Annotated in this window: 59 protein-coding genes, 1 tRNA gene and 4 pseudogenes (1 of these 64 only partly in view); 29 read left to right on the top strand and 35 right to left on the bottom strand. The window is 45.2% G+C overall.

All coding sequences use genetic code 11. From position 1 onward, the window contains the following. From DWY55_RS02280 to DWY55_RS02260, 5 genes are all read left to right on the top strand, one after another. A protein-coding gene (locus DWY55_RS02280; protein WP_120178000.1) for a sugar-binding domain-containing protein crosses the window boundary here: on the top strand, positions 1-1,597 show its 3' portion. Its footprint begins 926 nt before the window's first position; 1,597 of the gene's 2,523 nt are visible here — the last part of the coding sequence; its start codon lies beyond the left edge, outside the window; it ends in the stop codon at positions 1,595-1,597. An 8-nt stretch (positions 1,598-1,605) separates the two neighbouring features. Continuing rightward, positions 1,606-2,814, top strand: a complete 1,209-nt coding sequence (locus DWY55_RS02275) for a glycoside hydrolase family 117 protein (RefSeq protein ID WP_118086579.1) — start codon at positions 1,606-1,608, stop codon at positions 2,812-2,814. Between the two features lie 28 nt (positions 2,815-2,842). Continuing rightward, positions 2,843-3,790, top strand: a complete 948-nt coding sequence (locus DWY55_RS02270; protein WP_117713912.1) for a family 16 glycosylhydrolase — start codon at positions 2,843-2,845, stop codon at positions 3,788-3,790. Positions 3,791-3,982: 192 nt separating this feature from the next. Next, positions 3,983-6,301: a hybrid sensor histidine kinase/response regulator gene (locus tag DWY55_RS02265; RefSeq protein ID WP_242495864.1), complete on the top strand. Its 2,319-nt coding sequence runs from the start codon at positions 3,983-3,985 to the stop codon at positions 6,299-6,301. After that, on the top strand, positions 6,282-7,565 hold the full coding sequence (locus DWY55_RS02260) for a sigma-54-dependent transcriptional regulator (RefSeq protein WP_025081738.1): 1,284 nt from the start codon (positions 6,282-6,284) through the stop codon (positions 7,563-7,565). Before DWY55_RS02265 ends, DWY55_RS02260 begins: the two co-directional genes overlap by 20 nt. A 3-nt stretch (positions 7,566-7,568) precedes the next feature. Here DWY55_RS02260 and DWY55_RS02255 read toward each other — a convergent pair whose 3' ends face one another. The 6 genes and pseudogenes from DWY55_RS02255 to mobA form a co-directional block, all read right to left on the bottom strand. Continuing rightward, positions 7,569-7,982 (bottom strand): hypothetical protein, encoded by a 414-nt coding sequence (locus DWY55_RS02255; RefSeq protein WP_025018816.1) that lies wholly within the window; start codon positions 7,980-7,982, stop codon positions 7,569-7,571. Positions 7,983-8,276: 294 nt separating this feature from the next. Then, positions 8,277-9,605, bottom strand: a pseudogene (locus DWY55_RS02250) (TraM recognition domain-containing protein); the annotation flags it as partial. 115 nt (positions 9,606-9,720) lie between these two features. Next, on the bottom strand, positions 9,721-11,532 hold the full coding sequence (locus DWY55_RS02245; RefSeq protein WP_117959407.1) for a reverse transcriptase/maturase family protein: 1,812 nt from the start codon (positions 11,530-11,532) through the stop codon (positions 9,721-9,723). A gap of 595 nt (positions 11,533-12,127) precedes the next feature. Beyond that, a pseudogene (locus tag DWY55_RS02240) lies at positions 12,128-12,832 on the bottom strand (YWFCY domain-containing protein); the annotation flags it as partial. Positions 12,833-12,894: 62 nt separating this feature from the next. Further along, positions 12,895-14,157: a conjugal transfer protein MobB gene (gene mobB, locus DWY55_RS02235; RefSeq protein WP_007560899.1), complete on the bottom strand. Its 1,263-nt coding sequence runs from the start codon at positions 14,155-14,157 to the stop codon at positions 12,895-12,897. Then, complete coding sequence (mobA, locus tag DWY55_RS02230) at positions 14,142-14,564, bottom strand: conjugal transfer protein MobA (protein ID WP_040312737.1); 423 nt, start codon at positions 14,562-14,564, stop codon at positions 14,142-14,144. Before mobA ends, mobB begins: the two co-directional genes overlap by 16 nt. Before the next feature lie 757 nt (positions 14,565-15,321). On the opposite strand from mobA, the gene DWY55_RS02225 reads away from it, so the two are divergent. The 19 genes and pseudogenes from DWY55_RS02225 to DWY55_RS02135 all read left to right on the top strand — a co-directional run bounded on the left by DWY55_RS02225 (position 15,322) and on the right by DWY55_RS02135 (position 29,129). Beyond that, positions 15,322-16,074: a ParA family protein gene (locus DWY55_RS02225; RefSeq protein WP_005776850.1), complete on the top strand. Its 753-nt coding sequence runs from the start codon at positions 15,322-15,324 to the stop codon at positions 16,072-16,074. A 5-nt stretch (positions 16,075-16,079) separates the two neighbouring features. Further along, complete coding sequence (locus DWY55_RS02220) at positions 16,080-16,517, top strand: DUF3408 domain-containing protein (protein WP_118086577.1); 438 nt, start codon at positions 16,080-16,082, stop codon at positions 16,515-16,517. Positions 16,518-16,519: 2 nt separating this feature from the next. Beyond that, the gene (locus DWY55_RS02215) at positions 16,520-16,894 is read left to right on the top strand and encodes a DUF3408 domain-containing protein (RefSeq protein WP_118086576.1); all 375 of its coding nucleotides are present in this window, start codon (positions 16,520-16,522) and stop codon (positions 16,892-16,894) included. After that, positions 16,882-17,541 (top strand): DUF4122 family protein, encoded by a 660-nt coding sequence (locus DWY55_RS02210; RefSeq protein ID WP_025081979.1) that lies wholly within the window; start codon positions 16,882-16,884, stop codon positions 17,539-17,541. The genes DWY55_RS02215 and DWY55_RS02210 overlap by 13 nt, the downstream gene beginning before the upstream one ends. A gap of 184 nt (positions 17,542-17,725) precedes the next feature. Continuing rightward, entirely contained in the window at positions 17,726-18,022 is a 297-nt protein-coding gene (locus DWY55_RS02205) for a DUF4134 domain-containing protein (protein ID WP_007843736.1), read from the top strand. Between the two features lie 3 nt (positions 18,023-18,025). Continuing rightward, a complete protein-coding gene (locus DWY55_RS02200; protein ID WP_005776857.1) occupies positions 18,026-18,349 on the top strand; it encodes a DUF4133 domain-containing protein in 324 nt (107 codons plus the stop codon). Next, positions 18,346-20,865: a TraG family conjugative transposon ATPase gene (locus DWY55_RS02195; protein ID WP_118086575.1), complete on the top strand. Its 2,520-nt coding sequence runs from the start codon at positions 18,346-18,348 to the stop codon at positions 20,863-20,865. Before DWY55_RS02200 ends, DWY55_RS02195 begins: the two co-directional genes overlap by 4 nt. 5 nt (positions 20,866-20,870) lie before the next feature. Next, entirely contained in the window at positions 20,871-21,485 is a 615-nt protein-coding gene (locus DWY55_RS02190; RefSeq protein ID WP_118086574.1) for a hypothetical protein, read from the top strand. Between the two features lie 43 nt (positions 21,486-21,528). After that, entirely contained in the window at positions 21,529-21,888 is a 360-nt protein-coding gene (locus DWY55_RS02185; protein ID WP_004294975.1) for a DUF3876 domain-containing protein, read from the top strand. Then, positions 21,885-22,514: a DUF4141 domain-containing protein gene (locus tag DWY55_RS02180; protein WP_008152252.1), complete on the top strand. Its 630-nt coding sequence runs from the start codon at positions 21,885-21,887 to the stop codon at positions 22,512-22,514. Before DWY55_RS02185 ends, DWY55_RS02180 begins: the two co-directional genes overlap by 4 nt. A gap of 3 nt (positions 22,515-22,517) precedes the next feature. After that, positions 22,518-23,531 carry a conjugative transposon protein TraJ gene (gene traJ / locus DWY55_RS02175; RefSeq protein ID WP_118086573.1) on the top strand — a complete coding sequence of 338 codons (1,014 nt, stop codon included), beginning with the start codon at positions 22,518-22,520 and terminating at the stop codon, positions 23,529-23,531. A gap of 32 nt (positions 23,532-23,563) precedes the next feature. Then, on the top strand, positions 23,564-24,187 hold the full coding sequence (gene traK, locus DWY55_RS02170) for a conjugative transposon protein TraK (RefSeq protein WP_025019300.1): 624 nt from the start codon (positions 23,564-23,566) through the stop codon (positions 24,185-24,187). Continuing rightward, entirely contained in the window at positions 24,184-24,501 is a 318-nt protein-coding gene (locus DWY55_RS02165; protein WP_007560878.1) for a hypothetical protein, read from the top strand. Before traK ends, DWY55_RS02165 begins: the two co-directional genes overlap by 4 nt. Further along, positions 24,413-25,744: a conjugative transposon protein TraM gene (traM, locus tag DWY55_RS02160; RefSeq protein WP_374938806.1), complete on the top strand. Its 1,332-nt coding sequence runs from the start codon at positions 24,413-24,415 to the stop codon at positions 25,742-25,744. Before DWY55_RS02165 ends, traM begins: the two co-directional genes overlap by 89 nt. Positions 25,745-25,790: 46 nt before the next feature. After that, positions 25,791-26,705: a conjugative transposon protein TraN gene (gene traN, locus DWY55_RS02155; RefSeq protein WP_120178010.1), complete on the top strand. Its 915-nt coding sequence runs from the start codon at positions 25,791-25,793 to the stop codon at positions 26,703-26,705. After that, on the top strand, positions 26,702-27,259 hold the full coding sequence (locus DWY55_RS02150; protein ID WP_025019303.1) for a conjugal transfer protein TraO: 558 nt from the start codon (positions 26,702-26,704) through the stop codon (positions 27,257-27,259). Before traN ends, DWY55_RS02150 begins: the two co-directional genes overlap by 4 nt. Positions 27,260-27,265: 6 nt before the next feature. Then, positions 27,266-28,126 (top strand): annotated as a pseudogene (locus DWY55_RS02145) (toprim domain-containing protein). After that, entirely contained in the window at positions 28,123-28,626 is a 504-nt protein-coding gene (locus DWY55_RS02140) for a DUF3872 domain-containing protein (protein WP_025019304.1), read from the top strand. The pseudogene DWY55_RS02145 and the gene DWY55_RS02140 overlap by 4 nt, the downstream one beginning before the upstream one ends. Before the next feature lie 47 nt (positions 28,627-28,673). Continuing rightward, on the top strand, positions 28,674-29,129 hold the full coding sequence (locus tag DWY55_RS02135) for a glycoside hydrolase family protein (protein WP_025019305.1): 456 nt from the start codon (positions 28,674-28,676) through the stop codon (positions 29,127-29,129). 44 nt (positions 29,130-29,173) lie between these two features. Here DWY55_RS02135 and DWY55_RS02130 read toward each other — a convergent pair whose 3' ends face one another. The 27 genes and pseudogenes from DWY55_RS02130 to DWY55_RS01995 form a co-directional block, all read right to left on the bottom strand. After that, positions 29,174-29,521 (bottom strand): hypothetical protein, encoded by a 348-nt coding sequence (locus tag DWY55_RS02130; protein WP_025019306.1) that lies wholly within the window; start codon positions 29,519-29,521, stop codon positions 29,174-29,176. Beyond that, entirely contained in the window at positions 29,521-29,826 is a 306-nt protein-coding gene (locus tag DWY55_RS02125) for a helix-turn-helix domain-containing protein (RefSeq protein WP_004326306.1), read from the bottom strand. Before DWY55_RS02125 ends, DWY55_RS02130 begins: the two co-directional genes overlap by 1 nt. Further along, positions 29,810-30,145, bottom strand: a complete 336-nt coding sequence (locus DWY55_RS02120) for a type II toxin-antitoxin system RelE/ParE family toxin (RefSeq protein WP_025019307.1) — start codon at positions 30,143-30,145, stop codon at positions 29,810-29,812. Before DWY55_RS02120 ends, DWY55_RS02125 begins: the two co-directional genes overlap by 17 nt. A 56-nt stretch (positions 30,146-30,201) precedes the next feature. Next, positions 30,202-30,972, bottom strand: coding sequence for a hypothetical protein (locus DWY55_RS02115; protein ID WP_025019308.1), 771 nt, complete (start codon positions 30,970-30,972; stop codon positions 30,202-30,204). A gap of 2 nt (positions 30,973-30,974) precedes the next feature. Beyond that, the gene (locus DWY55_RS02110) at positions 30,975-32,933 is read right to left on the bottom strand and encodes a hypothetical protein (protein WP_120177999.1); all 1,959 of its coding nucleotides are present in this window, start codon (positions 32,931-32,933) and stop codon (positions 30,975-30,977) included. Between the two features lie 337 nt (positions 32,934-33,270). Then, positions 33,271-34,944: an IS66 family transposase gene (tnpC, locus tag DWY55_RS02100; RefSeq protein WP_120177998.1), complete on the bottom strand. Its 1,674-nt coding sequence runs from the start codon at positions 34,942-34,944 to the stop codon at positions 33,271-33,273. Positions 34,945-35,019: 75 nt separating this feature from the next. Next, on the bottom strand, positions 35,020-35,385 hold the full coding sequence (gene tnpB / locus DWY55_RS02095) for an IS66 family insertion sequence element accessory protein TnpB (RefSeq protein WP_025868342.1): 366 nt from the start codon (positions 35,383-35,385) through the stop codon (positions 35,020-35,022). 3 nt (positions 35,386-35,388) lie between these two features. Further along, on the bottom strand, positions 35,389-35,745 hold the full coding sequence (tnpA, locus tag DWY55_RS02090) for an IS66 family insertion sequence element accessory protein TnpA (protein ID WP_032542126.1): 357 nt from the start codon (positions 35,743-35,745) through the stop codon (positions 35,389-35,391). 107 nt (positions 35,746-35,852) lie between these two features. After that, positions 35,853-36,446 carry a hypothetical protein gene (locus tag DWY55_RS02085; RefSeq protein ID WP_025081978.1) on the bottom strand — a complete coding sequence of 198 codons (594 nt, stop codon included), beginning with the start codon at positions 36,444-36,446 and terminating at the stop codon, positions 35,853-35,855. A gap of 43 nt (positions 36,447-36,489) precedes the next feature. Further along, positions 36,490-36,756: a hypothetical protein gene (locus DWY55_RS02080; RefSeq protein ID WP_120177997.1), complete on the bottom strand. Its 267-nt coding sequence runs from the start codon at positions 36,754-36,756 to the stop codon at positions 36,490-36,492. An 86-nt stretch (positions 36,757-36,842) separates the two neighbouring features. Beyond that, on the bottom strand, positions 36,843-37,733 hold the full coding sequence (locus DWY55_RS02075; RefSeq protein ID WP_120177996.1) for a DUF932 domain-containing protein: 891 nt from the start codon (positions 37,731-37,733) through the stop codon (positions 36,843-36,845). A 26-nt stretch (positions 37,734-37,759) separates the two neighbouring features. Next, entirely contained in the window at positions 37,760-38,479 is a 720-nt protein-coding gene (locus DWY55_RS02070; protein WP_120177995.1) for an N-6 DNA methylase, read from the bottom strand. A gap of 21 nt (positions 38,480-38,500) precedes the next feature. After that, positions 38,501-39,313: a DUF4121 family protein gene (locus DWY55_RS02065; RefSeq protein ID WP_120177994.1), complete on the bottom strand. Its 813-nt coding sequence runs from the start codon at positions 39,311-39,313 to the stop codon at positions 38,501-38,503. Continuing rightward, a complete protein-coding gene (locus DWY55_RS02060) occupies positions 39,310-39,579 on the bottom strand; it encodes a hypothetical protein (protein WP_120177993.1) in 270 nt (89 codons plus the stop codon). Before DWY55_RS02060 ends, DWY55_RS02065 begins: the two co-directional genes overlap by 4 nt. Further along, positions 39,576-40,513 (bottom strand): annotated as a pseudogene (locus tag DWY55_RS02055) (hypothetical protein). Before DWY55_RS02055 ends, DWY55_RS02060 begins: the two are co-directional and overlap by 4 nt. 299 nt (positions 40,514-40,812) lie before the next feature. Then, the gene (locus DWY55_RS02045; RefSeq protein WP_120177992.1) at positions 40,813-41,106 is read right to left on the bottom strand and encodes a DUF4120 family protein; all 294 of its coding nucleotides are present in this window, start codon (positions 41,104-41,106) and stop codon (positions 40,813-40,815) included. A 40-nt stretch (positions 41,107-41,146) separates the two neighbouring features. Continuing rightward, positions 41,147-41,362 carry a hypothetical protein gene (locus DWY55_RS02040; RefSeq protein ID WP_120177991.1) on the bottom strand — a complete coding sequence of 72 codons (216 nt, stop codon included), beginning with the start codon at positions 41,360-41,362 and terminating at the stop codon, positions 41,147-41,149. Between the two features lie 15 nt (positions 41,363-41,377). Further along, positions 41,378-42,355 carry a hypothetical protein gene (locus DWY55_RS02035; RefSeq protein ID WP_118356528.1) on the bottom strand — a complete coding sequence of 326 codons (978 nt, stop codon included), beginning with the start codon at positions 42,353-42,355 and terminating at the stop codon, positions 41,378-41,380. 18 nt (positions 42,356-42,373) lie between these two features. Continuing rightward, positions 42,374-42,718 (bottom strand): hypothetical protein, encoded by a 345-nt coding sequence (locus DWY55_RS02030; RefSeq protein WP_120177990.1) that lies wholly within the window; start codon positions 42,716-42,718, stop codon positions 42,374-42,376. Positions 42,719-42,733: 15 nt separating this feature from the next. Then, positions 42,734-42,889, bottom strand: coding sequence for a hypothetical protein (locus DWY55_RS21935; protein WP_004326287.1), 156 nt, complete (start codon positions 42,887-42,889; stop codon positions 42,734-42,736). Positions 42,890-42,904: 15 nt separating this feature from the next. Beyond that, a complete protein-coding gene (locus DWY55_RS02025; protein ID WP_120177989.1) occupies positions 42,905-43,522 on the bottom strand; it encodes a DUF4313 domain-containing protein in 618 nt (205 codons plus the stop codon). Positions 43,523-43,579: 57 nt separating this feature from the next. Continuing rightward, complete coding sequence (locus tag DWY55_RS02020) at positions 43,580-44,461, bottom strand: hypothetical protein (protein ID WP_120177988.1); 882 nt, start codon at positions 44,459-44,461, stop codon at positions 43,580-43,582. Positions 44,462-44,464: 3 nt separating this feature from the next. Next, the gene (locus DWY55_RS02015) at positions 44,465-45,634 is read right to left on the bottom strand and encodes a hypothetical protein (RefSeq protein WP_120177987.1); all 1,170 of its coding nucleotides are present in this window, start codon (positions 45,632-45,634) and stop codon (positions 44,465-44,467) included. A 225-nt stretch (positions 45,635-45,859) separates the two neighbouring features. Beyond that, complete coding sequence (locus tag DWY55_RS02010; RefSeq protein ID WP_004326283.1) at positions 45,860-47,080, bottom strand: site-specific integrase; 1,221 nt, start codon at positions 47,078-47,080, stop codon at positions 45,860-45,862. Positions 47,081-47,323: 243 nt separating this feature from the next. Further along, positions 47,324-47,396: transfer RNA gene (locus tag DWY55_RS02005), tRNA-Lys, on the bottom strand. A gap of 94 nt (positions 47,397-47,490) precedes the next feature. Beyond that, a complete protein-coding gene (locus DWY55_RS02000; protein WP_005828446.1) occupies positions 47,491-48,606 on the bottom strand; it encodes an AI-2E family transporter in 1,116 nt (371 codons plus the stop codon). A gap of 22 nt (positions 48,607-48,628) precedes the next feature. Then, positions 48,629-49,234, bottom strand: coding sequence for a thymidine kinase (locus tag DWY55_RS01995; RefSeq protein ID WP_005835020.1), 606 nt, complete (start codon positions 49,232-49,234; stop codon positions 48,629-48,631). A 110-nt stretch (positions 49,235-49,344) separates the two neighbouring features. Between DWY55_RS01995 and DWY55_RS01990 the strand changes: the two genes are divergently transcribed. From DWY55_RS01990 to DWY55_RS01970, 5 genes are all read left to right on the top strand, one after another. Next, on the top strand, positions 49,345-49,887 hold the full coding sequence (locus tag DWY55_RS01990; protein ID WP_034523325.1) for a hypothetical protein: 543 nt from the start codon (positions 49,345-49,347) through the stop codon (positions 49,885-49,887). A gap of 13 nt (positions 49,888-49,900) precedes the next feature. Continuing rightward, on the top strand, positions 49,901-50,575 hold the full coding sequence (gene rsmI, locus DWY55_RS01985) for a 16S rRNA (cytidine(1402)-2'-O)-methyltransferase (protein WP_008665787.1): 675 nt from the start codon (positions 49,901-49,903) through the stop codon (positions 50,573-50,575). A gap of 34 nt (positions 50,576-50,609) precedes the next feature. After that, positions 50,610-51,488: a hypothetical protein gene (locus tag DWY55_RS01980; protein ID WP_005835026.1), complete on the top strand. Its 879-nt coding sequence runs from the start codon at positions 50,610-50,612 to the stop codon at positions 51,486-51,488. A gap of 86 nt (positions 51,489-51,574) precedes the next feature. Beyond that, positions 51,575-52,273: a YjjG family noncanonical pyrimidine nucleotidase gene (locus DWY55_RS01975; RefSeq protein ID WP_117703522.1), complete on the top strand. Its 699-nt coding sequence runs from the start codon at positions 51,575-51,577 to the stop codon at positions 52,271-52,273. A 52-nt stretch (positions 52,274-52,325) separates the two neighbouring features. Next, positions 52,326-52,991 carry a MarC family protein gene (locus tag DWY55_RS01970; RefSeq protein WP_008665785.1) on the top strand — a complete coding sequence of 222 codons (666 nt, stop codon included), beginning with the start codon at positions 52,326-52,328 and terminating at the stop codon, positions 52,989-52,991. 59 nt (positions 52,992-53,050) lie between these two features. On the opposite strand, the gene DWY55_RS01965 is transcribed toward DWY55_RS01970, so the two are convergent. Further along, positions 53,051-54,568 carry a RagB/SusD family nutrient uptake outer membrane protein gene (locus tag DWY55_RS01965; protein WP_117703521.1) on the bottom strand — a complete coding sequence of 506 codons (1,518 nt, stop codon included), beginning with the start codon at positions 54,566-54,568 and terminating at the stop codon, positions 53,051-53,053. A gap of 17 nt (positions 54,569-54,585) precedes the next feature. Beyond that, positions 54,586-57,438 (bottom strand): SusC/RagA family TonB-linked outer membrane protein, encoded by a 2,853-nt coding sequence (locus DWY55_RS01960; protein ID WP_317135444.1) that lies wholly within the window; start codon positions 57,436-57,438, stop codon positions 54,586-54,588. Positions 57,439-57,671: the final 233 nt, after the last annotated feature.

Genomic DNA, 57,671 nt, shown 5'->3' with positions numbered 1-57,671 from the left:
AGGAGTATGCCTGCACCATGATGCCGGAATGGTTGGCGCGGCAATGATACGCGATGTGTGGTACCGGCGTCTGAAAACCCTAAAGGAAGGAGGATGCAATGCCATCCGCCTCTCGCACAATCCGGGAGCGGAAGAGTTTCTGTCTTTGTGCGATGAGATAGGTCTTCTGGTTCAGGAAGAATTCTTCGATGAGTGGGATTATCCCAAAGATAAAAGACTCAATATGAAGGAAACTGTAGAAGACTATCCTACGCATGGCTATTGCGAGCATTTCCAGGAATGGGCAGAAAGAGATTTGAAAAACGTAATGAGGAGAAGCCGTAATCATGCCTGTATCTTCCAGTGGAGTATAGGTAATGAAATAGAATGGACTTATACCGGATGCCGCGAGGCGACAGGTTTCTTCGGTGCCGATTCCAACGGTAATTACTTCTGGAATCAGCCTCCATACTCTAAAGAAAAAATCAGAGAAATGTGGAAAATCCAGCCTAAACATGCATACGACATTGGCCGTACAGCGCAAAAATTAGCTGCATGGACACGCCAGATGGACACCACACGTGTAGTTACCGCCAACTGCATCCTGCCTTCCATAAGCTTTGAGTCAGGATATATCGACGCGCTCGATATGGCAGGCTTCAGCTACCGTCGCATGATGTACGATTATGCCAAGAAGAATTATCCCGACAAGCCTATAATGGGTACAGAAAATCTTGGTCAGTGGCACGAATGGAAAGCGGTGATTGAAAGGGATTTCGTTCCGGGTATGTTTATATGGACGGGAGTCGATTATCTGGGAGAAAGCGGAAGCCGTCTTTCAAGATGGCCTCAAAAGTCGATAGGATGTGGTCTCCTGGATATGTGCGGCTATGCGAAACCTTCGTACGACATGATGAAATCACTGTGGACAGACAAGCCTTTTATTGCTATATATTCGCAGACTACAGACAAATCCTCGTATCAGCCGGTAAAAGATGGCTTTACTGATAAGAAAGGACACGAATGGGACAGAAGATTATGGGTTTGGGATGATGTAAACTCCCACTGGAATTATCAGAAAGGCGATTCGGTAATTGTTGAGATATATTCCAATTGTGACGAAGTGGAACTTTTCCTTAACGGCAAGTCGATGGGAAAGAAGTATATAGACGATTTTGACGATCATATCTATAAATGGGCAGTCCGTTACAAGCCCGGCACTATTACCGCAAAAGGAAAAAACAAACTGGGTAAAGCCACTACAGCCATAAAGACTTCAGGCAAAGAACATTCGATATTGCTGACGGTCGACAAACAAAGCATCGCAGCAAACGGAAAGGATGTCCTGCATGTCACAGCCCAGCTTGCAGACAAAAAAGGTAATCCTGTAAAGACAACAGAACAGATGCTTAAGTTCAACATTGATGGAGAGTACCGTCTGCTTGGTATAGACAATGGAAACGTGAAGAACGTTTCTCCATATCAAAGTAAGGATATTATGACATATCAGGGAAGATGTATGCTGATGCTTCAGTCGACAGAAAAATCATCGGTACTGAATATCAGTGCAGAAACAAGTGAATTACACTCGAATAAACTAACAATTAATATAAAATAAAGTCTAGTATGAGAAAAATTATTCTTGCAGCCGGCATGATGTCGCTATTGGCAGCATGCGGAAATACAGGCAATACACAGACTATTGCCGCCGACGACACTCAGAATTATGATGCGCGTAAGGCCGATTCATTGGGAATACCTAAGGGTAATAAGTTAAGTGCAGCCATGAAACGTGCCATGAAATGGGAGAATCACGACAACAAATGGTTCTTCGAGTACAAGATGGAACCCCTGAAAGGTGATCTTGCTTACGAAGAAGGAGTTGTAAGAAGAGACCCGAGTGCAATGCTGAAAATAGGCGATACATATTATGTATGGTATTCAAAGAGCTACGGACCTACCCAGGGATTTGCGGGAGACATAGAGAAAGACAAGGTTTTCCCATGGGACAGATGTGATATATGGTATGCCACATCAAAAGACGGATGGACATGGAAGGAACAGGGAATTGCAGTGAAACGTGGTGAAAAAGGTGCTTACGACGACCGTTCAGTCTTCACTCCTGAGGTGATGGAATGGAAAGGAAAGTATTATCTTTGCTATCAGGCGGTAAAATCCCCTTACACAGTCCGTGTAAAGAATACTATCGGTATGGCATGTGCTGATTCCCCTGAAGGACCGTGGATCAAGACAGACAAGCCTGTACTGGAACCTTCTAATACCGGCGAATGGGAAGGCGATGAGGATAACAGATTCAAGGTAGTGTCGAAAGGCGATTTCGACAGTCATAAGGTACACGACCCGTGTATAATACCTTATAAAGGTAAGTTCTATATGTACTACAAAGGCGAACGTATGGGAGAAGAAATAACATGGGGCGGCCGTGAAATCAAACACGGAGTGGCTATTGCGGAAAATCCTATGGGTCCGTATGTGAAATCGGAATATAATCCTATTTCAAACAGCGGGCATGAAGTTTGCGTATGGCTTTACAAAGGAGGTATAGCTTCACTTATCACCACCGACGGTCCTGAAAAGAACACACTCCAGTGGTCGCCTGACGGAATAAACTTTGAAATAATGTCAGTAGTAAAAGGCGCGCCACACGCCATTGGCCTGAACCGCAGTGCAGATGCCGAAAAAGAACCTACCGAAATATTGAGATGGGGTCTTACTCATATATACAACAGTTCAGACTATCAGAGCATAATGAGATTTTCTACCTGGACATTGCAGACACATACCGCTAAAGGTGAATCAAAAGAACGAAAATAATTATTATAACTTAAACTAAGATACCACGATGAGAAAACTGTTTACCATTTGTTTAGCATCACTGCAAATAGCCTGTGCAGCAGAAGATTTCAATAATAAATCGTACGAGTGGGATATCTATCCTGTACCCGCTGATGCCGGCGACGGTATGGTGTGGAAACTCCATCCACAGTCGGACGACTTTAATTATGTTGCCGACGAAAAGGATAAAGGAAAAGAGTTCTATGCCAAATGGACCGATTTCTATCATAATCATTGGACAGGACCTGCTCCTACAATATGGCAGAGAGACCATGTTTCCGTTTCCGACGGATACCTTAAAATAAGAGCCAGCCGTCCTGAAGATGTCCCCATGAAGAAAGTTGTAAGCGGACCCAACACAAAGGAACTGCCGGGAACCTATACGGGATGTATCACATCGAAGACACGTGTAAAGTATCCGGTTTATGTAGAGGCATACGCAAAACTTTCAAATTCAACCATGGCATCCGATGTATGGATGCTCAGCCCTGACGATACTCAGGAAATCGACATCATAGAAGCATACGGCGGCGACAGAGACGGCGGAGGTTACGGTGCCGACAGACTTCACCTGAGCCATCACATATTCATCCGCCAGCCATTCAAGGATTATCAGCCGAAAGATCTTGGCTCATGGTATAAGGATGACAAGGGAACATTGTGGCGCGACGATTTTCATCGTGTAGGAGTGTTCTGGAAAGACCCTTTCACACTTGAATATTATGTAGATGGAGAACTTGTCAGAACCGTAAGCGGCAAGGATATTATCGACCCCAACAACTACACTGGTGGTACAGGTCTGGTAAAAGACATGGACATCATAATAAATATGGAAGACCAAAGCTGGAGAGCCGTTAAAGGTTTAAGCCCTACGGATGAGGAACTGAAAAATGTGGAAGACCACACCTTCCTGGTGGACTGGATAAGGGTTTATACACCAGTTCCCGAAGAATAGGATTTTATAGTTTATATCGTAATAAAAAAACACTTCATATATTCAACTTTTTCATAAAAGAGTTCAGTTGTAATATGAAGTGTTTTTTTATTTTATTGCTTGAATTTGAAATAAATATTTGAGAATGATATATACTATGACTAGTTAAATATATAGAATTATGATGTCAAATAAATCAATAGAATGTTCCTGATGACTTCATTATTACGCAAAAGACTATTTATTGGATATTTTATTACAGGATTTATAGTCTTAAGTATGGTTGCTGTAATGATAAATGAACGTTGCCGGTTGAAAGAACTTGAGAATCTGATAATTCAAATTAATGAAGCTTATGAGAATACTAATAAAGTTCATTTGTATATTACTAAGTTGGCAACTTTAGGCGAATCAGTTATAGTATGGGATGAGTCTGATTATAACATATTTCATAATCAACGTTTTAAAACAGATAGTGTTCTACTTGAAATAAAATTAAGGAGTTGTGATTTTTTATGTCCAGTTCAAATTGATTCTTTACGGGAATTGCTTAAAACGAAAGAAATGCACTTGTTTCAAATAATGAAAGCAGTCCAATTTGCGAATAAATCTGATAGTATTCTTACTAATGAATTGCCTGTAATAGCTACTCAAACAGTAAAAGTGAAGACAATAACTCAGAAAAAGAAAGGAATTGCCGGATTATTCGGAAAGAAGGAGACGATACAAGTCCCCTATATAACTAATGAAATACAGAATTTTAATAATAGATTGGTTTCTGTCATAGATATGCGAAACAATCAGATAGAAACTTATGTGGATAGCTTGCGTTTGCAGAATAGGCTGTTAAATCAAAAATTATATGATTTTGTATCTTTTTTAGATAATCAGGTACAGCTGTCATTTATAGAACGAAACTTAGAGGTAACGGAAGTCAAACAAGAATCCTTTCGATTATTTATCGTAATGATGAGTATTGCGGTTTTTATAATATTAATTTCATTTTTAATTATACAATCAGATTTACGTAAGGAAGAAATAATTAAATTTAAATTACAACAAGCTATTCAGGAAAACGAGAATTTGCTTGATATGCGCAAGAAAATCATCCTGACAGTTTCACATGATATTAGAGGCCCACTTGGTAATATCCATAACTGTGCCGATCTAGTATCGGAAACGCGAGAGAAGAAAAAGCGTGAAATATATTTAGATGACATCCGCCATTCTTGCCAGCACGTCTTGCATTTGGTCAATAATCTGATGGATGCTTACCGTATTAATGAAGCTGGAGATTTACATAATGATATACCTTTTTATCTTAACCGTTTTTTAAAACGAATTTCAGATGAGTTTTCTCGTAAAGCGACTTCAAAAGGTCTTATTTTATATTCTGAACACAAAGGATTAAATGTAACTGTAAAAGGTGATGCGGACAAACTCGAACAGGTACTGGCCAATCTACTTACAAACGCTATCAAATTTACTTCCAGAGGAAACGTCAATTTTCATACTGAATATTCAGAGGGAAAACTTCGGATTGAAATTAGAGATACCGGTATAGGGATGGACGAGGAAACAATGAAAAGAATATTTGCTCCATTTGAGCGTGCCGCACAGGATGTCAATTCTGAAGGTTTTGGTTTGGGACTTTTTCTTACCAAAGGATTAATTAAGGTTTTGGAAGGAAAAATGGATGTGGAAAGTACACTCGGTAAAGGAAGCGTATTCAGGCTGGAACTTCCTTTGCCTGAAACGAATGAGTTAGTTGAGGAAGACAAATCGGACCATAATACAATAACTATATTGCCTAAGAATGTTCTTGTAGTGGACGATGATCCTATACAACTGAAAATAGCAGAAGATATGCTCGGGCGCAAAGGTATATCCTGTAAAACCTGTAAGAATGCACGTGAAGTAGTGGCCGCTCTTGAAAATTCTGAATATGATTTGGTCTTGACAGATGTACAAATGCCTGATACTGACGGATTCTGTTTGTTAAGATTGCTTCGCAATTCGGACATCGGCAATTCTAGAACTGTTCCAGTAGCAGTCATGACTGCCCGTGGTGATGGAAATTCCGGAATTTATGAAAAAGAAGGATTTGCAGGCTGTATTCATAAACCGTTCAATATCCACGGACTGCTTGCTTTTTTATCCACCATTGTATCTCGTACACAAGTTTCAGTTTCCGGAGATTTTGATTTTTCCAGTTTACTGGAGAATACGGATGATTATAGTCATATGCTTTCTCTCGTTGTTATGGAATCTGAAAAAGAACTGGAGGAGATGGAATCTGCTGACAGGATAACCGACCGTGAGACCATGAGAAAAATAATACACCGGATGATGCCTGTATGGGAGATGCTCGAGAAAGATAATATTTTACGTGATTTTCAAAGAATATTGCATGACAGTGATAGCCAAAACGAAACTGTTCATGAACATGCAATACAAATCATGGAGTGGCTTAAAAAATTAATAGAAGAAACAAAAAAGGAACTGAAGAAATATGAAAATCCTCATAGTTGAAGATAATATGATACTCTGCGGTATGATTGAAAAATGGTTGCAAAAAGCCGGTTACGAAGTTCTAACCGCAATGGACGAGCCCGGAGCACGTAGTATTCTGAAGAAAAACGAAATCAATCTTGTGTTTGGAGACGTACGTCTGCCGGAGGGAAATGGTATCAGCCTTCTGGAATGGATGATGCGTTCTAATGTGGAAGTTCCATTTATTGTCATGACAGATTATGCCTGTATCACGGATGCGGTCCGTGCCATCAAGCTCGGTGCTAAGGATTATTTGCAAAAGCCTGTTCATCAAGAGCAACTGATAGAATTAGTACATAGCATGCTTAAACAACCTGTTATTGTACGTAAAGAACGTTCTTTTGTTGAACGTACCAGTGAAGCAGCAAGAAAATCCGCTTCACTGGCTCGTCGTGTGGCACCGTCGGATCTTTCTGTTATGATACTTGGTCCGAGTGGAAGCGGTAAAGAGGTGATAGCCCAGATGATACACCGTTATAGTGACAGACGTGACAAACCATTCGTTGCCGTCAATTGTGGAAGTATACCTAACGATTTGCAGGCTTCTGAATTTTTCGGTGTAGTCAAAGGAGCTTTTACAGGAGCTGTTGCTGATAGGAAAGGACATTTTGAGACGGCCAATGGAGGAACCTTATTCCTGGATGAAGTTGGTAATATGCCGTATTCCATGCAGATTCTTCTTCTGCGTGTCCTTCAGGAAAAGGAGTTTAATCCGGTAGGAAGTGATAAAGTGAAACATACGGATGTACGTATCATTTCTGCTACCAATGAGGATATGAAAAAAGCGGTGGAGGAAGGTTGCTTTCGTGAGGATTTGTATTATCGCCTTGCAGAACTCGAAATTGTTCAACCGCCATTAAAAGATTGCAAAGACGATATTCTTCCGCTTGCCGAATTCTTCAGAAAAGAACATTCCGGTAGAATCCGTGTCAAGAATGAGGGATTTACCGAAGAAGCGAAAGCATGCATGCTGGGATATGACTGGCCTGGTAATGTGCGGGAATTGAACGCAAAAATCAAACGTGCGGTAATTGTTGCGGATAATGTATTATTGGATGTTTGTGACTTGGGACTGGACAATGTAGATTGTAGTGACAATCCGGATATTCGTATCATTCAGGAAAAGGAAAAGATACGAAACCTGCTTGAGAAAAATCATGGTAATGTCAGCAAGACAGCAGTGGAATTCGGTTGTAGTCGTACAGCCCTGTACAAGAAAATGAAGAAACTTGGTCTGAAGTAATCTTTATTCTTTAAGGCGGTATACCAGTCTGCATACATTGTTTCGGAATGTTTTGGACTCACGCAAAGTCCATTGTCCGAATTGAATCTTTCCGGTTATGTTTTTCCCGCTTTTGTATGATATTGGAAGCAGGTAAATGACCAGTTCATCTGCGAGTCGGAAGAGAAATACACCACCCACATATTCTGCACTTTTTTCATCTTCTACCTTCATGAAAAATGTGCAGTCTTTTTCATGTCTTTCCTTGGCATCCATCAAATCAAGCATACCGTAATGCGGATACATGTTAAATGTAGCCCGCTCTTCCCAATAAGGGAAACCGTTCCGGTCTGTCCTGAGCCATTCCATCAGTTCCTCATTTTTATCCGGTAGAAATCCGTCCAATGTGACGGGCATAATAATCTGTACTTTTGCCATACCTCTGCTTGTTAAAAATAAAAGCATGAAACCCATGCTTATTTCGAACAGAGGCTCTGACAAAGCCCAACACAGAAACTCGCATGGGCTCACGCTATAAGGTATAGCATAAGCCTCACGCAATAGCCTCCGTGTTTTTGAATTTGTCAGATTCCTGTTCGAGACATCTTGCGACTTATGTATATAATCGACGGAAACATCCCGTAATCCGCCGTTATGTTCTATTTCAATTTCAAAGATAAGGAATGTTCCCTGAAAATCAAACTGATTCAGGATTTATTTGTCATTCTGTATCTATTCAGCTTTTCTTTTCTCCTCTTCTGCACTTTCTATTCCCAGCCGTTCACATAGTTCCGGGTCGCTCTTGATACGTTCCATCTCATCGTTGATGATAGCCTGTGCATCCGCCTTTATCTGGTCATAATTGCGCTGTATCTGTTGGAGCATGATGTCATTTCCTTCACTGTCCTTGAACCTGTTGATAACCGGGATTTTTTTATAAGCCTTTTCTTCCGCACTTACTTTGGCATGGTCCACGATAATTTCCGCATGGAAAATCTTTTGGTTGATTTTCTCACCGAAATTATCCGATACGGAACCGACAAACGTACCCTGTGAGAGGTTGGAAATTTTGGATGCTGGAATCAGTGAGTCCAGCTGGGTGTTGATAGATGTAGAGACATCCTGACGGTTGATGGATATGGACTGCCGTTTCTGCAAAATCTTTCCGAAGCGTTCGGAAAGTGTCTTGGCCGTTTCGCCGACCACCTGACCGCTGAATATGTTGCCGACTGTATTTTGAATCACCTTGCTTTCCTTTTCACCGTAGTCACGGTTAAGCTGGCTGAAGTCCTGGAATCCCAGACAGACCGCCACCTTGTTGGAACGTGCCGTTGCAATCAGGTTGTCCAGTCCTCGGAAATAGATGGTAGGAAGCTCGTCTATAATGACCGTGCTTTTAAGCTGCCCTTTCTTGTTTATCAGTTTGACGATTCTGGAATTATACAGTCCGAGCGCTGCGGAATAGATGTTCTGTCGGTCCGGATTATTGCCCACACAAAGGATTTTAGGTTCCTTCGGATTATTGATGTCCAGAGAAAAATCATTGCCTGTCATGACCCAGTACAGTTGTGGAGAAATCATTCTGGTAAGCGGAATTTTCGCCGAAGCTATCTGGCCCTGAAGCTGGTCTTGTGCCCCACCCTTCCAGGCATCCATGAAAGGAGAAAGGTAGTTCTCCAGTTCCGGATAGGAAGTCAATATGGTAAACAAATCAGAATAAGGTTTGTTCAGCAGTTCCACGGCATGAGGGAAGCTGCAATAGATACCATTTTTGTATATTTTCAAATACCAGATTATAGCTGCCAAAAGGATAATAGGAGACTCTACAAAGAAGTCACCCTGTTTTTCAATCCAGGTCTTGTTCAAATTTAACATGATGGTATAGCTTGCTTCGTATGCGTCAGATATGTCTGTCATGAACTCCGGATTGATGGGATTGCAGCGGTGTGAACGGTGCGGATCATCAAAATTGATGACGTAAAAATGCGGTTTTACCTTATATTTGTCCATATTGTGCAACAATGTATTATAGGCAATGGTTGAAAGGTCATCGAATTTGTAATGTAGGCTAAGTAGCCGACGCCGTGCCATATTACTATGGTCGGTTTCCGAAAACTCGCCTCCGAACCGGACGTACACCTTCCAGCGTATCCGGCTCTCCGCTTCGATATGCAGTTCAAATCGTTCCATAATGAATCTTTTTATGACAAGTTCCACAAAGTGCAATAGTTTTCCTTTTCCGTGCAATCATGTGTCGTTCCCAAGGCTCTTTATTTTGAAGATTCTTGAGTTTACGTACATGGTGCATTTCCAAATGGCCCTTAGCACCACATAATTCACATTTTTCTGCTTTCAACCTGTCCATAAGACTGGTTGTACTGGTGTGCATTATGAATTTGGGAAGTATGTCTATTTTGTTATCCTTTGATGGCTTTTGGCGTTTGAAACCTCCTTTATAGAAGTACTCTTCCTTTTGTTTGCCTGCATTGTTCTGATACTTAACGCAAAATATTCCGTTATGCTTGTACTTTTTGCATATCTTCTTTACTTTGCTTCGATACTTGGCTGCAAATGTTTTGTACATACTATACTCCATGATATAACCGAAATTGGATAGCTGGGCTGCGCAATTAACGGCTATGCCGAAATAATTGTACAAGCCTCTAATTTCAGAATTATACCTGCGCAGGATTTCCAAATCGTCATTGAAGTTCAGTTCGGGTCTCGCTTTCGGTTTCCATATTTCCTTGCCGTTGTGTTTCTTTATTTCCACAACGTCATACGCAAGAAGTTTCTTCTTGACCGTATCTTTAGGGATTTTTATTTCCACCGTCTTGTTCCGACTTCTCTTTTTACGACCGAGGGAATCCCGTTTGGTTTCCATGCACTTGCGGTTTCTGATATGAAATCCAAGAAATTTTGCAGGAGTTTCCGAATGGGTTATCAGCGTCTTTTCATCAGACAATTCCAATCTTAGTTTGTCGGAAATAAAATCCTTTATATCCGACTTGATTGTCATTGCATCTTCTTTACTGCCTATAACGCCACACAGAAAATCATCCGCATATCTCACGTATTTCAACCTCTTATAGTTGCAGTCCATGTCATTTTTAGCAGGGGTCTGCAACATAAGATTATCATATTTCCGTATCTGTTCTACCAGCAGTTTTCTTTCTTCAAGACTTACTGCTGATTTCAACGCCTTTTTAGCTCGTTCTTTCTTACGCTGGTAGTGTCTGTACTGTGGGTTCACTTCTTTACGGGCATTCCTGTCAAATTTTGCTGCATACTCTGCCATGTACTTGTCCAATTTATCAAGATAGATATTGGCAAGTACTGGACTGATGATGCCACCTTGCGGTGTCCCGTTATATGTGTGAAAATATTCCCAATCTTCGATATATCCCGCATTCAGGAATTTACGGATAAGCCGAATGAAACGGGCATCATTGATGCGTTCTTCGAGGATTCCTATCATCACATCGTGATTGATGTTGTCAAAGAATCCCTTTATATCGCCCTCAATATACCATTTCACCCCACAGAATGATTTTTCAATCTGCTTAAGGGCGGTGTGGCAGCTCCGTTTGGGACGGAAACCATGCGAAGTGTATTCAAAACTCTCTTCGTATATGGCTTCCAATACCATTTTAACCACCTCCTGCAATAACTTATCTTCCGTAGCAGGAATACCCAGAGGACGCATTTTCCCGTTTTTCTTGGGTATATATGTTCTCCTTGACGGTTTGGGCTGGTAGCTTTCATCTTTCAATGATGCTATCAGGTTTTCAATACGCTTGATGCTCATGCCGTCAATGGTCTTGCCGTCCGTTCCCTCCGTCATATTGCCTTGTTTGGGTGCAATCCGCTGGTAGGCAACGGCGTACATCTCCGTATTGAAAAGAATACGGTACAGACGCTCGTACTTGTAATTCAAGTCCTTGCTGTGTCGATTCAAACTGTTTAATACTTTTGCCGAATTTCTCATAATGTCTCTCACATCATTCATTAATTGTATTAAAAATCTCTGCTGTCCCCCTTCGCCATGTACAAGCCATTAACTTGCTCGGACTACTACGGGGACTCCGTTACCATGTCGGAATTTCGGGAACTGTTTCCCATAGCCCTTTGCAGGCTCCGATTTAGGTAATCCCAGTTTACTATATCTTAACTGTTGGCACGACAAGTTGTCGGATATGACTTCCACCTTTTACCGTATATTACGGTTGCGCTGCAACAAGTTCTTGCTCTTTCTACTCTACGACTGCAAAAAGAGTATTGCAGTGATGACGGTTCAGAACTATCCATACAACGGTAGTTCCCATAGTTACCTTACGTCACAGTCTGCTACAAAGACCGCTCAGATTATCATTCAACCAATTCGGGTTTTATCCTCATACTTGTCTTATCATCGCTATTCAGTCGCAGTTTGGTAACTAACTGACTTATAGTTGTCCCGACGTGCTACACTCCCTGCCGCCTTTCGTTGGACAGATAAGTCGGTGATGATAGGTCGTTTTCAAAGAACACTTGCCTAATCCTTGCCAAAGGGACGATTAAGATATAGCCTTGACTGGCGCACCATAGATATATACACTGAAACCTTTGGAAATCATCTGTTTGATGTAGTTGTTCACCACTGCGTAGGATTTACCGGAACCCGGTGTTCCCAATACGATGGTCGCGCGGAAAGGATTGACCACGTTGATCCAGCCGTCGTTGAGCTTGCCGCCATACTGGAATCTGGTGGGCAGATTGACAGAATATTCATTCTCCATCAGCCTTGTCTCCTGCATGAAGGATTCGTTTTCCATATTGAACACATCCTCCATCAGGTTATGCCTGTAAAGCCTGCTGATCCACAGTCCCGCCATGAGCAGGCATAGATAACCGGCTGCAAGTGTCACCACATACAGGGCAGTAATCGCTTCGTGTGGAAAAGGCAGGTCAAGCAGCCACCAGTTCATGAAAAACAGAACCGCCCCGGCAGTGAGTACCGCCCATATACGCTGCCATGTAATCTTCTCACCCTTGACTCCGATAGTACCCATACAGGATATGGCCAGCAGAAGCACTGCCATCAGTTTTGTCCAAAGGATACAGCCGAATATACCGGTTGTCCTGTCAAAGTTCATCAGTATCCGGTCTATGACATCCAGATTCAGATGCCAGGCACTCATACTGGGATAGCAGTATACATAAACGTGGACTACCAGAATAAAAATACTGACAGCCCTGCCGAATTCCATAATCTTGGCAAGGGCTCTCAAATCGTCTTCCTGTTGCATAATGATGTAGATGATTGTGGGGGAATCCGTTGTTCCCCCTGTTGTTGACTCATTTTGATTGATCAGATACCGCGTGATTTGCGTTTCTGCGGTTTCTTTTTCCGTTTCATGCGGCGACGGAACGCTTCTTCCTCGTAATCGACTGCCGGATTTGCCTCAAAGGAGAAGATGCCTGCCGCCTGTTCAAGCGCACTGTTTTCTTCCATACGGTGGCCGTACCGTTTCCAAAGTTCCTCCGGACCGGACTGTTGTCTGTCCTGCCAGGGTATTCCTTCCCACCAGTTGACAAGGCCGTTGAATACGTTGGCGGAAAACTCCTTTCCCATACGTGAACCGTTGAACGCCTCGCGCCGTTCATGGTCTATGAATGTGACACCGTAGATACGTCCGGTATCGTTCCTTCGGAATACCACATCAATGTGCTCCTGTTTCAGCAGTTCCCTGAATTCCTGTTCCGATTTTGCGTTACGCATGGCCCATACGACCTTGCCGGATATGGCAGGAGCCCATCTGCCTTCCTTGAAGTCCTGTGTATGCCGTAACATACGTTCGGACAGTCCCGTATTTCCGAAACGCTTGCCGAACCTTGCACTTTTTATCGGAGGGCTGACTACTTTTCCAATATCATCTGTAGCCGAATAGATGATACCCGTATAGGGTGTTCCCATGTAATCGCCTAGTAGTTGTCGGGCTTCAATGTTCAGTGTGGAAAGCAGTGCGGAATACTCTCCGAAAGTCTGGAAACGGTAGCTTTCCAGTACGGCCTTCAGTGTGTTTCCTATCTGATGGCGTATATCCCCCTGTGAGGCATCCACCTTTTTCAGTTCCGCTTTCGGATTCCGTCTTTCCGCATCCGCACTGTTACGCAGTCCGAATTCCTGTTCCAGTTCCCGGCAGGCTGTCATTGAACGGCGGTGTTCATAGGAGTCATTGATTTTCCTTCCTTCATCGTCAATGCATACACTCACGATATGTATGTGCGTGTTGCAGGTATCTCCATGTCTGTACACGATGAACGGCTGGTCACCATAACCCATTTTCTGCATGTATTTCTCTGCCAGTTCCGCCAGCCTGTCATTGTCCAGCCTGTCTTCCGGTGCCGGGCTGAGGGCGATATGCAGGACCGGCTTATCCGTCCTCCTGTTTGCCGTCAGATGGTTTTCAAATGAAAGGAGAGCTAGACGCATGTCCTCGCTCGGCAGTCCCGGGCGGTCGGAAATCATCCGGTGTCCGGAAAGGATTTCCGCCGTCCCCTGAAATACCTTTTCATGATTATAGGCCAGTGCCCCGTAAAGACTTTCTCCGTGACTTATCTTTGCAACCATTTCTTTTCATATTCTTTAGTTAAGGCCATAATCTGTTTGTTGAGCAGTATCAGTTCCAGGGTAGCCTTTTCAAGTTTGTAAAGCAAGGACATCGCCCTTTTTTCCCCGAAGTTTTTCTGTACGGCCCTTACGACCTGATTGTAATTGTTGCCTATTGCCTGGAATTGTCTGTAAAATTCCCCGAGCCGGATGTAATAGTCCATGGAAACCTTGTCCACCTTGATTACCTTCAGCTGTTCTGAAAAGATTGATTTCTTGATAAAGATTGTCCTGTCCCTTGCTCCGGATTCCAGAAACAGTCTTTCAAATCTGCTTTTCTCCTGTGCGTTCAGACGGAAATTGTACTTGTAGTCCGCCGGATCAGTCTTCGGTTTTCTGCCTGTCCTTCTTGCCTGTTTTTTCTCCATGCTTTTCTGCTTTTGGGTTATTTTTCTTTCTCCGTCAGATTTTCCGACTTTGGAGGAAAATCTCCCGACCGTTAGGGAGGGCAAGTTGGTTTTTGTATGGCAGAATACTTTCTGTCGTACAAAAACACAACTTGCTCTGTTCGTTTGAACAGAGAATCCACCTCCGGCGGATTGCTGCGCGACGTGAGCGGAGTGCTGCTGTCCGTCGGAAGATGTTCCAAGCCATTTTTTAGTTCTGACTTTGCAAAATTATGACCGTGTAAACAGTTGTGAAATAGTGGATTGTATGACATATAAAGACGTCTGATGACATCTGATGTCATGGTGCAGGCTACATATTACCTGTATGCTTGAAAGACCTTATTTTTGACGCGATTTAAGCGTGCAATATTGCAATAACATAATAACATAATAACATAACAACATAGTATTGCAATAACATAATAACATAATAACATAATAACATAATAACATAACAACATAGTATTGTAATAACATAAGGACATAATAACATGGCAACATAGTATTGCAATAACATAATGACATAATAACATGGCAACATAGTATTGCAATAACATAATGACATAATAACATGGCAACATAGTATTGCAATAACATAAGGATATAATAACATAACAACATAGTATTGCAATAACATAATGACATAATAACATGGCAACAATAGTATCACAATAGCGTAATGCCATTATAAGATTAGTGAAAGAAAAAGTGAATATTAACCCCAAAAACAAAAGGTATGAACAAACGTCCGATTCTTGTCGCCTTCAGCAATCAGAAAGGCGGTGTGGGCAAGTCCACGGTAACAGCGGTTCTTGCCAGTTATTTTAATTATGTAAAAGGTCTGAAAGTTGCTGTCGTTGACTGTGACTATCCACAGTTCAGTCTGGAAAAACTAAGGGGAAGGGATTTGAAGAACCTTGAGAAAAGCGAGTATCACCAGCGACTTTTCTGCCGTCAGTTTGAAGACGGTTCCCGTAAGGCCTATCCAATCGTCACTTCCACGCCGGAGGCAGCCGCAGAGATTCCCGGCAAACTGGAAGGCGACTATGACCTGATATTCTTCGATCTTCCCGGAACGGTGAACTCCCGTGGTGTATTCGAGTCCGTCATGAACATGGATTTTATCTTTACTCCCATTGTAAAGGACCGTATGGTCATGCAGAGCAGCCTTTCCTTTGTATCGACCGTTCAGGATTTTATCGGACAGCATCCGGAAGCTCCCCTGAAGGACATACGTTTATTCTGGAACCGTATGGACAGCCGTACTTCCAAAGAACTGTATGTAATGTATAATGCAATAGTGCTCCGTATGGGTTTGAAGGTCTTTGAAACCGTACTTCCTGATCTTGAACGCTTCAACAAGGAAATGACACCTTCTTCCAGACAGCATTTCCGCTGCACCCTTCTTCCTCCTTCCGAATCACTACTGAAAGACAGCCGTCTTGAGGCTTTTGCCCAGGAGATGGAACGTATCATATTTCCGGGATAAGAACTATGGCAAAGAAAAGAGAGATATTCAAGGTGGATGAGGATGCCTTGAAGGACATGATGGCCAGTGAATCCATTTCCTGTGGTAAATCTGGAGCAGATGTCGGCGAGAATGTTCTTCCTGTCACAGAAAAGGAAAAAAATGTGCCGGAAGTAAAGACACAGGGACAGGAAAAGTCCCGCAAGACGATTCGCGCTGACTCCGGACTGGAAGAGAAGGTGGAAATGTATAAGGAACTGTTTCTGGACAGAAAGAAGTCCGTACACAGAAAGCAGACCTATATCAGCTATGACATGTATTGCAGGTTGGCCCGTATCCTTCCCCTTCTGAGTGATGACATGAGTGTGCCCGCTTTTTTGGATAATGTGCTGGCACACCATCTTGAGACTTACAGTGAAGAGCTTGGCGAGCTGTTTCGCCGAAAAACCCAAAAAACATTCTGAAAATGATGTGGATTGTATTGACTGTTGCCGTATTGGTTTGCGGTCTGCTGTTATGTTGCGTTTATTTACTATCCAATAAGATTTGTTCACTGAAAAGACAGGTCAGAGAATTGAATGAGAAAATAGGAATAGCGAACTGTTTTCCCGAATATAGCCGTGTCTATCTGAACGATGCTCCAGTCGGGAAAGGACGCCAGATTCGTATCCGTTGCGGTTTGTACAACAAGGCAAGCCGCCTTATTCCGTTTATGGCTCCCGGCATGAGTGTTTCAGTCTATGTGAGCAATATCGTGGAGGAACACTTGAAACGTCACGGAGAATTGCTGAAGAATGAACTTGAATGTTTTCTCTATAAGGATTCTTTATGGAAGAACTGATATACTTCTGTGTACGGATTGTCTGTATAGGCTATTTGCTGTACAGCGTGTATGGCTGGAGAAGGCGTATCGAAACTGTTTGTACCCTGCTTTATGGGAAACCTTGCGTGAAGAAGGAAAAGAAAGAAACTGTCGTAACGGAATCTGCGGTTTCAGATACAGAAGTGATGGGAAGTACCCGTTATGTCTATCTGGACGAGAATGCCGGAAAGACTGCCGCTCCCTTCATGAGCCAGCCACTTGAAAGGAATTTTATCGGTGAGGAGGAGGATGTGCAGCAGGAAGATGTGGAATGCAACCTTCAGCTGGAAAAGATGAAACTCCTGCAGGAAGTCCAGGAAGACCTTGATGCGGAGTCTCCCGAAGTGGAATCCGTATCACCTGTTCTGTCCAGCAGGGACATGGAAGTACTCGGCGAATATCTGACACATCAGGATGAAGCCGACCATGAGAAGGCCATGCAGGCAGCTCGTGTCCTGTTCTCCATCAGGCAGACCAGCCTGATTGACGTGTTCCTTTCCAATATGGAGAATTCCGCGATTGTAGAGGAACTGATAGACAGGTATCTTGATGAGGACGGCAATCCCAGACCGCTTAAAGTAAAGGATGGGAATGAACCGTCTGACGAGTGGCGGAAATATATCTGACACCGATATATTCAGGCATCCCGGAAATCTTTTCGGGATGCTTTTTTTATGTCTGTAAGGTTTCCTGAATGACATCTGATGACATCTGGTGACACCTGATGACGGTGTTGTATCACAGCGGTTTAAGCCTTATATATTTGCAGTCGAATTCAACATTTATGTCAAACCCCAAAATGATTCGACAATGAAGAGAAGAATCCTATTTTCAGTATTGTGTGTGCTGGCAGCGGCAGGTGCCTTCGCACAGGGACAGGGTCTTGCCGGCATCAATGAGGCTACCAGCCTTATGACTTCGTATTTCGATCCGGCCACCAAATTGTGTTATGCCATCGGAGCCGTGCTCGGTCTGGTCGGCGGTATAAAGACGTATGGCAAGTTCAGCAGCGGTGACCCGGATACGTCCAAGACTGCGGCGAGCTGGTTCTTCGCCTGCATCTTCCTGATTGTGGCCGCTACCATTCTCCGTTCCTTCTTCCTGTAAGCCATGGATTACCGTATCAACAAAGGAGCAGGCCGTCCGATTGAGTTCAAGGGCTTGAAATCACAGTACCTGTTCTTTTTTGCCGGAGGCCTTGTATCGGTCTTTCTTGCGGTGGTTGTCCTGTATATGGCCGGTGTCAGCCAGCTGGTATGCCTGTCTTTCGGGGCGGTATCCGGTACCCTGGCCGTATGGCTGACCTTCCGCATGAATGCCCGCTACGGTGAGCACGGGCTGATGAAGATGCTGGCCGAAAAACGCCATCCGCGCTATTTGTCAGCCCGTCGCAGAATATTCAGAGCATTAACCAAAAAGAAGAGAAAGAAATGAGAAGTGTATTGAAGGCCTGTGATCTGGAAGACAGATTCCCGATTCTGGCCGTGGAAAACAACTGCATCGTAAGCAAGGATGCGGACATTACGGTAGCCTTCGAGGTCGAGCTGCCTGAACTGTACACGGTGACGGCGACGGAATACGAAGCCATTCACGGTACCTGGGTAAAGGCCATGAAGGTGCTTCCCAATTATTCTGTCGTGTACAAGCAGGACTGGTTCGTCAAGGAAAACTACCGGAGCGAAGGAGACGGGACGGAAAGTTTCCTGTCCCGCAGCTATGAGCGTCATTTCAACGAACGCCCGTATCTCAGACACCGCTGCTTCCTGTATCTGACAAAGACTACACGCGAACGTGCCCGTCGCCGCAGTGATTTCAGTACCCTGTGCCGCGGCTATATCCTTCCCAAGGAAATCACGGACTGGGATTCGGTCGTGAAATTTCTGGAGGCGGTGGAGCAGTTCGAGCGTATCATGAACGATTCGGGGCATGTCAGGATGAAGCGTCTCAGAACTGAAGAGGTGGTCGGAACGGAAGAATGTCCCGGGCTGATTGAAAGATACCTGACTCTCGGTATGGAGGACACGCATCCCGTATTACAGGACATCTGCCTTGATCCGGAACGTATGCGCATCGGTGACAAACGTCTTTGCCTGCATGTGCTTTCCGATACGGAAGAGCTTCCCGGCAGTGTGGGCACGGACATGCGTTATGAGCGCTTGTCCACTGACCGTAGCGACTGCCGTCTTTCGTTTGCGGCTCCGGTAGGACTTCTGCTTTCATGCAACCATGTCTATTCGCAGTACGTGTTCATCGATGATGCGCAGGAAATCCTGCAACGCATGGAAAAGACTTCACGCAACATGCTGTCCCTGTCGAAATACAGCCGCAGCAATGCCGTGAACTATGAATGGGCAGAAATGTATCTTGACGAGGCGCATACGAAAGGGCTTGTTCCGGTTCGGTGCCACTGTAACGTACTGGCCTGGGCGGAAGACGAGGAAGAGTTAAGGCGTATCAAGAACGATACCGGCAGCCAGCTTGCCCTGATGGGATGCGTACCCCATTACAACACGATAGATACCCCGGTGCTGTACTGGTCTGGTATTCCAGGCAATGCGGGCGATTTTCCGGCTGAGGAAAGTTTCTATACCTTTCTGGAACAGGCTGTCTGCCTGTTTGCTTCGGAAACGAATTACCGCAGTTCGCCCAGCCCGTTCGGTATCCGTATGACGGACAGGCAGAGCGGCGTACCGCTTCATCTGGACATCAGTGACCTGCCCATGCGCAAGGGAATCATCACCAACCGCAACAAGTTCATACTCGGTCCCTCCGGCAGCGGTAAATCCTTCTTTACGAACCACCTTGTCCGCCAGTATTATGAACAGGGTACCCATATCCTGCTGGTGGATACCGGAAACAGCTATCAGGGACTTTGCAGCCTGATTCATGACCGGACACATGGCGAGGACGGTATCTATATCACCTATGAGGAGGACAATCCCATCGCCTTCAATCCGTTCTATACGGATTCCGGGGAATTTGACGTTGAAAAGCGTGAAAGCATCAAGACACTGATACTCACACTCTGGAAACGTGAGGATGAAGCCCCAAGGCGTTCGGAAGAAGTGGCCCTTTCGGGAGCGGTGAACGCATACATCCGCAGGATGACGGAAAACAGGGATGTCAGACCCGATTTCAACGGATTCTACGAGTTTGTGCGTGATGACTACCGCCGGATGATTGAGGAGAAGAAAGTCCGTGAGAAGGATTTTGACATTGACGGTTTCCTGAACGTGCTGGAACCGTTCTACCGTGGCGGTGATTATGATTTCCTGCTTAATTCGGACAAGGAACTGGATCTTACCAACAAGCGCTTTATCGTATTTGAACTGGACAATATCAGCGGAAACAAGGTGCTTCTGCCCGTGGTCACGCTGATAATCATGGAAACCTTCATCGCCAAGATGCGCCGTTTGAAAGGCATCCGCAAAATGATACTCATTGAGGAATGCTGGAAAGCCCTGATGTCCGCCAATATGAGTGAGTACATAAAGTATCTCTTTAAGACCGTCAGAAAATATTTCGGGGAGGCTGTCGTGGTCACCCAGGAAGTGGATGACATTATCAGTTCCCCTGTCGTGAAGGAAGCTATCATCAACAACAGTGACTGCAAGATTCTTCTTGACCAGCGGAAATACATGAACAAGTTCGACCATATCCAGCGGCTTCTCGGACTGACCGACAAGGAACGCGGACAGATCCTGTCCATTAACCAGGCCAACCATCCCGGACGTTTCTACCGTGAGGTCTGGATCGGTCTTGGCGGTACCCACTCGGCCGTGTATGCCACGGAAGTCAGCGATGAGGAATATGCCGTATATACCACGGAAGAGTCGGAAAAGCTGGAATTGCAGAAGCTGACCAAGGAACTGGGCGGAAATCTGGAACTGGCCGTGAAACGCATTGCGGAAATGAGAAGGGAAAGGAAAATGTCAAACGGTAAAGCATAACGGTTATGAATGACAGTTTTGAATCGGATGAAAGGAAGCGTAAGGAGATAATTGAATGTCTCTACCGGTCCCTGATGAACGGATGGGACATACCGAAGGATATCCGTGAATATTACGGATTTTCAGAAGACTATGAGCTGTATCACCGGCTTGAAAGTATGGAACCGGAAGATTACAGGGAAAGAAGGCTCAGAGGCGAGATACCTGATGCCGTGGAGGTCGATGTAAGACTGACACATGCTGTGGAGAAGGTCTTCGAGCGGCTTTGTTCCCCTCCTCCCGTACAGTATCTCGACAAGCTGTACGGGGAACTGGAAAAGCTGGGAGGTTTCATAGCCAACCCGAAGAATATTGACAGCCCTTTTATTAATTCCGGTTTTCTCATGAAATACGGCATTGACCGGAATTCTCCGGATGAAATCAGGCGGCAACAGGCAGAAAAGGCATATAAAGAACTTTATGCCAGGTTTGAAACCATGGTTGGCCTGAAGTCCCCAAACAAAAAGGACGATACCATTATCCGCAAGGAATGTCGGCAGCCAGCCTGTAAGGACAGACCGACCGGAAAAGTCCGCATCCCGGTCAGTCCGAAGCCAAAGAGACGCAAGATGGGACTTTGAGAGATTCAGTAAAACAAGAACAACATCATTAAAAAGACAATACATGAAAAACAGACAGTTGTACAGACTGGCCGCCTGCCTGATCGGGGCGGCATCATTGCTGCTACAGAGCTGTAGTGAAAGCAGGTTCAAGGACTGTGACCGCCTGTGCGGTTCATGGAGCAGTGTGGAAGGCAAGCCCGATGTCCTTATATATAAGGAAGGGGACGCCTACAAGGTGACGGTCTTCGCCCGCAGCGGAAAGACACGGAAGCTGAAGCCGGAAACCTATCTGCTGGTGGAAGAAAACGGTAACCTGTTCATCAATACCGGCTACCGCATAGACATCGCCTACAATGAGGCGGCTGACGTATTGACCTTTTCTCCGAACGGTGACTATGTAAGGAAGGAGGTACGTCCATGAGAAAAAGACTGCTGCTGCTTTGTGCAGGAACCTTTTTTCTTGCCGGACAGATACGGGCACAGTGGGTGGTGACCGATCCGGGAAACCTTGCCCAGAGTATCATCAACATGTCGGACAATATCGTGCATACCTCTTCAACTGCGACAAGTACCGCCCAGAATTTTGCGGAGACGGTGAAGATATACCAGCAGTACAAGAAATACTATGATGCCCTGAAGTCCGTCAACAATCTGGTGAAGGATGCCCGTAAGGTCAGTGAGATTATCCTGATGGTCGGTGATGTGTCGGAAATCTACGTGACCAATTTCCAGAAGATGCTGGGTGACGAGAACTTTTCTCCCGAAGAGCTGGATGCCATCGCTTTCGGTTATACCAAACTTCTGGAAGAGAGCAACGGGGTGTTGCAGGACCTCAGGCAGGTAATCAACGTCAGCACCCTTTCCATGACCGACAAGGACCGTATGGACGTGGTGGATGACTGTTATGCCAGTATGCGCCGTTACCGCAATCTCGTGAATTACTATACGAACAGGAATATAGCCGTGAGTTTCCTGCGTGCCCGCAAGAAGAATGACCTTGACCGTGTCCTGAAACTCTATGGCAATGACACCTCCAAATACTGGTAGCCTATGGTATTGTTATCTGTGGATTTCTCGAATCTCCATACCATTCTGGAGAGCCTTTACAATGAAATGATGCCCCTTTGCGGGGATATGCTGGAGGTGGCCAAGGGACTTGCCGGACTCGGTGCCCTGTTCTATGTGGCCGTCCGTGTCTGGCAGTCGCTTGCCCGTGCCGAACCGATAGACGTGTATCCGCTTCTGCGCCCGTTTGCGATAGGCATCTGCATCATGCTTTTCCCGACTCTGGTACTCGGAACGATGAATACGGTGCTGAGTCCGATTGTGCAGGGAACCCACAAGATGCTTGAGGGGCAGACGATGGACATGCAGCAGTACCGTGAACAGAAGGACAGGCTGGAACGTGAAGCCATGCTCCGTAATCCGGAAACGGCCTATCTGGTCAGCGATGAGGAGTTTGACCGTCAGCTGGACGAGCTCGGATGGTCGCCCGATGCCATGGCAACCCGTATGGGCATGTATATGGAAGTGGGCATGTACAATCTGGAAAAGAATATCCGTGACGCCTTCCGCAGTCTGCTGGAACTGCTTTTTGCCGCCGCATCCTTGCTGATAGATACGGTAAGGACCTTTTTTCTGGTGGTATTGTCCATCCTTGGTCCCATTGCCTTTGCCTTCAGTGTGTGGGACGGTTTCCAGTCCACGCTCAGCCAGTGGTTCACACGTTACATTTCCGTCTATTTGTGGCTTCCCGTGAGTGACCTTTTCAGCTGTATGCTGGCCAAGGTTCAGGTACTTATGCTGCAGAACGACATCCTGGAGCTCCAGAACAATCCGAACTATTCGCTGGACAACTCCAATTCGGTATATGTGATCTTCATGCTGATAGGTATCATCGGATATTTTACCGTGCCGACCGTGGCCGGATGGATTGTGCAGGCAGGCGGTGGCGTAAACTATAACCGCAACATCAACCGTACCGCGACCAAGGCCGGAGGATTTGCAGCCGGTGCCGCAGGTTCCGGACTGGGAAATATCGGAGGGCGTCTGCGTGGAAAATAAACAGAACAGGAACATAAAAATCATGAAAACAGATGGAATTCAAATCACTGACCAATATTGAAAGCAGTTTCAGACGGATACGTCTGATGCTTGCGGTCTTTGTCGGATGCTGTACGCTCGTTACCGTCTTTGCCCTGTGGAACTCATACCGCTTTGCGGAGAAACAGCGTGAGAAAATTTATGTACTCGATGGTGGCAAGTCACTGATGCTTGCCCTTTCACAGGATCTTTCACAGAACCGTCCGGCTGAAGCCAGGGAGCATGTAAGAAGGTTCCATGAGCTATTTTTCGGGCTGTCGCCGCAGAAGGATGCCATAGAGCACAATATCAACCGTGCCTTGCAGCTGGCGGACAAAAGTGCCTATCATTACTATGTGGATTTTGCCGAGAAAGGATATTACAACCGTCTCATTTCCGGCAACATCAACCAGGTGGTACGGGTGGACAGCGTGGTCTGCGACTTTTCCGGCTACCCCTACAGGGCCAGGACGTATGCCCGCCAGATGATTATCCGTGAGAGTAACGTGACGGAACGTTCGCTGGTGACTGACTGCCAGCTTCAGAATACCTCCCGTTCCGATGACAATCCCAACGGCTTTATCATCGAACATCTGATCATACTGGAAAACAAGGACATAAGGAGTGTAGAGCGATGAAAAGGAACCTGACGAGACAGGCGGACCTTCAACTCAGGAGGTTCTGCCACAGACTTACCGTGAAACAGCGCAAGGCCGTTCTCTGGATACTGTTTGTCCCGTTTGCCGCCGCATGTGTCTATACGGCATGCAGACCGTTTATAGGCAGTAAGAACCGGGAGTCCGGAATGGAATTTATGGAAAAGGATTCACTCCGTATGGAGTTCATTCAATCTATTGTAAGAAATGGAGAAAGAAAAAGTCAAGAAAGTAATGGAACGGCTGATGAAACCGTTCAGGCTCCGGTCCTCAAAGGACAGGAAGCCGCTGAGTGAGGAACAGAAACGCAAACGCGCCGGATTTGTGGTGTATCCGCTGATGTTCCTGCTGTGTCTGGGAAGTTTCTATCTGATATTCTCACCTTCCGGGCAGGAACGGGGGCGGCAGGATAAAGGACAGGGATTCAATACGGAAATCCCTTCTCCCGAGGACAGCCGCCTGGAAGGGAACAAGAAGGATGCCTATGAAAAGGCTCTGATGGAACAGGAAAGCAGGAAAAGGAAGACATTCTTTGAAGCTGCGGAGTCCATGTTTGCCAAAGAGGAACGGAAAGACAGTGTCCGTCTTCCCGATAATATTCCACCGGAGAGGAAAACAAACACGGAAACGGAAACAGAAAAAGGCAATGCCGGACCGGTCAGTTCCTCAGCCGGAGCCTACCGTGAGATGAACCGTACGCTGGGAAGCATCTATGAACCGCGGACCGATCCGGAAAAGGAAAGGCTTCTGGAAAGGATTGAGGAACTGGAGCGTATGCAGCAACAGCAGCAGAAACAGGAGCCACTGTCAGGCATGGAGGAAAAGATGGCCCTGATGGAAAAATCCTACGAACTGGCCGCCAAATACAATAACCGTCAGGCAGTGGAGACTCCTTCTCCCGTCAGAAAAGTGGAGGACAAAAAAGCCATGCCGGTGAAACAGGTCCACAATGAGGTGGTATCCTCGCTTTCCAGACCCATGAGCGACGAAGAGTTCATATCCGCCTTTTCGGGAGAACGCAATGCCGGTTTCAATACGGCTGTTGACCGGAAGACCGTAACGGAAGGCAATACCATTGCTGCCTGTGTACACGGAACACAGACCGTATCCGACGGACAGGCCTTGCGCCTGCGGCTTACCGAGCCCATGTCCGTTGCCGGACGTTTCATACCGAAAGGGACTGTACTGGTAGGTGGCACACGTATACAGGGGGAACGGCTGGAAATCATGGTCAATGCCGTGGAATACAAGGGAACTATCCTGCCGGTGGAGCTGGAAGTCTATGATCTGGACGGACAGCAGGGAATCCTGGTGCCGGGCTCACTGGAATATGACGCTGCCAGAGAGATTGCCGCCAACATGGGAACCTCGATGAACAGCAGCATCAACATTTCCACCGATGCCGGGGCGCAGATTGCCTCAGATTTGGGAAAAGGTGTGATACAGGGCGTTTCCCAGTACATATCCAAACGGATGCGTACGGTAAAGATTACTTTGAAGGCCGGACACCGGATACTGCTTCATTCACCGGAGAAATGAAATACAGTAAACTATGAAAGAAAAGACAACCATTAAACAAAAGCACATGAAGAAGATTCTGATGATGTTTGCCCTTTTGCTGGGCGTATCGGCTGCCTGGGCGCAGCAGAGTAGCGGTGATTATTATGAGGGGCTGACCCGCAAGATCGGTTTCAGCCAGATGATTCCGCCGCACGGACTGGAAATAACGTATGACAAGACCGTCCATGTCATTTTCCCGGCTCCGGTCAAGTATGTGGATCTCGGTTCTACAAACCTGATAGCCGGCAAGGCCGACGGTGCCGAGAATGTAATCCGAGTAAAGGCCACGACACGCAATTTCAGGGAGGAGACCAATATGTCTGTAATAACCGAAGACGGGAACTTCTATACCTTCAACGTGAAGTATGCCGATGAGCCGCTGCTGCTGAATGTGGAGATGTGTGATTTCATCCATGACGGAGAATCGGTGAACCGTCCCAACAATGCCATGGAAATCTATCTGACCGAGCTGGATAACGAGTCACCCCGTCTGGTACGTCTTATCATGAAATCCGTGTATGAGAATGACAAGCGCCGTATCCGTCATATCGGCTGCAAGCGTTTCGGTATCCAGTATCTGCTCAAAGGACTGTACACCCATAATGACCTGCTTTATTTCCATACCCAGGTAAAGAACTCCTCGAATGTGCCCTTTGACGTGGATTTCATTACGTTCAAGGTGGTGGACAAAAAGGTGATGAAGCGTACGGCCATGCAGGAGCAGGTGATTTATCCGCTGCGTGCCTATAATTATGTGACACGTGTAAACGGCAGGGATTCGGAATGCACGGTATTCGCCCTTCCCAAGTTTACGATACCGGACGACAAGAAACTGGTTGTGGAGATGTATGAGAAACAGGGCGGCCGTCACCAGAGTTTTGAGGTGGTCAACGAAGACTTGGTGCATGCGGAAACCATCAATGAACTGAAGGTACGATGAGAACGAAAGTATTGTATATGCTGGCATTGCTGCTTGTCCTTTCCGTGGGACAGGCAGACGCCCAGCGGATTCTGCCAAGGATGCAGGGTGTGGAAATGCGTGGAGGTATGGCTTCCGATAACGGATACTATATGGGAATGATATTTTTAAGCTATGCCAAAGGCGGGAACAAATGGGTATATGGAGCGGAATACCTGCATATGAAACACGGTTACCGTCATGTGACCATCCCTTTTGCGCAGTTTACGGCAGAAGGCGGTTATTACCTGAATTTCCTTTCCGATGCGGGAAAAGTGTTCTTCCTCAATCTAGGAGGATCGGCACTGGCCGGATATGAGACGATAAACTGGTCCGATAAAAAACTCTATGACGGAGCCACCCTGAAAAACGGCGATGCCTTTGTGTACGGCTGTGCCCTGACGCTGGAGATGGAACTGTACCTTGCCGACCGTGTGGCATTGACGGCTTCCTTGCGTGAGCGTTTCCTGTGGGGCGGAAGTCTCGGACATTGCCATCCCCAGTATGGAATCGGCATCCGTTTTATGATAAATTAGTGGGTTATGGAACTGGAACAGATTAGACAGATTTCCCTTGTCGGTTTTCTTGAAAATCTGGGGCATATGCCTGTATCCCGTAAAGGAAATGATGTCTGGTTCAGATCGCCTTTCAGAAATGAGAGAACCGCATCCTTCAAGGTGGATACGCAGCGGAATGTCTGGTTTGATTTTGGCCTCGGAAAGGGAGGTGACATCTTCCATCTTGCCGGAGAACTGACCGGAAGTACCGGTTTCATGGAACAGCTGGAGTTCCTTTCAGGGAAATCCGGCATCCTTCCCCTCCGGCCTTTACAGGAACGTAAGAAGATACCCCGCGTTTCCGGATTCGAGGACGTGAAAGTGACGGAACTGAGTCATGAGGCATTGAATAGCTACCTGAAAGAGAGAGGAATTGATCCGGCCATAGCCGGGAGATTCTGCAAGGAAGTGGCTTATGGAATACGGGGCAAACGGTATTTTGCCATAGGCTTCATGAACCGGAGCGGCGGTTATGAACTCCGTAACCCGATGTTCAAGGGATGCATCTCTCCCAAGGACATTTCCTGTGTGTCCCTGTCCGGAAAGAAACAGGATACGTGCTGTGTGTTTGAATGATTTGTGGATTTCCTTTCGGCATTGGTATTGCGGACTGTGGCGGACGAGGACTGCCTGGTGCTGAACTCTGTATCCAATCTGGAACGGTCGTATGCCGTTCTGGAGGGCTATGGCAAAATCCGGTGCTTTTTTGACCGTGACCGGGCCGGGATTACCGCATTGGAGACTTTGAACATACATTTCGGGAACAAGGTTACGGACTGTTCTGGTTTGTATGATGGATTTAAGGACTTGAATGAATATATGACAAAAACAAAGGAAAACAAATGAAGACAGGAAAGAATATAAGAAAAGGATTTGGGTTGGCAGGCAAGATTGCCATGTTCTGCATAGGTCTGGTCAGTCTTGTACTGACCTCGTGCGAATCCGAGCTGGAAATCCAGCAGAGTTATCCGTTTACCGTGGAAACAATGCCAGTTCCCAAGGAACTGAACAGGAATGAGACGGCGGAAATACGATGCGAGCTCAAAAGTGAGGGCGATTTTGACGGTACGGTCTATACGATCCGTTATTTCCAGTATGACGGGGAAGGTTCCCTGAAACTGGACAACGGTCTTGAATTCAAGCCGAATGACCGTTATCTGCTGGAGAACCGGAAGTTCAGGCTGTATTATACTTCACTATGTGACGAGGCGCAGAACTTCATTGTCGTTGTCGAGGACAACTGGGGAAACATGACGGAAATGGAATTTGACTTCAACAATGCAGGTGATGAAGAGACGGATGCCGTGGAAGATTCTTTGTCAGTTCAGGAAGGAGGTGCCCTATAATAACCGTTAGACTTCTAAGATCAGCACTGCCATTGGTGGTACTGGCCATGACGGTAACTTCCCTGCGTGCACAGGGGAATTTGGAAGACTCACGTTGGGAAACGGCTGTCAGGTGTATCAAGAAATACGAAGGATGGCATGGTCCGGAACATTATCCGTATGTTGCATACGGTCACCGTATCAGAAAAGGGGAAAAGTTTCCTGCCAGACTGACTGAAAGTGAGGGAGACAGTATTCTGAGAAAAGACCTGAAGGAAATGTGTGCATTGTTCCGACATCTGGGAAAGGATTCGTTGCTGATAGCCTGTCTTGCTTATCAGGTGGGACCATATAGGTTGCTCGGTTATGGTAGGATGCCCAAAAGCACGTTGATAAGGAAACTGGAAGCCGGTAACCGGGACATTTATGCGGACTTCATACGATATTGTCACTATAAAGGAAAGAAGATTCTGTCAATTGAAAGGAGAAGAAAAGAAGAATACAGATTACTGTTTATGCCATAGAGAACAAGACAGCCGTGAATTTGTCATGATTCGCGGCTGTCTTGTTATAATATCCTGTCTAAAAAAAGTGCCAGGGGATAAATGAATCGGTTATACTGTTTCATAGCATCCATATCCAGCTTCATGTTTTTGTAAGGATTTGAATCGTCTGTATAGAAATAGATGTCTGTTGTCTGGTTACCATTTTTTATAATTTTCCCGTTCAATGGTATCGCGTCAACATCCTCGAACTTTTCAAGGGGAAGTCTTTCAATAGAACCGGTTTCCTGTTTGCCGAGACTGTTTGTATAATGATTGAACAGTACAAATCCTTTCCGGGCATAATCAATGTGAATGCCGTATGGACGGTTGCGGTAAAAGTTTTCTCTGGCTTTTTCCTGATAATTTTCCATTATAATACCGGTTTGACAATTTCAATCTTCAATCCGAGCGCATCAATGATACGGCAGAACGTACTGATACCCGGATCTACAATACCTTTTTCAATTCTGGAGATATAGGACTTGTTGGTCCCGATTTTTTCAGCCAGTTCGGACTGGGTCATCTTTTCCTTCTTTCTGGCATCGCATATAATCTGTCCCATGCAGTAGGCGTATGCCTCCTTACGAAACTCCTCACGTTCAGGTGTTCCCGGCTTGCCGAATTCCGCATCCATGATAGCATCGATGCTGGTCAGGTTTTCATTTCTTGCTTTCATAATACTCCTCCTTTATCTTTAATGCCTTTTCTATTTCAGAAGGCGGTGTCTTCTGTGTCTTTTTCTGAAATCCGTTGAACAGGATTACGATGTTCCCGTCATCAAATATGAAGAATACCCGGAAGATATTGCCTCCATATTCAGCACGGATTTCATAGAGCTCTTCACGCAGATACTTCACGAACTTGCTGTTTACCCTTTCCTGTACTTTCAGCATATCAAGAATATAGTATATCTTGCGGGCTTCCTCTTTTCTGAGAGATGAGATAAAGTCCATAAAATAATTCTTGTATGCTGATATGGTACGTTCCTGTTTCATGCAGCAAAGATATAAAAAGTTTACATATCAGGCAACCTTGAAAGATAAAAAAGATTTTATGTTTTATTTCCCAAGTCTGTGAAGTTGATGCAACCCGTTACTATGAAATCCTCTTTTCCGTAGTCAGCCAGTGATTTCAAATCAGAGAGGCTTTTACAGTAGAAAAATATCGTATTATCATATTCTTCAGGTATATCAGTAATTGCGATGTTTACGTATTCAGTATTAAGACTGTCTTTCCATATAATCTCGCACTCTGCAAGTTCAGGTTTTCTCCCGTATGTTTCGACAAATTTCTTGAAACCGTTTTCAATATCATTTTTTACGGCTTCTATGTCGCAGAGAATGGTATAATTGTCACACTTCTCACACCATCCATATAGGAATGACTCATCATCATAATTATAGAACTGTTTTGTATTCGGATTGATGAAGGCATTGCAGATTACATGATTTGCTCCACATTTGCAACATATAACATTTTCTTCCAGTCCTGTATTTTTTATCTGAAAGATGTTAGTCATGGCTTCCAGTATCTCGTTAAGCCACACCGGATTGGCCAAAGCCGCCTCATGGCGGCTTGTGACCTTGTAATTTTCTCCGGTTATCTTATCATGGACTTCAAGTGTGATTCCTTCTCCGACGGCAGTTACCTTGTGTACGGAGCATTCGCACGGATCACCGGTCTTGTCAAACCAGATTACGTAAACCGGATTGTCATTGTCTGTCAATACGACTTCGGAAACCGAGTTTGCCTGCATCAGTGCAAGTATCCTGCCGATGATTTCATCGCACAGGTTTTCAATTCTTTTTTGGAGAATATTCATATTCAGATAAGATTTAGATGTTGGACTTCTTTTTTGTATTTCTCCAGTGAAGGCTTGTATCCCTGTTCATGGATAACGTCCTTCAGCTCTTTCAGGGTATAGGTCCGGGCTATGTCCAGTCCGTAGTCTTCCGCAAAGGCTTCTATTCCAATCAGACAATACCCCATATTGCGGTGTACCGTTTCTGCATTGATTTCCATAGAGTCATCTGTTCCTTTGGGGAGTACAGCCTGCTCCTTCAATTGACAGATCTTGTATTGCAGGCCGGAGGCGAGCCTTTCCATGTTCCTGTCATGGTAGGTCAGTCCGTCCTTGCGGATACAGTATTCCACTGTCTGTCCCATGAAAGAGTTGCGGAATATTTCGCATCCGAGGATGGTACGGATATGTTCCACCTCATAATACCGCATGGCTTGTACATCTTTCAAATCCTTTTGAATCTTCGGAATCCGGAATTGCGGGTCGTTGTCACATATTGTCTTTTCCAGCCATGTCCGGTGGAATGTGGTAATCTGTTTTCTGAACACTGTCTTGGCAGGCATATATCGGTTGGGATGGCGTGTCATGATAAGATAATATTCACTTTCATGCCATCCGCGTTTACATTTTTGTAAGGCGATGTAAGCGAGTCCTATACGGCAGTATCGGCGGCTGTCATCACGGTCTCTGATATGCTCGAAATCCGTTTCACATCCATAGAATTCGGCTGGAAGCCCTGTATATTTTTGGAATTCCATGACCCGTTCCTTGAAATACCGGATATTATCCTGGTCTTTTTGACATAACAACCTGGACATTTCAGGTGTGATGAATTCCATCCGCAGATAATGGAAGTATTGAGGCTTCTCCTTCAGAACCTTCTCGGCAAGTTTTCTGGTCTGTAGTTTCTTCGGCAGTTGAGGGAGCCAGCGCAGACTATGGCCGTATTCGGTGAAATATTCCACAAGTTCCCTGTTCCAGCGTTCCGATGGAATATCAGGGTAGAACGAATCCCTTCTGGCCAGTGCCATACAGACCTCTTTCGTCATCAGGTTCGGTTCAAGAATGAAGTTGTAACTGTTGATTTCTCTTTTTACTTCAAGTGTATGAATAAGTCTTTCCGGTGTCCGGAACCGTCCGGGAAGTTTGTTAAACAGGTTAGGTTCCAGCTCCATTGCTTTGTCAGCCATGGCATCATCCGCATGTTTGGAGAACCACTCGTAATGTCCGTATGAATCGAAAATGCCATGCAGGTTGCCTGTCTTGTGACAGATGGCCTTCCATACGGTGTCATAGTCAAGCCAGCGTGTATCCACTTCCTTGATACAGCGTATGGCCCATTCCTTGTAGTATGCTGCCTGTTTGAAACATTTAGGCATCATTTTGTCGATAGTCATGGTTGCGATACGTCCGTCATGGATCAGTTCTTTCCAAAGTCTGAAATCCTTGGCTTGTCGCGGAACGAAAGAAAGCATGACGCTTGTTTCATATAAGAACTGCTGTTCATACCTCTCTGAACAGTACCGGTAACCTCCGTTTTGCTGTACGTCACGGTAAAGGGAGTATATTGCATCACGGACTGTTCCGTTGTTCCATGAGGATGAAGGTATCAGATGCAGGTAGTGCATGAAATTCCTGTGTGCGAACAGCGATTCAAGTATGTCACTGTTCCTGTATTTTTCCGGTATGTCAGGAAAATTACTCTTTTCGGCCTTTATTGCCCTTAGACAAATCTGGCGGTTACGTTTTTCTTCAGGTATCTTCGAAAGCTGCCAGGAACGCCATCCGTAATCATCTGTTTTGAATATACTGTCAAGTATTTCAGAAGTAATATATTTCTCCGGCAGATAGTTGACCAGTTCCGGACGGTGTTCGGTCGCGGCCAGTTCAACCATTTCCATTGTGATGAATTTGTCCGGCATACATGATATAGCCGTAAGTATTCGATAAACTCCCTCGTATAATGGGTAACGTATGTTCATAATATCGTTTATTCATTTTATCGTTCTATGATTTATTGTTACATCAATTCAACCAAAAGATGTGCAGGGTTCTATAGAAGTTGATATTTTTCCTACTAATGGAGCGGATAAAAGGGAGTTTCCCCCCTTTTCCCTTATTTTCCTGTGATAAATGGGATAAAGCGGTATTTTTATCCCTGCTTTCCCGCCATAATTGGTATAAAAGGGTATTCTTTCCCTTATTTTCCCTATTTATCGGGGATAATGAAGATAAAAACGGCACTTTATTCCCTATTTTCCCGTCTTGATTGGTATAAAACGGTAGTTTTCCCGTGTTTAGGCGGGATTTATGAAGGTATCAGGAGTCTTTCTTGGGAGATTCCGGTGGCGTAACGGATAATATCTTGCCACCGGATAACAGATTGTCAGGTAATAATTCGGCCAGATCCATCGAGTAGTCATCGTCATAATCATGTATATGTTCAAGGAAGTAGATCAGCCACGTGCGGAAGTCAGCCCCGGCAGCCTTGCAGCAGCCGAAGAACGAGTAGAGCACCGCTGCATCTTCAGCGGCATCATTATTGCCACAGAACAGGTAATTACGTCTGCCGCACGCGACAGGCCGCACTTTATTTTCTATCTCGTTATTATCCGGTCTGTAGCGACCGTCAAGATGGTATCTGGAGAGTTTGTCGAACCTTCCGTATGTATATTTTATGGCTTTTCCGATAGGACTGCCTTTCATCACTTTGGGATATTCATTGACCAGCCATTTCTCGAAGCGCACAAGTATGGGATATGCAAGACGTGTCCTAAGTTCAGCCCTCTGTTCATAGGTCAGGCGTTCATCGTCAGCCTTGCGCTCCACGTCATAAAGCAGCTGTATCTGTTCGAGCGCATAGTCGGCACGCTGCGTGTCATTCTTTCTTGCCTCCCAAAAATATCTGCGCGCATGGGCCCAGCAGCCAAGAAGGATAATGCCTTTCTTGGCGTCCAGCATCTCGTACCTTTCGTACCCGTCCGTCTGTATGGCTCCCCGGAACTTGCCGAAGAGTTTCAGCACCACCTTTCCACTTCGGGAACCCTTGTCATAGTAAAAGAACTGACGTCCGGTCATGACGCTGCGCACAAGCCAGATATAACCTTTGACCGTCTTGTGTCTCTCGTCATTCATCACGGGGATTGTCGTCTCATCCGACTGTATGTAGTCAGTCTGCATCACCAGATCCCATAATCGGAAGTACAGGGGGCTTAGCAGATCCGCCACATCCTTGAACCAGTCGTTGACCGTTGACGCGGGGAGGTGTACCCCCACACGCTTGAACTGTTCCAGTTGTCTGTGGAACGGTATGTGATCCACATATTTCCCTATCATCATGTCTGCCAGCAATGAGGCGGAGGCATAGCTCTTTGCTATCGGCATGACGGGAAGCGGGCCGGTCCTGAACTCGTCCGTCCCCTTCCGTTTGGCTGTATGGCGCACTATCCTGCGGATATAGAACTTCTCGGGCTCGTGCATAAGGATCTCGGTCACTTCCTCTCCGGGAAGGAGCGTCCACTCCTCCGGATTATACCCTTCGGGATATATATGAACCTCCTCACGCGCAAGATTTTCCGGAAGGGATTTTCTCGTAGGATGTTGCCTCCTCGCTTTTTTACGGGCGATGATCGCTTCTCTGGTAGCCTTCAGCTCCTTTTCCGCTTCCTCTGCGGCTTCAGCCTCCCGGGGAAGCATGTCGAAGCCTTCAAAATCCAGCCAGCGGTCCTGGGCGTCAGGCTTTATGAACTTTTCCGCCTTCTTCCCGTACAACTGCCGTTCAAGATAGGATACACGTTGTTCCAGACTGTTGATTTTTGCTTCCTTTTGGGCGATTATGGCATCCTTGTCAGACAATAAAGCCTCATACGCCTCTTTGTCCGCAGCTTCAAGGGGCTGCGTGGACACCATCTCCTTCAACCGGCTGTTTTCTCTATACAGACAGTCGCATTTGTGCATGAGATCCTTTATCAGTAATTCCTTATCGGTTGGCATAATCGTTTAATTATGATGCCAAGATACTAAAAAACAGCCGGAATACGACATTGTATATGTTATAATTTGTTACAACTACAACCCATGGAAACCACTTCTTTTATAACGCCTGACCTTGCTGCCGTCCATTCCCTGGACCATCATCACAAGGTCATTCCAGAAGGTTTCAATCGCTTTAATCCGACCTTCCTCCGTATTTATGACCGGCAGATGGAAGTGCCCCTGTTCCAGTTTCATGTGGTATATCACCAGACCACCATATTCCATATGGAGGATTTTCATACAGGTACAGTTCGCATTGATAAAAATGAAAGCGTCACCGTCCCGTACATTCTTTCCCATCTGGTTGGTCACGATGCCGCTAAGCGTATAAAAGCTCTTACGCATGTCTGTCGGATACGGGTAAAGATAATATCTGTTGGATTCATTCAAAGAAAACATAGGCTAACGGTTTGAATTCAAAAATATCAGGGTTTGCAATACCTCCGGTGACAAAGGGCTGTTCAAGCGGACTGTGACGCCATTGGGATAGGAGATCTCACATAGCGGCTGGGGAATTGGCGACGGGCTGACCGGAGGGGCAGACTGAAGGGATTTCTCCTTATGGGGAAGACTGACCTGTCCCTTACTGTTTACCTTTACCGGGATAAAGCCGCCTTTGCGCAGCAGCTTGGAACGCCACGCGTAGAAACGTTTGGGACGAATACATTCATTCGAACAAAAATCTATAACTGAAAGTCCGCTCGACTTGAAACGGGCATAAATAGATTCAAAATCTTCCATGGTCCATTGATGTGACATAATGATTGAGCTTTTTTACTTTGGCTACAAAAGTAACATCACATTTTTAGAATGAAAGGGGGAGTTTATCGAATACTTACATATAGCCTTTGTCATATTGATTTCTTTCATGATTCCAGTTTTTTAGGTTTGATGACTTTTATAAGTTGTGTTTTGCGGAATACATATACCGTTTTCCCTTTTTCACTGACTCTTTTGGGAAGGCTTTTCCAGGTATCCCATCCGTTGACAATTTCCGGAGTGAATTCCAGTTTTCCCGTTTCGCCGATTACGGCAAAGGAAAGTCCTTTGTCCAGAGGGGAAGGTGTATGGTCCTTGTCGGGAACAAAGACAGAAAATTCAGGATTGCTGATTTCATAGATTTTTCCTTCATAGCCCAGAAACCATCTGCCATTTTCATACAGGTAAGTCCAGTCACCGAGCAGGAAGAACTTTTCCTTGCCTGATATTTCCTTTGCTTCGTGAATGGGATTCCCATTATTCAAAGGCCAGCAGCTTGTCTTGTTTTCATTTGATGAGAGGCTGCCTCCCAGATGGAGCAGGTTTCCCAAAGCGAGCAGTTTTCTCACCCTGTCTTCCGTACGGTAGAATGTCCTGAGTATTCTTCCGCAGTTTTCAAAATCCCCTTTTTCAAAAACGGTGATGTACCGTATTCCTTCCGGCAGGGACATTCCGATGTAAGTGTTTTCATTATTTGTCATAGTCGTATATTTTTATATGATTGTTTATGAATGGGATTCTTTGTCATTCCAAGTCTCTTGCGCGGACTGGATTATAGGGACAGGACTGTACCAGGTAATTGGTATTTCCGCCCTGAGTCTGACTGTGCTGTCTGAAACATTCGATGTCATCTTCCTCCAGTTTCAGTTTTCTTCTGTTCTTTTGCAGGAAGTCTGCTGCCTTTTCTATGGAAGAGAAGACCGCCTTTGGCTCGAATGAACTGTATTCGTGCCATGCGTTGCAGCTGAAAAGGATATACATTTCAGCCTTTATTCTGTTACTTGCTGCCATATCTTATCTGATTATTCGGGTTGATAAATGACAAAACCCGATTCCGCTGGTGACGGAACCGGGCCTGTCGTATTCGGTTTCAGGTTCTAATTCTGGTTATATGAAAGCAGGAAATCGGCCATTGCTCCGTTCTGTGGAATCATGGCAGGAAAATCAGTCTTTCCCGGTTTATAGATTTCTGTCGCTACATTGTAGACATCCCACGCTGTAATGCGTGGCTGTTCAAGTGAGAGTTTGAGCAGTTCTTCCGTAAACACGGAAATCTGTCCCTGGTTAAGTGGATAGGTGTCCACCTGTGATGCCAGTCTTTTGTCTGCACTGTCATGGGATACACGCAGAGCCGTCAACATACCGATGATCATGTACAATTCACCGGGTGTCAACACCTTTTCCTTGAGCCTTTGGATTCGGCTTCTGTCCGCATCCATGTCACGCTCAAAATTGCGCATCCAGTCATCCACCTTCCCGAGCAGTTCCTCGGTAGTCACCTTGTCCTTACCGTAGTTGGCAACGCTTCGTTCGGGTGAAAGGATACACTGGTTGTGGCAGATACGTACGCAGGGACCTATTGCCGCCTGGATACCGTCCTGATGGTAGGCTACCACGAGTGTGGTTGTCAGTTCGTCGGTATCCCCGTTCAGAATACGGATGGTGGTGAATATTCTGCGCAGTACATGTGCCTCTACCGCCTTCTCTCCATAGGTCTGTTCCACCTGTGGCAGGATGACCACTCCGGGCTGTGTCCGGTTCTTGTTCTGGGCGGCGAAGATTTCCTCCACCTCGTAGTTCAGGTTGTGACGGCGGCAGATGTCCGTCATGCGCTGGATGACCTGGTAGTGGTAGATTCCCCTGACCGGATTGCCGTAGATGTCGTTCTCCTTGTAGGTACGCTGTAGTGTTTCAAGGTCCATTACTTCGATTCCGTTGTTCTGGAAATCAAACTGTCTCTGATTGTTCAATGTTGCTAAAGCTTCCATAATTATATTTTTTAAATGGTTGGTAATTATTTGTCCAATAGGTTGATGATACGGACTGCCTCTTTGAAGCGTCCGATATTTTCCGGAAGAGGATTCCTGTATTCCTCTTCCTTCATGCGTCTTATAGAAGGTATTCCCGTCAAGGGCAGAGCCTGGTTGACTTTCCATCCGTCGGTGAATGCCTTCGGCTGGAGACTGTCATGACAGATCACTTCCCCGATACATCCGTGGATGAGCATGTTGCATACGGTCATCATGCAGCAGGTCCGGCTGATGTCTTCTCCGACCAGATAGTTTCCCGGATTGTGCGCATGGTATGCCAGCAGGAGCCTTCCGCTGCCGCATGTAGGGTCTCCCATCCTCTGTCCGGTCTCTTTTTTACCTGCCGCGCACATGACCATGAGTTCACAGATATGTGACGGCGTGAAGAACTGTCCGTTTGCCTGCTGTCCCGGTTTTGAGCAGTAGGCCATGTGGAGTTCACCGAAAGCGTCGAACCAGCCCGACCTGCCGATTTGTTTCTGCATGATACGTGTCCATTCGGCTGTCATTTCCATGAACGAGGCGTTTTGCTGACGCTTGTATTTCCAGTTGCTTATTGGCGGTGCTCCAGGAGAGAAGCCGTGGATGATGAAACGCAGCAGGTCGTTGAATACGGTCTGTATTTCATAGCCGCATGAGGAGGCAAAGCCTGTGATGAGCCTGTCGAGCGGCCTGACTTCGTTGGAGATTTCATATCGTGCCATATTCCTTTATTTTATAATTGGTTATAGACTGTCGTTGATTCTGTATACTGTTACGGTATGGTTTTCATTGTCCGTGTGGATTCTGACCGGACCGTATCCCATGAATTTCATGCGGATTTGTCCGTGCTGTCCCATACCGTTCCACTGCTCACGTGATATTTCCTTAATATCCATGCGGTATCCCCAAAGTACAAGAGAGTCAGGCAGGATTCCCTTGTAGAGTCTGCCTTTCAGGATTGCGGCCAGCTCGTCCAGCTCGCTCCGGCTGTATAGCGTAAATGAAACGCTGCGGAAGGTGTATTCGCCTGTCCTTTCCCTGTCCTGGTGTTTCATGATATGATAGCGGAACCAGTTACGGGTGGTGTAACCGTCATACAACGGATTCGGTTCTCTGTATTCCCATTTCCTGACCGGAGCATCAAACCTGAGACTGCCCGTATTGCTGCGCTTCCCGAATCCCCATGTCCTGAATATGCGGATTTCTGTACCTACGGGTTTCATGTTCCGGATATTGACCTGCGTCCAGGGACTTCCGGTGGTATCATAGGCGGCTTTTCCCATGTCATCGAAACAGAATACCGTTTCCGGTATCAGGCATATATCCGCATATTTTCCTGTTATCCGTTCTATATGAGCTTTTCCGAAATAGTCACCAGAACGTGAGACAAATTCCACGCAGTCTCCTTCTGTCGGGCACATCTGCCTGCTTCGGACATTCTCCATCAGTTCCAGCATACGGTTCACTTTCCGTACTTCCTTTTCTGTAATGGGATACCCGAAGTCACCGTTTGCCAGTTCAAGACTGTCAAGGTCATATCGTATCTTTGTATTCATCCTGTTCTCCTCCTGTTTTGTGTATAGCGTTCAACCTGTCGGGTGATCATATCACAGAATTTCTGGCCGTTTTCTTCCTCACCCCTGAAATAGGCGGCCATCATCAGCAGGTTCTTGTTGTAATAATGCACCCATTTGTCATGGAAATGTGCGCCGGGAACCTGTCCGAATGTTTCCTGAAACAGTTCCAGGGTCAGATTCTCGTCCTGTCTCCTGTTGTATTCCCATATTGCCAGAAGCAGCATGTCATTGTAATTCAGTCTCATATTGCGTTGGTATTTGAAATGCCATTATGATGTTGCAGCAACCGATTTCCCGGACATTCTCCTTCAGCTTTCCGTTGTTTACCAGTCTGTCGTATGCCTCATGCACAAACCTGTATGCAGGCGAATCATAGCCGATACCGTGCAGATGTGATGTCGTCGCCACATTTATCCGTGATGCCATCATGGAAAGTATGTCCTCTTTCCCTGCCCGGCGGTTGCTGAAGGCATCCAGTATATTCCTGTGGATGCACGTTCCGTATCTGGCACGGTAATATTCCATTTCTTCTTCATCGGTGAAGGAATACACCTCTTCAGCTATCGTATCCTTTACAAGACGGAATGTACGGCCTCCTTTTTTCAGTATGGCTGTAATCTGTGGAATATGCAGTGTTTCACAGTAGCCGCTTATTTCCATCGGATGCACGTACAGGCGTGTCTTTCCTTTTACAAGATACATGGCCTGTGATGTACAGCCGGTTATGTCCGTGTCGAATCCCTCTCCATGAAATTTCTCTTTTATTTCCTTGTAGAATGCGTCCGTTTTCTCATGGGAAAGACCTTTTCCCCATTCATATCCGCTTTCCAGACTGAAAAGCAGATGGAAGAGGGTTGTCCGTCCGGTCTTGCTTTCCCAGTAGCCGTAAAGGTCAGTCGTGCCGGATTTCGGTCCGAACCTGTATCCGTCCGGAGTATAGCTTTCCATCACTTCCAGGAGTGAGTTCATGAAATTTTCCGATTCTTCCGATTTCCACCATTCTGACGTATCGTCATCCATGGCATAAGCCGGTATATGGTTCATAACCTGCAGGTATTCCGGAGTCTCTTTCAGAATGTCCAGCATCCTTGTGACGGCTTCCTTCCTTTGTCTGATGGAGAACAGTTCCGTTCCGGTATCCGCGTGAAGCCTGTTCTGTGTCTTCTGGTCTGTAATCATGACTTCTGATATTTATTGTTATACATTGTCTGCCTGTAAGGTACAGGCATTCTTATTTCTTGTTGTCCCTGTTGTCTGTTTGCCCGCATCCCTGCAAGGCTTGGCGGAAAAAAATACCGGAGCGAAGCGAGGATGATTTTTTTCCAGACAACCAGCCCGGCAGGGCCGCCTTGCGGGAGTTGCGCGGCAAACAGCTATTTTTGCAGCAAGAAATGAGGATGCTGTCATCATGTCTCCGGCATAAAAAAAGGGAACCCCATATTGCATGAGGCTCCCCGATACAGACTGTCGCATATATGTCAGGTATGTATGCTCCATCCGTGGAAACGTTCCATGATGACGGCAAAGGACTCGTCCGGATTTCCATGATACAGCAGTCCTCCGACAATGCCTGTATTCCCGTCCGGATAACGTTCGCAGAATCCGAACGAATACGGCGCATGGTCGTAATAGAGTTCGATTTCGCATGGACGGTTCTCGTTCTTCTCCCATTGCTTGAGACGTTCAAGACAGTTTTCCAGTGTCTTGTCATTGATGGATTTTGCATACTGTACGACCTCGTCGTAATGCTCTTGTGAACAACAGATTTTCATATTTTTGTAGTTTTTAGTGGTTGAAATGTTTATTGTATTATCAATATAAAATATCAAGTTCGCTAATGAATACTTCAGCTTTACCGAATCCGTCACCTATAAGAATAATCAGATCATCATATTCAAGTTTTTCATTCGTCATTTCTTCTATATCAGGCATTATCAGAATTTCATAAATGCCTGAAGTCTCTCCGGCAGGGTCGTGCCAGTAAACTTTTGTTCCTATTGACAGTTCTTGTATATCTATATTTTTCATTTTCTCGTTTGTTTTTCAGTCAATCCAGAAAGTACCGCAATGAGGGCATCTGCATCCGGCAGGATATTCATTCGAATACCGCACGTCACGGTGGCGTTTGTAGTTCATGTCACCGAAGGTGCATTTCCCGCTTCGGAATGTCTGCTCGTAAGCGGCTTCCTGTTTCTTGTATTCAGCCATCCGGCTTTTTCGGACAGATCCGGTAAAAGGTATCATGCCCGTTTCCCATTTTGTGGAATCACACCAGTCATTGGTCATGCCGCAGACTTCATTGGCATAGGAATAGTGTACCTGTGAATCGACAAACAGGTTCTCCCTTCGGAAAGGAAAAGTGATATCCAGCGGAATCCGTACATGATGTCCGGAACCGTTCCGGCTGTCGGCAATGGCCACCACTACATTCCCGTGGAAACGGATGCTCTTGAAATCGTTCTCAGGGTCTTTGCTGATGAGCCTGTCAAACATGGCGTTGAAGTAGATGCGCAGTTCTCCGCCGTATGTGGCATTCTCTACCAGTTCTTCAATCTTCTCGTCAAACTGCCCCTTTTTCAGATGCAGTGCGCGGCGTACCTTATGGCAGGCCATGGCGACTGATTCTCCCCGCAGTGAACAACCGGTCAGATATCCGCTGATTTCCACTCCGAGCGAATAGAAGAAATTAGTGACGGACGAGTTGCGTATCAGGTCCTTTACCGGGTCGGAATCGTTCCGGTCGTAGATAAGTTCCCTGATTTCATCTTCATGCTCTTCAAACTCTCCGGCAAGATTGTCCGCTTCCATATTCTTTCTTGTCTCCTCTAGATAGTCGTGCATGTTTGAGCTTTCCTGTTCCTCATACCATTCGTATGCCTTTTCATAGAGTTTTTCCATATTGTTGGAACGGATGCATTCCTCCTGGATGTCTTCATGTTCATCAAGGTCATCCCGATAATCCACGTAGTAGAGGCTTACATACTGTGGTATATAGTCTGTAAGTTGTAATGTCTGGTTCATGATTCCTGATTTTAAGAGTTATACAAACGAAAAAGCCCTGCTTGTCGTGCAGGGCCTGATTCTTGTGGAACTGAAACCTTTGGAATGTCTGTTTGTATGGTATCTCCATGTCTCAAGCAGATAATCCTTGGTTCCCTTGATACTTCCGTGTACCATACATCCTTTTTCATCGTACAGGTAGCAGGTGTTAAGTAGAACCGGTATGCCGTCATGCACCTTGTACATGTGCAGCTCAATATCATTCTTTATGGCGGCAGACTTTTCCTTTTCCATTTTTCTGTGTATGGCTTTTCTGACCTCGCCGATATGGGGTGAGGTATAGCCGATTATTTCCGAATGGAATGCAAACTGATATTTTCCCATAACACTTTATCCGTATTAAAATTCTGATATAAGTTCATCTTCATATACCTCCAGTTCAAGACCGCTCTCGACAATCCTGACCAGCCAGCGGCATTCCAGTCTTTCCATCAGTTCGACGGCACGGTATCCCTTATAGGGACGTCTCAGAAATACAATGTCTCCGGTTTTCATATTTGTTCCTCCTTTTTATTGTGCGTAGATTGTTTCTATCAGTTCTGCATCCGTAAGATAGCGCAGTTCCTGTGTGGAGCAGAACAGGCAGATGCCATCCAGCAGTTCATATGCCGCAGCATCCAGGTTCCGTACTCCTTCGATCAGAGATTCTTCCAGTTCCTTGCTTGAAACAAGATATATTCCGTGAATGTCTTGAACAGTTCTCAAAGGGAAACGTCTTTCCTGATAGATGATGTCCTTTATCATGTCATCCTGTGGTGGCAGTTTGGCGCTGATTGTCTTGAACTGTTCGGGTGCGAGTTCCTTCAACCTGTCAGGATTGAAGCGGAACATTCTGAATCCCTGATATTCAAATCCGGCAGGTTCTGCTATTCTGTTACTGGTCAGAAAATCATGCACATGTCTGTTGCAGTCCCGGTTGTCCACATAGGCATGGAACGGGGGAAGGGAATTGAGGTTGACGGTGATGTCCGTGTAGGATTCCCAGCATTCCGGATTCTCCTTAGACCGGGATTCAAGTCCTACATACAGATTGTCATTGTCGATATAACTGTTCAGGACGAGTCTGACCTCAATGCGTTCAGCCGGATCTGTGGCTGTTTTCCAGTATAGAGTGTTTGATTTGTTCATACTTGTATTGTTTTTATGAGGGAATACGGCAATTATTCTACCGCATTCCCCCGAATGTTATGATTTGATATTTATTTGTTCCTGTGCGGACTCCTTTTTCACGGTCCTCAATCTTTTTAGGAGATACAGGAAATATTCACGGTCATAGATCCGGAAAAGAAATTCCTCTGATGTCTCCTTGATGTGTCCGATGAAAGTTGCGGATTCCCTGCCGGGAGGATATTGAAAGAAATGTCCGTCGGAAACAAGGGTGAGCTTCTTTCCGGATACATGGTCTATCAGTTCGTCCGGAGTTTCGTAATGTCCTTTTTCTTTATAGAACTGATAATGGTTCCGGCGAAGACTTTTCAGGGTATTCGCCATGTCCGTCCTTGCTTGTCTGGAATCTGATTGGATGACAAGGTTGCAGATGAATACGGGCTGTTTTCCGTCCAGTGAAAAATAATAGGGAATGAGTCTGGTTCCGGTTGTGACCGTTTTACTTGTTTCCTCTTTTGAGATCACGGCTTTCCGGTTGATGATTTCCATGTGACGGTCTATCTGACTGTCCAGTTCGGATTGCGGAGTAAGTACGGAGCGTAGGCCCTTGAAATATCTTCCTTGACGAGTAAAGCAGAAAGAGTACATATTTCCGTAATACGGTTCTCCTACAAAGAACGAGTTTTGTCTCATGCGCAAGGGTGGCAGTACATCCAGCAGGTCATAGTATTCTTCTTCAGTGATTTCCTTGAACGGTTCGGACAGGGACTGATTGTATAGCCGCAGCTTCTTATCCATCTCAGAAGGTGTTACGGCTTTCAGATAGGGATTGTTTTCCTGTATGCGCAGTTCTTCGATTGTCTCCCCACCATAGTCATTGTGGAATCCGTCACTCATACTCGTCAGGCATGTTCCGTCGAAGTAGCGGGAATCGATTACATATTTCAATCGGTCTTTCATGTCTTATAGGTTTTGAAGGTTCAACACTCTTTTGACTGCATATACGGCATTCTGTGTAAGTTGCCGTTGCCATGCCTGGTATCTCGGCGACCATTTGAAACCGTATGATTTCAGTTCCTTGCGCCTCTGGTCATCCGGAATATTGTCAAACTGGATTTGCAGGCGGTCTGCCTCATAGTTCCATACCAGCGTTCCGCCTTCAAATTTCAGTTCACGGTTTTCCCGTTCTCTGATTTCCTGAAGTTTCAGTCTGGCCTGGCGTGCCATTTCCGGCAGTTGGAAGAAACGGTTCCGCGGAGTGATAACCGGTTTTTTGCATTGTGCATTGAAGTCTGTAATGAAGTCCACCGCTTTCTGTACGATTTCCACTTCTCCTTTTCCTGCATAGGTGCTTACTTTATTAAGGATACTGCTGACAAACAAGGCACGGCTGTATCCTCTTGCTTTACCGGTATCAATATCATGAATGGTCTGTGCGCTGCTTGCAATGTCACGCTTCAGGCGGTTCCATGCCTCCTCTTGCTTCTGTTCTTCCGGTTTGGCAGCCTCTTTCATCCTTTCCATGGCAGCCTTGAAGCGGTTACGCCAATCATGAAATTCATCAAATCTGTTCTGGTATGCATCCAAGGCTTTGTTGTTGCGCTGGCAGTTGAATTTGGCAGGCCCTGTCACCATCGGACTGGCACATCGTGAGAGACAGCCCAGCAAGGCAGAGAACTTGCTATGGTATGCACTGACATACTCGTTCTGCTTTTCTTCCGGAATCTGTTTCAGATCCTCTACAAGTTGTTTTTCATATTGCATGATGTCTGTTTCCGCCCTTGCTTCAGGTTCGAAAGAACTCCATCTGTACGCGTTGTATGCAGCATCAAGCAGGTCTTCCAGATAGCCGGGATACAGGAATTCCACAGCTTCCCATTTTTCAAATTCAGACGGATGAAGTTCTGTTTCTCCGTCTGCCGCTTCGATTGTGTGTACATAGGAGCCCATTCCCGTACAGCGTTTACGGAAATGAAAAAGGACAGCTTCGTCATCCGTCCCTTGTTCTCTGATTTTCTTCACTCGGTAAGCATTCTTTCTTGTCAACGTGACAACCGTCTGTTTTCCGGTCTTGTCCTTCATGAGGTCTGCTACTGTACCTTCACATACCTTCTTTCCAACTTCTTCAGTCATATTCTTTTATTTAAATTAGACATGACCGGCTCCGTGGAGCCAGTATTTCAATTTCTTACTGGCCCGGCTGTTCTTTGCCAATGACCGGTGCAAGGCTTGGCGGAAAAAAATACCGGAGCGAAGCGAGGATGATTTTTTTCCAGCCAACCAGCCCGACAGGGCCGCCTTGCACAGTCAGTGGCAAAGGGCGATATTTGCTGTAAGAAATGAAATAATGGTTGAAAATTATATTGCGAACTTGTTTTGCAGTACTTTCATTTCATTGGCAATGGTAGAATTCATTATTTTGGCATAAATACGAGTTGTACGAATGTCTGTGTGTCCTAACATTTTGGCAATGGATTCCAAGGAAACCTTATTTGCAATAGCCAGTGATGCAAATGTATGTCTTGCAATATGTGTGGAAAGATTCTTCTGAATACCACATACATCAGCTATTTCTTTCAAATAACTGTTCATTCGTTGGTTGCTGGGAACAGGAAGTAATAATCCTTTTTCATTGCAGATTGGATTTGACTGATATTTCTCTAAAATAAGTCTTGGTATATCCAACAATGGAATGTCGCACATATTATCGGTCTTTTCCCTTGCTTTTCTTATCCACCATTCACCATTATCAGCCTGTACAAGGTGTTCCTTTTTCAGATTCTTTACGTCTGTGAAAGCCAAACCGGTGAAACAACAGAAGATGAATATGTCCCTTACGGTTTGTAATCGTTGAATATCAAAATCTTTATTGATGATTTTGCGAAGTTCCATTTCGTTTAAGAATTCACGGTTACACTTGGTCTGTTTGAAGTGTATTTCTGCAAACGGATCATCAGTTATCCACTTCTTTATCAATGCAGTTTTGATGATTTTCTTTAAATTTTTCAGATATTTCACTGTCGCATTTTGCGCACAGTTTTTCTGTATTTTAATGAAATGTTCGAATTTGGTTATAAATTCATAGTTGATTGATTTTAATGGAATATCAGCCAGTTTATATTGTTCACTGATAAACTCCTTCAAATATCTTGCTGTACGTTCGTATCGAAGTACAGTACCTTCGGCATATTCCTTGTTCATTAATTCCCGATATTCCGAATTGTGTTCCTGGAATACTTCAAGCAGCATTTTGGGAGTAGAGTGTTCTCCATAATAGATATTTTTTATAATATCTGCTGTAATAGGTTTACCGTCCTGCTCAAGTTCACGGTGAATTTGAAGGATTTTAGTTCTTATCGTATCAAGATAGTGGTTTATTTCTTGATACTTCTTTTCCCTGCCAATCGCGCATTCTTTTTGCGTATTCCATTTTGTAACATCTATACTTCGCTTGATTTGTACCTCTGCACGTTTTCCGTTTATTGTGATACGCATACAGATTGGTGCTTCTCCATTTTTAAGCAGCTTTGATTTCTTCAGGAAAAACAATACCGTAAAATAGTTTCTTTGCATTGCCATACTCTTCTTTTTTTGATGGTGTAAAAATACATGTTTTGAAAAGAGTTTGTTTTATGCAAAACGCAGAGAATCAGTGAAATATAATCCAATCAGGTGGACTTGTTTTTATGTGGAAATTAAGTCCACCTATTTCACCTCCAGTAAAATGCGGTATTCTGCTTCAATTTGCAGTATGGATAAAAAGAAAAACCGCTGATAATGATTGATTATCAGCGGTTTTCATTGTTTTGCTTTTTGTTTGAGTGATCCGCCTGGGGCTCGAACCCAGGACCCCAACATTAAAAGTGTTGTGCTCTACCTGCTGAGCTAGCGAATCAGACCTTATTACTGTTAAGCGGGTGCAAAGATAGGCACTTTTGTTTAAAAAACAAATGGATTAAGGGAAAAAGTTTTGAGAACGACTTCTGCTTTTACTCTTCTTGTTGATTATCAGTCTGTTCAAACTTGTGAATTTTTTCTCTGTTTATGATGAAACGTTGATAGTAGGAGAGCATAAGGGTGGTAAGCGGAAGTGCTATAATCATACCCAGCATCCCCATCAATGACCCCCAAATCGATAAAGACAGTAAGATGATGGCAGGATTCAGGCCCGTAATCTTCCCCATGACACGCGGTACGATGAATCCGTCTTGAATGGCTTGTACTATGATGAATACCGCAAGGGCCGATGCAATGATAATCCAGAAGTTTCCTCCCGTATCCGCTGCTTTCAGTATGGCCAGCACGATGGTAGGTATAAAGCCGATAATCTGCAAATAAGGTACTAGGTTTAAAGCGCCGATGAATAAGCCGAGTCCAATGGCCAGTGGGAAATCAATAATCAGAAAGCCTATACTGAACAGAATACCGACACACAATGCCACGAATGCTTGTCCGCGGAAGTATCTGTTCATGCCGTCTTTCACATCGTTCATTACATTGATTACGAAGGGCCGGTATTTCTGTGGTACCAGGTGGGTCCACCCTTCGGAAATGCTTTCGTAATCCAGCAATATGAAAACTATATAGAGAAGAATGAGGAAGAAAGTGAAGAAACTGAACAGCAGATTGACGGATTCTGACAACAAGGACCAGAGCCGGGGAACGGTTTCCTTGATGGCGTTCAGCATATTCTCTTCCTTGAACAATTGGGTGACAAACTGGGTGTCTATGTTCTCACGAAGGAATTCAGAGAGTGTTTTGGGCACATTGCCGTCGTGGGTTCCGTTGGAAAAGTAGTCTATTACCAAATCTTTTACCCTGACGAATTCGTCCATCATGGGAGGCACAAGCAGATAGAAGGCGGTTCCTCCTACAATCAGAATACTGAATAAGGCGCAGAAGATGGATATGACCCGGTTCTTGAGCCTTAATCTGTACTGGAAGAAGGTGACCAGGGGGTATATCAGATAGGCAATGAGCCATGCGATGAAGAATGGCAGCAATACGCCGCTTAGACGCTTGAAGAGCATAAGGATGCCGATAATGATGACACCGAGTATGACACCGCGGATAAAACTGTCGAATGTAATCTTTTTGCGTTCCATAATGCTCTGTTTTTTGTATTTGTTAATGACCGATTTCCTTTTGGTCGGCTTGGATGGCTTGCTGATAGCACTCTCGGCATAGCGGTTCATATTCTTCGGTTTCCCCCAGCAGTACTTGTTTGTCGTTCTTGACGGTACGGTGGGAGAACGAGGCAAGTTGACCACATTTCACACAGATGGCATGTACTTTGGAAACTTCGTCTGCAATGGCACACAGTCCCGGCATAGGGCCGAATGGAATACCGCGGAAGTCCATATCCAGTCCGGCTACAATGACGCGTATACCATTGTTGGCAAGCTGGTTGCATACATCAATCAGGCCGCTGTCAAAGAACTGGGCTTCGTCAATGCCCACTACATCTATCTCTGAAGTGAAGAGCAGAATGCTGGCAGACGAGTCGATGGGAGTGGAGGCTATGGAATGACTGTCATGCGATACGACATCGGCTTCGGAATAACGGGTGTCTATGGCAGGCTTGAATATCTCTACGCGTTGTTTGGCAAATTTTGCCCGTTTCAGTCTCCTTATCAGCTCTTCGGTTTTGCCGGAGAACATGGAACCGCAAATGACCTCAATTCTTCCCCTGCGTTTGGTTTCCTGTATATGATCTTCTGAAAATAATACCATGTTTTCGAGTGTTATATTTAAGCGCAAAAGTAACACTTTTGTTTGCTTTCCGATATTTTTTCATTATTTATTTCTACATTTGTAGCGTTAACACGGACTGTGTAAAGGATATGCAAACCCTATTAAACGACATAGAATTAGATATTCAGGAATTGAAATGTTTGATGCAGGCCATTTCAAGTGATGCCAATCCGACATTGAAGATTGTGGCAAAACGGAATATCCAGCAGATGAAGGCACGCTTGGAGGCGTTGCAAGAACTGCTTGAGGAGGCGCCAACGGCTGTTGTGTCGCCCCTGGAGGAACCCCCTGCTGTTACTACTCCTTTGACCGAATCGGTTTCTCCGGTCGAATCGGTTATTCCTGATACAGTGAAGATGGTATGTGAGGAACCGGAAACAGTTCCTATTTTGGCAGAACGCATCAAGCCTGCCAAGGATTTGAAACATGCCATCAGTCTGAACGATTCATTCCGTTTTGTCCGCGAACTGTTCGCAGGCGATGCTGCACGGATGAATGAAGTGGTACGACGTTTGGGTGAGGCTCCTTCTTTGGACAAGGCTATGGATATTTTTGCTTCGGAAGTGCACCCGGATGAAGAAAATGAAGCCGCCGTCGATTTTATGGAACTCCTCAAAAAATATTTCAGCTAAACAACCGATAAGTATGGGAAAACTTTATGTAGTGCCTACCCCGGTAGGAAATTTGGAAGATATGACATTCCGTGCTATCCGGATTCTGAAAGAAGTGGATTTGATACTTGCTGAGGATACACGTACCTCCGGCATATTGCTGAAACACTTCGAAATAAAGAATGCGATGCAATCTCACCATAAATTTAATGAACATAAAACGGTTGAAAGTGTTGTTAATAGAATAAAGGGGGGAGAAACTGTAGCTTTGATTTCGGATGCAGGTACGCCGGGTATATCCGACCCGGGCTTTCTGGTAGTCAGAGAGTGTGTGCGTAACGGCATCGAAGTGCAATGCCTGCCGGGAGCGACAGCTTTTGTACCGGCATTGGTGGCTTCCGGACTGCCGAATGAGAAGTTCTGTTTTGAAGGTTTCCTTCCACAGAAGAAAGGAAGGATGACCCGCCTGAAGGCATTGGCCGAGGAGTGTCGTACCATGGTGTTCTATGAGTCTCCCCACAGATTGGTAAAAGCTTTGACGCAGTTTGCCGAACATTTCGGTGCCGAACGTCAGGCTTCTGTTTCGCGGGAAATCTCAAAGATGCACGAAGAAACGGTGCGTGGAACGCTTACAGAATTGATTGAACATTTCACGGCGAACGAACCGCGCGGTGAAATTGTGATTGTAGTAACAGGAATAGACGATTAAATAACTTCATTAACCAAACGTAAAACGAAAGCGTATGAAAAAGTTAGCAGTTTTAATTGTATGCGCGGCTGTAATGGCTTCGTGTGACAGCTTCTCTGGTGGCAGTAAGAACCAGCTGAAAGCTGAAAATGATTCTTTATTGATGGAACTGACTCAGCGTAATGCTGAATTGGACGAGATGATGGGCACTTTCAATGATATTTCAGAGGGATTCCGCCAGATTAATGCAGCAGAGAGCCGTGTGGATTTGCAGCGTGGTGCTGTGGCAGAAGGCTCTTTGAATGCCAAGCAGCAGATTGCGTCGGATATTGAGTTTATCCGTAAGCAGATGGAAGAGAACAAGGAACAGATTGCCAAATTACAGTCCATGCTGAAGAATAGTAAGAATAACTCTGCCCAGTTGAAGAGGGCTGTGGAGTCCCTGACTCAGGAGTTGGTGGCAAAGACCCAGCGTATCGAGGAATTGCAGGCTGAGCTGGCTTCCAAGAATATCCGTATCCAGGAACTGGATGCTGCCGTAACCGGTTTGTCTACTGAGAAAGAAGAATTGACTGCCGAAAATGAGGCGAAGGCTCAAACCGTTGCCGAACAAGATAAGGCACTCAATACGGCTTGGTTTGTATTTGGTACGAAGAAAGAGTTGAAGGACCAGAAGATATTGACAAATACCGGACTTTTCAAAAAAGGCCAGGTGCTGAAAGATTCTGATATCAACAAGGACTACTTTACACAAGTGGATATCCGTACGACAAAAGAGATTAAACTATACTCTAAAGATGCTGATATCTTGACTACTCATCCCGCTGGTTCTTATGCGTTGGAGAAAGATGATAAAGGACAGCTGACTTTGAAGATTACAAATCCGAAAGACTTCTGGAGTGTGTCCAAGTATTTGGTAATCCAGGTAAAATAACACTGTTATAGACTGATACAGAACGGACGCAGGTTATTGGAATTGATAATCTGCGTCTATTTTTATATATCCCTTTCCTTTAAATTATGGCATCCCAATATAAGAACCTATTTTTTGACCTGGACGATACGCTTTGGGCATTTTCCCTTAATGCACGCGATACATTCGAAGAGATGTATCACAAGTATGATTATGACCGTTTCTTTCGTTCTTTCCAGCATTTCTATACGCTTTATCAGCATCGTAATGTAGAGCTGTGGGAAGAATACGGCAGAGGGCAGGTCAGTAAGGAAGAGTTGAACCGCCAGCGTTTTCTATATCCTCTGGAGGCAGTAGGGGCGGGGGATGCTGCTTTGGCCGAGGCTTTTTCTGATGATTTCTTTTCGGTCATTCCCACAAAAAGTCGGCTGATGCCGCATGCGTATGAGGTACTGGAATATTTGGCGGGGAAATATAACCTCTATATCCTTTCCAACGGCTTCCAAGAGCTGCAATGTCATAAGATGCGTTCGGCAGGCATTGACCACTTTTTTAAGAAGATTGTTCTCTCTGATGACATCGGTATCTTGAAGCCCTGGCCCGAAATTTTTCATTTTGCCCTTTCTGCCACACAATCCGAGGTGCGTGATTCTTTGATGATAGGCGATAGTTGGGAGAATGATGTGGCAGGAGCCAAAGGAGTGGGCATGCACCAAGTGTTTTATAATGTAACAGGGAAGGAAGAACTGCCTTTCCAACCGACTTATCATATCAGTAATCTGAAAGAATTGATGCAGATTTTGTGACATTGAAATTTTTAGTTGTACTTTTGTCTGCAGAAACGTATATTATACAGCTATGGACACAATCTTACCTTTCGCTTTACTTTGTTTTACCTCCTTCTTTACGTTGACAAACCCTCTCGGCACCATGCCGGTGTTTTTGACCATGACGCATGGAATGACAGACCGTGAACGGCAGTCGGTAGTATCGCGCGCCACTTTGGTTGCCTTTATAACAATTATGGTCTTTACGTTTGCAGGGCAGTTCCTCTTTAAGTTCTTCGGTATCTCTACCAATGGTTTCCGTATTGCCGGTGGAGTTATTATCTTTAAGATTGGCTTCGATATGCTGCAAGCCCGTTATACCCCAATGAAGCTGAAAGACGAGGAAATCAAGACTTATGCCGATGATATTTCCATTACTCCTCTTGGAATTCCGATGCTTTGTGGTCCTGGTGCCATAGCCAATGCCATTGTGCTGATGCAGGATGCCCATACCATTCAGATGAAAGGAGTTCTTATAGGAATGATTGCCTTTATTTATCTGATTACCTTCTTCATATTGCGTGCTTCCACGCGGTTGGTCAAAATCCTGGGTGAGACGGGAAACAATGTGATGATGCGCCTGATGGGACTTATCCTGATGGTTATTGCCGTTGAGTGTTTTGTCAGCGGAGTGAAACCGATATTGGTGGATATATTGAAAGAAGGAGGCATACCATCACTGGCACACCTCCTCTAAACACTTTATTTATAAAAACACATTGGGAAAATTCCCAAGTTTCTTTAGGCTACTATTGATTAATAGCCTGGATTTTGTTCTATGTTCGGATTGGCATTGATTTCACCGACGGGAATCAACGGGAGCGCTTTCTTGGAGTCGCGGTTGAATGTACGCGCTTCTTCGCTCAATACGTCGTGCCATCCTCTGTCATTAACGTCCGTGTAGCGTGTAACGGTTTCACCTCGGCGCATAACATCGAAGTAGCGCTGTCCTTCACCTACAAGTTCCTTGCGGCGTTCGATGTAGATGCGGTCTAATGTGATGTTTCCGCTGGTTACTTGTTTGCTTTCATCCGTTGTGCGGTTGGAGATGATATCGTTCAGCAAGTTGGCAGCCTTGTTCTTGTCTCCGGCTTGGAAAGCTGCTTCTGCTGCTGACAAGTAAACTTCTGACAAGCGTAGCAATGGGACATTGGAGTAACGCACATCTCCGTTTACAGCTGGCATTTTGTTGATGTAAACTTTGCGCTTGTCAAATCCTCCTGCTGCCGCTGCCAATAATATGTCGTTACGGATGTCTGCCGGGTCGGATGTAAGCATGTCAGAGAAGTCTTTTGTGACAATTACATCTCCATATCCGGGAGAAGCGCCAGCCTTGTCGGCATATAAATAGGCAATACCTTCACGGTCTGTCCAGTCAGTATTGTTGTTGATGGAAATCTCGAACATGATTTCTTTTGAATGATTGGCATCGCTTTTGCTCCATGCTGCAACATATTCTGACGGTTCCCAAAGTTTGTAAGACGAGTTTGATATGATGTCTTCTGCTACGGATAGAGCCTTGCTCCATTCGCCTTTTGTCATATATACACGTACCTGCAAGGCTTTGGCAGCCCAAAGGTTGACATAACCCACTTCATTGGTTTTGGGCAGTGCATTTGAGTTGATTGCATCTGTCAAATCTTTTTCAATACTCTCATAACATTGAGCTACCGTGCTGCGGCTTGGCTTTTCTGTCGATTCTAGTGGGGAGGTAGCGATGGGCACACCGAGTGAGCTGCCTTGATCTACCGTATAAGGTTTACCGTAGATACGTGTAAGGTCAAACAGTGCCATGGCGCGCAGAACTTTTGCTTCTGCATCATATTGGTCAATAGTGGCTTTTGCCTCTGCCGCATCGGTCAGGTTGCCACTTTCTGCTGCCTGAATCAGACGGTTGGCGCGTGCAATGACTACATAAGGCATCTGCCATACGGCTGTTGAGGTGGTGAAATTGTCTGCAGTTGTATATTCCATATAGTAGTAGAAGTTTGCTCTTCCACTTCCCCCGTTATATTCATATTGGATATCTTCCCCTCTCATGTCACCGTATACGAACATGAGGCGTCCATAATAATTAATCAGGCTACTGTTACCTTTAACGGCAGCATAAAGTCCCGTCCGCACATTGGCCAAATCATCGCTGTTCTTGATTGCGGTTTCAGCATCTATTCCGTCTGCGGGTGACTGATCCAGCCAACTGTTGAGGCATGATGAAGTGCTGACTGCCATAGCTGCGCAAAGCGTTGCTGTGTATAATGTCTTTAATATTTTCATTTTCGTATCTTTATTAGTTAGAAATTCAATTCTATTCCGAATGTATATGTTCTCAATGCCGGAGTCTCAAATGTGCATAGTCCGTCTACACGCATTTCCGGATCTACAAATAAGTCTTTAGACTTCCATGTAAGCAGGTTGGAACCAGAGAAGTAGATTCTGGCTTTGCTGAGCCCAAGCTTGCTGATATAGTTTTGCGGAATGCTTACACCTAATGTGAGGTTCTTCAGACGTAGATAATCAGTAGGCATCAGCCAGCGTGAAGACAGTGAAGCAGCGCTTCCATATTCAAATTTAGGCAATGTGGCATTCGTGTCGCCCGGGCCTGTCCACATCTTTGAGATGTCATAGTATGTCGGTACGGCACCACCGTATAGATATGAACCGCCATTGGAGTGCTGCCAAGTGGAGTAGTCAAAAGCATCACCACCCAATGAATAAGTGAAAGTGAAGCCCAAGTCGATAAACTTCCATTTGAGGTTGTTGGTAAGACCGCCTTCTATACTAGCCTGATGCTTGCCTACAATAGTTTTGTTGGCTTCAGAGATATTTGTAGTTGTCTTGCGGGCATTCTCTGTTCCGTCATTCAGATAGAACATTTCTTTACCGGTCTCTGCGTCGACTCCGGCGTATTCATAAACATAGTATGAATAGTAAGGTTCGCCTACACGGTGAATCAGCGGTCCTGATACGATTTCATTCTGCTGGCCATCCAATTTGGTCAGTTTGTTGCTGTTGTGTGCCATGTTCAGAGAAGTGGTCCACGTGAAATCCTTGTTTCTGAAATTGGTTGATGTAATGGTCAACTCAAAACCGGAGTTCTTCAGTGAACCGATGTTTTGCGGGGTGGTATACCCATAATTGCCATCATAATATCCGCCGACTTGTGATACGGGGAGGTCATATATAAGGTCGCTGGTTTTACGCTGATAGTAGTCGAATGTTACAGAGATACGGTCGATGAATGAAAGGTCGAGACCGATATTCCATGTTTTGTTCTTTTCCCATTTCAGGTCCGGGTTTGCAATTCCGACGATTGACATTCCTGACTGTCCATTGTATATGATTCCGTATTTATAAAGATTCATATAAGCATAATAGTCTGATGGTTGCGTTCCGTTTACACCGTATGACACACGGAGCTTTCCATCTGTCAATACACTCTTGACAGGATTCAGGAAACTTTCGTCTATGAATCTCCATGCTCCGGAAACCGACCAGAAACTTCCCCAACGGTTTTCTCTTGCCAGACGTGAACTTCCGTCGGTACGATAGCTGAGACCGAGATAATATCTGTCTGCGTAGTTATAATTGGCACGTCCGAGGAACGAAGTCATGCGATAGCTCTGTCTGTTGGTTTCGGCACTTGTTGAACCGGCATTTGTCAATTCGTACAAATCACCCGGATAGTCTTGGCCTGCCATGTAGTTGAAAGCATATTCCGTATCTTGTGTTTCAAAACCAAGCAGGGCGTCAATATTGTGTAGACCGAAAGAGTTGATGTAAGAGAGCTGGGTTTGTGTATTCAGCTGGTCATTACGATTGACGATACGCTGCATGACACCACCGGGGGCACCATTGTTTGAGTGTCTGTCCCAAAGAACGTCATTGGTTCCTTGTGCGTAATCATAAGCAATCTTTTCACTTAAATTCAACTTGTCCCAAATATTGTAGGTCAACTTGATTGTATTGAATGCCTTCATCAGGGTATAAACGTCAGAGCTGTGTTCTCTTTCATACAAAGGATTGACTCCAAATACGCCGCAACCATTGTTTAATGTGCCGTCTTCATTATAAGGGGTTGATGAGGGGCTTTGGAAGAATGCGTAATTGGCCACAGGTCCATCATAGGAGGTAGCTTCATTAGTTTTGTTTTGTCTTACTTTTGAGAATTGGCTTGTAACCTGAACTTCAAAGTCTCCAAACTTATGAGTGAGGTTTGCATTACCAGTGAAACGTTCCAGACCTTGTTTGTAAATGATACCTTCCTGATTGGTATAAGCTACTGAGGTGTAGAACTTGGTACGGTCATTGCCACCAGATACGCTCAGCTGGTAGTTCTGATGAGAACCGTTACGGAAAAGCAGGTCTTTCCAATCCGTCCATCCGGTTGAGGGTTTTGAAGCAAAGTCCTCGATGTTCTGGTCTGCAAAAGTTGCGGCATCTGCATCGGACATGTTTCCGGTGTATAACCCGTAATTCTTGAGACCGGTCCATAAGAGTTCGCGGCGCGAGTCACCGTCAAGCATAGGACGATAATCTATTGCCATGTTTGAGAAACCCCAGTCGGAACGGAAACTTACATTTGTTTTGCCTTGTTTTCCGCTTTTCGTCGTAATGACCACAACACCGTTAGCAGCACGCGAGCCGTAAAGAGAGGCAGCAGCCGCATCTTTGATAACTGTGATAGACTCGATGTCATTGGTATTGAGTGAAGACAAAATATCAGTTCCTGCATCACTATAAGTGAACTCGGATAAGTCTCCACTTGTGACCGGTGTTCCGTCAATAACATAAAGCGGATTGTTTCCGGCATTGATGGAACCCATACCACGTACACGGATACTGCTTACAGAACCCGGATTACTTGAACTTGAGCCAAAAGTAACACCAGCGACATTACCAGAAAGTTTGTCGGCAACAGAAAGAACAGGTACATCTTCCAAGGTGGAAGTGTTTACAGTAGAAGCAGCTCCAGTAAATGATGCTTTTTTAAATGTACCGTAACCGGTAACCACAACCTCTTCAAGCAGCTCAGAATCGGATTTCAAAATTACCTTTACATGAGGTTTAATCGTTACTTCTTGGGTTTGCATACCAACAAACGAAATCACCAGAGTTTTCGCGGAACTACAATGTGTATAATATATTGATAATAAAGAATATACAATAAGTCAAAGAATTGGCTAAAACAAGGAATACTCTTTTCAAAGCTGTCCTATATGGGTCTACAATAAACAAAACCTTACTTATGTGATACCATTAATAAATGTAATATTTTGATTAATAGCTGTTTGAGTATCAATTAATGTACTACGGTTGTAAAATTAGTATTCCTCTTTTTAAAAGAATGGGTAATTATGTCAATATCTATTATTTGTTT

This window comes from Bacteroides sp. AF25-38AC, assembly GCF_003602995.1.
Classification (GTDB): domain Bacteria; phylum Bacteroidota; class Bacteroidia; order Bacteroidales; family Bacteroidaceae; genus Bacteroides; species Bacteroides uniformis.
The sequence above is the reverse complement of the archived record's forward strand: the minus strand, read 5'-3'. Positions and strand labels throughout refer to the sequence as shown.

Bases quoted from the DNA above. Each gene is read 5' to 3' on its own strand.
- DWY55_RS02065 (WP_120177994.1), bottom strand. From the start codon at position 39,313: ATGAATACAAAGATACGATATGACCTTGACAGTCTTGAACTGGCAAAC.
- tnpB (WP_025868342.1), bottom strand. From the start codon at position 35,385: ATGTTTTCTTTGAATGAATCCAACAGATATTATCTTTACCCGTATCCG.
- DWY55_RS01990 (WP_034523325.1), top strand. From the start codon at position 49,345: ATGCAAACCCTATTAAACGACATAGAATTAGATATTCAGGAATTGAAA.
- DWY55_RS02080 (WP_120177997.1), bottom strand. From the start codon at position 36,756: ATGGCAGCAAGTAACAGAATAAAGGCTGAAATGTATATCCTTTTCAGC.
- DWY55_RS02220 (WP_118086577.1), top strand. From the start codon at position 16,080: ATGGCAAAGAAAAGAGAGATATTCAAGGTGGATGAGGATGCCTTGAAG.
- rsmI (WP_008665787.1), top strand. From the start codon at position 49,901: ATGGGAAAACTTTATGTAGTGCCTACCCCGGTAGGAAATTTGGAAGAT.
- DWY55_RS02070 (WP_120177995.1), bottom strand. From the start codon at position 38,479: ATGGCACGATATGAAATCTCCAACGAAGTCAGGCCGCTCGACAGGCTC.
- DWY55_RS02010 (WP_004326283.1), bottom strand. From the start codon at position 47,080: ATGGCAATGCAAAGAAACTATTTTACGGTATTGTTTTTCCTGAAGAAA.
- mobA (WP_040312737.1), bottom strand. From the start codon at position 14,564: ATGGAGAAAAAACAGGCAAGAAGGACAGGCAGAAAACCGAAGACTGAT.
- DWY55_RS02210 (WP_025081979.1), top strand. From the start codon at position 16,882: ATGGAAGAACTGATATACTTCTGTGTACGGATTGTCTGTATAGGCTAT.
- DWY55_RS02025 (WP_120177989.1), bottom strand. From the start codon at position 43,522: ATGAACAAATCAAACACTCTATACTGGAAAACAGCCACAGATCCGGCT.
- DWY55_RS01995 (WP_005835020.1), bottom strand. From the start codon at position 49,234: ATGGTATTATTTTCAGAAGATCATATACAGGAAACCAAACGCAGGGGA.
- tnpC (WP_120177998.1), bottom strand. From the start codon at position 34,944: ATGCCAACCGATAAGGAATTACTGATAAAGGATCTCATGCACAAATGC.
- DWY55_RS02085 (WP_025081978.1), bottom strand. From the start codon at position 36,446: ATGACAAATAATGAAAACACTTACATCGGAATGTCCCTGCCGGAAGGA.
- DWY55_RS02245 (WP_117959407.1), bottom strand. From the start codon at position 11,532: ATGAGAAATTCGGCAAAAGTATTAAACAGTTTGAATCGACACAGCAAG.
- DWY55_RS02020 (WP_120177988.1), bottom strand. From the start codon at position 44,461: ATGAAAGACCGATTGAAATATGTAATCGATTCCCGCTACTTCGACGGA.
- tnpA (WP_032542126.1), bottom strand. From the start codon at position 35,745: ATGTCACATCAATGGACCATGGAAGATTTTGAATCTATTTATGCCCGT.
- DWY55_RS02130 (WP_025019306.1), bottom strand. From the start codon at position 29,521: ATGGAAAATTATCAGGAAAAAGCCAGAGAAAACTTTTACCGCAACCGT.
- DWY55_RS02225 (WP_005776850.1), top strand. From the start codon at position 15,322: ATGAACAAACGTCCGATTCTTGTCGCCTTCAGCAATCAGAAAGGCGGT.
- DWY55_RS02110 (WP_120177999.1), bottom strand. From the start codon at position 32,933: ATGAACATACGTTACCCATTATACGAGGGAGTTTATCGAATACTTACG.
- traJ (WP_118086573.1), top strand. From the start codon at position 22,518: ATGGTATTGTTATCTGTGGATTTCTCGAATCTCCATACCATTCTGGAG.
- traM (WP_374938806.1), top strand. From the start codon at position 24,413: ATGGAGAAAGAAAAAGTCAAGAAAGTAATGGAACGGCTGATGAAACCG.
- DWY55_RS02215 (WP_118086576.1), top strand. From the start codon at position 16,520: ATGATGTGGATTGTATTGACTGTTGCCGTATTGGTTTGCGGTCTGCTG.
- DWY55_RS21935 (WP_004326287.1), bottom strand. From the start codon at position 42,889: ATGAAAACCGGAGACATTGTATTTCTGAGACGTCCCTATAAGGGATAC.
- DWY55_RS02045 (WP_120177992.1), bottom strand. From the start codon at position 41,106: ATGAAAATCTGTTGTTCACAAGAGCATTACGACGAGGTCGTACAGTAT.
- DWY55_RS02265 (WP_242495864.1), top strand. From the start codon at position 3,983: ATGACTTCATTATTACGCAAAAGACTATTTATTGGATATTTTATTACA.
- DWY55_RS02270 (WP_117713912.1), top strand. From the start codon at position 2,843: ATGAGAAAACTGTTTACCATTTGTTTAGCATCACTGCAAATAGCCTGT.
- DWY55_RS02115 (WP_025019308.1), bottom strand. From the start codon at position 30,972: ATGAATATTCTCCAAAAAAGAATTGAAAACCTGTGCGATGAAATCATC.
- DWY55_RS02205 (WP_007843736.1), top strand. From the start codon at position 17,726: ATGAAGAGAAGAATCCTATTTTCAGTATTGTGTGTGCTGGCAGCGGCA.
- DWY55_RS02260 (WP_025081738.1), top strand. From the start codon at position 6,282: ATGAAAATCCTCATAGTTGAAGATAATATGATACTCTGCGGTATGATT.
- DWY55_RS02255 (WP_025018816.1), bottom strand. From the start codon at position 7,982: ATGGCAAAAGTACAGATTATTATGCCCGTCACATTGGACGGATTTCTA.
- DWY55_RS02120 (WP_025019307.1), bottom strand. From the start codon at position 30,145: ATGAAACAGGAACGTACCATATCAGCATACAAGAATTATTTTATGGAC.
- DWY55_RS02035 (WP_118356528.1), bottom strand. From the start codon at position 42,355: ATGAACCAGACATTACAACTTACAGACTATATACCACAGTATGTAAGC.
- DWY55_RS02125 (WP_004326306.1), bottom strand. From the start codon at position 29,826: ATGAAAGCAAGAAATGAAAACCTGACCAGCATCGATGCTATCATGGAT.
- DWY55_RS01970 (WP_008665785.1), top strand. From the start codon at position 52,326: ATGGACACAATCTTACCTTTCGCTTTACTTTGTTTTACCTCCTTCTTT.
- DWY55_RS02000 (WP_005828446.1), bottom strand. From the start codon at position 48,606: ATGGAACGCAAAAAGATTACATTCGACAGTTTTATCCGCGGTGTCATA.
- DWY55_RS02165 (WP_007560878.1), top strand. From the start codon at position 24,184: ATGAAAAGGAACCTGACGAGACAGGCGGACCTTCAACTCAGGAGGTTC.
- mobB (WP_007560899.1), bottom strand. From the start codon at position 14,157: ATGGTTGCAAAGATAAGTCACGGAGAAAGTCTTTACGGGGCACTGGCC.
- DWY55_RS02150 (WP_025019303.1), top strand. From the start codon at position 26,702: ATGAGAACGAAAGTATTGTATATGCTGGCATTGCTGCTTGTCCTTTCC.
- DWY55_RS02140 (WP_025019304.1), top strand. From the start codon at position 28,123: ATGAAGACAGGAAAGAATATAAGAAAAGGATTTGGGTTGGCAGGCAAG.
- traK (WP_025019300.1), top strand. From the start codon at position 23,564: ATGGAATTCAAATCACTGACCAATATTGAAAGCAGTTTCAGACGGATA.
- DWY55_RS02015 (WP_120177987.1), bottom strand. From the start codon at position 45,634: ATGACTGAAGAAGTTGGAAAGAAGGTATGTGAAGGTACAGTAGCAGAC.
- DWY55_RS01965 (WP_117703521.1), bottom strand. From the start codon at position 54,568: ATGAAAATATTAAAGACATTATACACAGCAACGCTTTGCGCAGCTATG.
- DWY55_RS02135 (WP_025019305.1), top strand. From the start codon at position 28,674: ATGACGGTAACTTCCCTGCGTGCACAGGGGAATTTGGAAGACTCACGT.
- DWY55_RS02075 (WP_120177996.1), bottom strand. From the start codon at position 37,733: ATGGAAGCTTTAGCAACATTGAACAATCAGAGACAGTTTGATTTCCAG.
- DWY55_RS02180 (WP_008152252.1), top strand. From the start codon at position 21,885: ATGAGAAAAAGACTGCTGCTGCTTTGTGCAGGAACCTTTTTTCTTGCC.
- DWY55_RS01975 (WP_117703522.1), top strand. From the start codon at position 51,575: ATGGCATCCCAATATAAGAACCTATTTTTTGACCTGGACGATACGCTT.
- DWY55_RS02030 (WP_120177990.1), bottom strand. From the start codon at position 42,718: ATGGGAAAATATCAGTTTGCATTCCATTCGGAAATAATCGGCTATACC.
- DWY55_RS02060 (WP_120177993.1), bottom strand. From the start codon at position 39,579: ATGAGACTGAATTACAATGACATGCTGCTTCTGGCAATATGGGAATAC.
- DWY55_RS02185 (WP_004294975.1), top strand. From the start codon at position 21,529: ATGAAAAACAGACAGTTGTACAGACTGGCCGCCTGCCTGATCGGGGCG.
- DWY55_RS02195 (WP_118086575.1), top strand. From the start codon at position 18,346: ATGAGAAGTGTATTGAAGGCCTGTGATCTGGAAGACAGATTCCCGATT.
- DWY55_RS02190 (WP_118086574.1), top strand. From the start codon at position 20,871: ATGAATGACAGTTTTGAATCGGATGAAAGGAAGCGTAAGGAGATAATT.
- traN (WP_120178010.1), top strand. From the start codon at position 25,791: ATGAAGAAGATTCTGATGATGTTTGCCCTTTTGCTGGGCGTATCGGCT.
- DWY55_RS02275 (WP_118086579.1), top strand. From the start codon at position 1,606: ATGAGAAAAATTATTCTTGCAGCCGGCATGATGTCGCTATTGGCAGCA.
- DWY55_RS02200 (WP_005776857.1), top strand. From the start codon at position 18,026: ATGGATTACCGTATCAACAAAGGAGCAGGCCGTCCGATTGAGTTCAAG.
- DWY55_RS01980 (WP_005835026.1), top strand. From the start codon at position 50,610: ATGAAAAAGTTAGCAGTTTTAATTGTATGCGCGGCTGTAATGGCTTCG.
- DWY55_RS02040 (WP_120177991.1), bottom strand. From the start codon at position 41,362: ATGAAAAATATAGATATACAAGAACTGTCAATAGGAACAAAAGTTTAC.